General features: G+C 35.0%; 70 protein-coding genes and 1 tRNA gene (1 of these 71 only partly in view). 10 read left to right on the plus strand and 61 right to left on the minus strand.

Features of this window, described 5'->3' with window-relative positions; all coding sequences use genetic code 11:
• Positions 1-46 precede the first annotated feature (46 nt).
• The 6 genes from ACPLVF_RS02450 to ACPLVF_RS02475 all read right to left on the minus strand — a co-directional run bounded on the left by ACPLVF_RS02450 (position 47) and on the right by ACPLVF_RS02475 (position 6022).
• Positions 47-721 carry an energy-coupling factor ABC transporter ATP-binding protein gene (locus ACPLVF_RS02450; protein ID WP_424906242.1) on the minus strand — a complete coding sequence of 225 codons (675 nt, stop codon included), beginning with the start codon at positions 719-721 and terminating at the stop codon, positions 47-49.
• A 3-nt stretch (positions 722-724) separates the two neighbouring features.
• Positions 725-1417: an ABC transporter permease gene (locus tag ACPLVF_RS02455; protein ID WP_424906243.1), complete on the minus strand. Its 693-nt coding sequence runs from the start codon at positions 1415-1417 to the stop codon at positions 725-727.
• A 199-nt stretch (positions 1418-1616) separates the two neighbouring features.
• Complete coding sequence (locus ACPLVF_RS02460; protein ID WP_424906244.1) at positions 1617-2138, minus strand: ferredoxin domain-containing protein; 522 nt, start codon at positions 2136-2138, stop codon at positions 1617-1619.
• Between the two features lie 93 nt (positions 2139-2231).
• Positions 2232-3473, minus strand: coding sequence for a ribonuclease H-like domain-containing protein (locus tag ACPLVF_RS02465; RefSeq protein WP_424906245.1), 1242 nt, complete (start codon positions 3471-3473; stop codon positions 2232-2234).
• Positions 3470-5725, minus strand: coding sequence for a DEAD/DEAH box helicase (locus ACPLVF_RS02470; protein WP_424906246.1), 2256 nt, complete (start codon positions 5723-5725; stop codon positions 3470-3472). Before ACPLVF_RS02470 ends, ACPLVF_RS02465 begins: the two co-directional genes overlap by 4 nt.
• 99 nt (positions 5726-5824) lie before the next feature.
• The gene (locus ACPLVF_RS02475) at positions 5825-6022 is read right to left on the minus strand and encodes an FmdB family zinc ribbon protein (RefSeq protein ID WP_424906247.1); all 198 of its coding nucleotides are present in this window, start codon (positions 6020-6022) and stop codon (positions 5825-5827) included.
• 187 nt (positions 6023-6209) lie between these two features.
• On the opposite strand from ACPLVF_RS02475, the gene ACPLVF_RS02480 reads away from it, so the two are divergent.
• Both ACPLVF_RS02480 and ACPLVF_RS02485 read left to right on the plus strand, forming a co-directional pair.
• Positions 6210-6395, plus strand: a complete 186-nt coding sequence (locus tag ACPLVF_RS02480; protein WP_424906248.1) for a hypothetical protein — start codon at positions 6210-6212, stop codon at positions 6393-6395.
• A 33-nt stretch (positions 6396-6428) separates the two neighbouring features.
• Entirely contained in the window at positions 6429-6617 is a 189-nt protein-coding gene (locus tag ACPLVF_RS02485) for a hypothetical protein (RefSeq protein WP_424906249.1), read from the plus strand.
• Here ACPLVF_RS02485 and ACPLVF_RS02490 read toward each other — a convergent pair.
• The 6 genes from ACPLVF_RS02490 to ACPLVF_RS02515 all read right to left on the minus strand — a co-directional run bounded on the left by ACPLVF_RS02490 (position 6614) and on the right by ACPLVF_RS02515 (position 11189).
• Positions 6614-7792: a SpoIIE family protein phosphatase gene (locus ACPLVF_RS02490; RefSeq protein ID WP_424906250.1), complete on the minus strand. Its 1179-nt coding sequence runs from the start codon at positions 7790-7792 to the stop codon at positions 6614-6616. The genes ACPLVF_RS02485 and ACPLVF_RS02490 overlap by 4 nt on opposite strands.
• Positions 7785-9506, minus strand: a complete 1722-nt coding sequence (locus ACPLVF_RS02495) for a [Fe-Fe] hydrogenase large subunit C-terminal domain-containing protein (RefSeq protein WP_424906251.1) — start codon at positions 9504-9506, stop codon at positions 7785-7787. The genes ACPLVF_RS02490 and ACPLVF_RS02495 overlap by 8 nt, the downstream gene beginning before the upstream one ends.
• 3 nt (positions 9507-9509) lie before the next feature.
• The gene (locus ACPLVF_RS02500) at positions 9510-9752 is read right to left on the minus strand and encodes a (2Fe-2S) ferredoxin domain-containing protein (protein ID WP_424906252.1); all 243 of its coding nucleotides are present in this window, start codon (positions 9750-9752) and stop codon (positions 9510-9512) included.
• A gap of 123 nt (positions 9753-9875) precedes the next feature.
• Positions 9876-10112: a hypothetical protein gene (locus ACPLVF_RS02505; RefSeq protein ID WP_424906253.1), complete on the minus strand. Its 237-nt coding sequence runs from the start codon at positions 10110-10112 to the stop codon at positions 9876-9878.
• Between the two features lie 4 nt (positions 10113-10116).
• A complete protein-coding gene (locus ACPLVF_RS02510; protein WP_424906254.1) occupies positions 10117-10809 on the minus strand; it encodes a DUF421 domain-containing protein in 693 nt (230 codons plus the stop codon).
• Positions 10810-10811: 2 nt separating this feature from the next.
• The gene (locus ACPLVF_RS02515; RefSeq protein WP_424906255.1) at positions 10812-11189 is read right to left on the minus strand and encodes a hypothetical protein; all 378 of its coding nucleotides are present in this window, start codon (positions 11187-11189) and stop codon (positions 10812-10814) included.
• Between the two features lie 166 nt (positions 11190-11355).
• Here ACPLVF_RS02515 and ACPLVF_RS02520 point away from each other — a divergent pair, with 166 nt between their 5' ends.
• Positions 11356-12582 carry a D-alanyl-D-alanine carboxypeptidase family protein gene (locus ACPLVF_RS02520; protein WP_424906256.1) on the plus strand — a complete coding sequence of 409 codons (1227 nt, stop codon included), beginning with the start codon at positions 11356-11358 and terminating at the stop codon, positions 12580-12582.
• A gap of 59 nt (positions 12583-12641) precedes the next feature.
• Here the strand turns inward: ACPLVF_RS02520 and ACPLVF_RS02525 are convergent, their stop codons facing one another.
• The 9 genes from ACPLVF_RS02525 to ACPLVF_RS02565 all read right to left on the minus strand — a co-directional run bounded on the left by ACPLVF_RS02525 (position 12642) and on the right by ACPLVF_RS02565 (position 22051).
• Positions 12642-13607 (minus strand): ubiquitin-like domain-containing protein, encoded by a 966-nt coding sequence (locus ACPLVF_RS02525; RefSeq protein ID WP_424906257.1) that lies wholly within the window; start codon positions 13605-13607, stop codon positions 12642-12644.
• Positions 13608-13825: 218 nt separating this feature from the next.
• The gene (gene lat, locus ACPLVF_RS02530; RefSeq protein ID WP_424906258.1) at positions 13826-15163 is read right to left on the minus strand and encodes an L-lysine 6-transaminase; all 1338 of its coding nucleotides are present in this window, start codon (positions 15161-15163) and stop codon (positions 13826-13828) included.
• Positions 15164-15350: 187 nt separating this feature from the next.
• Positions 15351-15445: transfer RNA gene (locus ACPLVF_RS02535), tRNA-Sec, on the minus strand.
• Positions 15446-15486: 41 nt separating this feature from the next.
• Entirely contained in the window at positions 15487-17409 is a 1923-nt protein-coding gene (gene selB, locus ACPLVF_RS02540) for a selenocysteine-specific translation elongation factor (RefSeq protein WP_424906259.1), read from the minus strand.
• Positions 17397-18815, minus strand: a complete 1419-nt coding sequence (selA, locus tag ACPLVF_RS02545) for an L-seryl-tRNA(Sec) selenium transferase (RefSeq protein ID WP_424906260.1) — start codon at positions 18813-18815, stop codon at positions 17397-17399. The genes selB and selA overlap by 13 nt, the downstream gene beginning before the upstream one ends.
• A gap of 18 nt (positions 18816-18833) precedes the next feature.
• The gene (locus ACPLVF_RS02550; RefSeq protein WP_424906261.1) at positions 18834-19415 is read right to left on the minus strand and encodes a helix-hairpin-helix domain-containing protein; all 582 of its coding nucleotides are present in this window, start codon (positions 19413-19415) and stop codon (positions 18834-18836) included.
• The gene (locus ACPLVF_RS02555) at positions 19412-20335 is read right to left on the minus strand and encodes a SufB/SufD family protein (protein WP_424906262.1); all 924 of its coding nucleotides are present in this window, start codon (positions 20333-20335) and stop codon (positions 19412-19414) included. Before ACPLVF_RS02555 ends, ACPLVF_RS02550 begins: the two co-directional genes overlap by 4 nt.
• Positions 20310-21062 carry an ABC transporter ATP-binding protein gene (locus ACPLVF_RS02560; protein ID WP_424906263.1) on the minus strand — a complete coding sequence of 251 codons (753 nt, stop codon included), beginning with the start codon at positions 21060-21062 and terminating at the stop codon, positions 20310-20312. The genes ACPLVF_RS02555 and ACPLVF_RS02560 overlap by 26 nt, the downstream gene beginning before the upstream one ends.
• A gap of 83 nt (positions 21063-21145) precedes the next feature.
• Positions 21146-22051 carry a LysR substrate-binding domain-containing protein gene (locus tag ACPLVF_RS02565; RefSeq protein ID WP_424906264.1) on the minus strand — a complete coding sequence of 302 codons (906 nt, stop codon included), beginning with the start codon at positions 22049-22051 and terminating at the stop codon, positions 21146-21148.
• A 128-nt stretch (positions 22052-22179) separates the two neighbouring features.
• Between ACPLVF_RS02565 and ACPLVF_RS02570 the strand changes: the two genes are divergently transcribed.
• Positions 22180-22875 (plus strand): YjbE family putative metal transport protein, encoded by a 696-nt coding sequence (locus ACPLVF_RS02570; RefSeq protein ID WP_424906265.1) that lies wholly within the window; start codon positions 22180-22182, stop codon positions 22873-22875.
• Between the two features lie 28 nt (positions 22876-22903).
• Here the strand turns inward: ACPLVF_RS02570 and leuS are convergent, their stop codons facing one another.
• The 13 genes from leuS to ACPLVF_RS02635 form a co-directional block, all read right to left on the minus strand.
• Entirely contained in the window at positions 22904-25351 is a 2448-nt protein-coding gene (leuS, locus tag ACPLVF_RS02575) for a leucine--tRNA ligase (RefSeq protein ID WP_424906266.1), read from the minus strand.
• Positions 25352-25596: 245 nt separating this feature from the next.
• Positions 25597-25974, minus strand: coding sequence for a ribosome silencing factor (rsfS, locus tag ACPLVF_RS02580; protein WP_424906267.1), 378 nt, complete (start codon positions 25972-25974; stop codon positions 25597-25599).
• A gap of 28 nt (positions 25975-26002) precedes the next feature.
• Positions 26003-27181: an LCP family protein gene (locus tag ACPLVF_RS02585; protein ID WP_424906268.1), complete on the minus strand. Its 1179-nt coding sequence runs from the start codon at positions 27179-27181 to the stop codon at positions 26003-26005.
• On the minus strand, positions 27178-27762 hold the full coding sequence (gene yqeK / locus ACPLVF_RS02590; protein WP_424906347.1) for a bis(5'-nucleosyl)-tetraphosphatase (symmetrical) YqeK: 585 nt from the start codon (positions 27760-27762) through the stop codon (positions 27178-27180). Before yqeK ends, ACPLVF_RS02585 begins: the two co-directional genes overlap by 4 nt.
• Before the next feature lie 7 nt (positions 27763-27769).
• Positions 27770-28357: a nicotinate-nucleotide adenylyltransferase gene (gene nadD, locus ACPLVF_RS02595; protein WP_424906348.1), complete on the minus strand. Its 588-nt coding sequence runs from the start codon at positions 28355-28357 to the stop codon at positions 27770-27772.
• A gap of 41 nt (positions 28358-28398) precedes the next feature.
• Complete coding sequence (obgE, locus tag ACPLVF_RS02600; protein WP_424906269.1) at positions 28399-29679, minus strand: GTPase ObgE; 1281 nt, start codon at positions 29677-29679, stop codon at positions 28399-28401.
• A 95-nt stretch (positions 29680-29774) separates the two neighbouring features.
• A complete protein-coding gene (locus tag ACPLVF_RS02605; protein WP_424906270.1) occupies positions 29775-30170 on the minus strand; it encodes a Spo0B domain-containing protein in 396 nt (131 codons plus the stop codon).
• 259 nt (positions 30171-30429) lie between these two features.
• Positions 30430-30714 carry a 50S ribosomal protein L27 gene (gene rpmA, locus ACPLVF_RS02610; RefSeq protein ID WP_424906271.1) on the minus strand — a complete coding sequence of 95 codons (285 nt, stop codon included), beginning with the start codon at positions 30712-30714 and terminating at the stop codon, positions 30430-30432.
• 16 nt (positions 30715-30730) lie between these two features.
• Positions 30731-31066 (minus strand): ribosomal-processing cysteine protease Prp, encoded by a 336-nt coding sequence (locus ACPLVF_RS02615; protein ID WP_424906272.1) that lies wholly within the window; start codon positions 31064-31066, stop codon positions 30731-30733.
• Between the two features lie 6 nt (positions 31067-31072).
• Positions 31073-31384: a 50S ribosomal protein L21 gene (rplU, locus tag ACPLVF_RS02620; protein ID WP_424906273.1), complete on the minus strand. Its 312-nt coding sequence runs from the start codon at positions 31382-31384 to the stop codon at positions 31073-31075.
• A 150-nt stretch (positions 31385-31534) separates the two neighbouring features.
• Complete coding sequence (locus tag ACPLVF_RS02625; RefSeq protein ID WP_424906274.1) at positions 31535-31780, minus strand: hypothetical protein; 246 nt, start codon at positions 31778-31780, stop codon at positions 31535-31537.
• A 78-nt stretch (positions 31781-31858) separates the two neighbouring features.
• Positions 31859-33208: a germination protein YpeB gene (gene ypeB, locus ACPLVF_RS02630; RefSeq protein WP_424906275.1), complete on the minus strand. Its 1350-nt coding sequence runs from the start codon at positions 33206-33208 to the stop codon at positions 31859-31861.
• Positions 33209-33221: 13 nt separating this feature from the next.
• Positions 33222-33722 (minus strand): cell wall hydrolase, encoded by a 501-nt coding sequence (locus tag ACPLVF_RS02635; protein WP_424906276.1) that lies wholly within the window; start codon positions 33720-33722, stop codon positions 33222-33224.
• Positions 33723-34002: 280 nt separating this feature from the next.
• Here ACPLVF_RS02635 and ACPLVF_RS02640 point away from each other — a divergent pair, with 280 nt between their 5' ends.
• Positions 34003-34212, plus strand: a complete 210-nt coding sequence (locus tag ACPLVF_RS02640) for a hypothetical protein (RefSeq protein ID WP_424906277.1) — start codon at positions 34003-34005, stop codon at positions 34210-34212.
• Between the two features lie 112 nt (positions 34213-34324).
• Positions 34325-34678: a hypothetical protein gene (locus ACPLVF_RS02645; protein WP_424906278.1), complete on the plus strand. Its 354-nt coding sequence runs from the start codon at positions 34325-34327 to the stop codon at positions 34676-34678.
• A gap of 129 nt (positions 34679-34807) precedes the next feature.
• Here the strand turns inward: ACPLVF_RS02645 and ACPLVF_RS02650 are convergent, their stop codons facing one another.
• The 21 genes from ACPLVF_RS02650 to ACPLVF_RS02750 all read right to left on the minus strand — a co-directional run bounded on the left by ACPLVF_RS02650 (position 34808) and on the right by ACPLVF_RS02750 (position 51002).
• Positions 34808-36085, minus strand: a complete 1278-nt coding sequence (locus tag ACPLVF_RS02650; RefSeq protein WP_424906279.1) for an Rne/Rng family ribonuclease — start codon at positions 36083-36085, stop codon at positions 34808-34810.
• A gap of 20 nt (positions 36086-36105) precedes the next feature.
• The gene (locus tag ACPLVF_RS02655) at positions 36106-36777 is read right to left on the minus strand and encodes a TIGR03936 family radical SAM-associated protein (protein ID WP_424906280.1); all 672 of its coding nucleotides are present in this window, start codon (positions 36775-36777) and stop codon (positions 36106-36108) included.
• Positions 36767-38611 (minus strand): TIGR03960 family B12-binding radical SAM protein, encoded by a 1845-nt coding sequence (locus ACPLVF_RS02660; RefSeq protein WP_424906281.1) that lies wholly within the window; start codon positions 38609-38611, stop codon positions 36767-36769. The genes ACPLVF_RS02655 and ACPLVF_RS02660 overlap by 11 nt, the downstream gene beginning before the upstream one ends.
• Before the next feature lie 41 nt (positions 38612-38652).
• Positions 38653-38919 carry a hypothetical protein gene (locus tag ACPLVF_RS02665; RefSeq protein ID WP_424906282.1) on the minus strand — a complete coding sequence of 89 codons (267 nt, stop codon included), beginning with the start codon at positions 38917-38919 and terminating at the stop codon, positions 38653-38655.
• Positions 38920-38977: 58 nt separating this feature from the next.
• Entirely contained in the window at positions 38978-39538 is a 561-nt protein-coding gene (locus tag ACPLVF_RS02670) for a site-2 protease family protein (protein ID WP_424906283.1), read from the minus strand.
• A 19-nt stretch (positions 39539-39557) separates the two neighbouring features.
• On the minus strand, positions 39558-40223 hold the full coding sequence (locus ACPLVF_RS02675; RefSeq protein WP_424906284.1) for a M23 family metallopeptidase: 666 nt from the start codon (positions 40221-40223) through the stop codon (positions 39558-39560).
• A 92-nt stretch (positions 40224-40315) separates the two neighbouring features.
• A complete protein-coding gene (gene rodA / locus ACPLVF_RS02680; RefSeq protein WP_424906285.1) occupies positions 40316-41413 on the minus strand; it encodes a rod shape-determining protein RodA in 1098 nt (365 codons plus the stop codon).
• Positions 41414-41513: 100 nt separating this feature from the next.
• Positions 41514-41804, minus strand: coding sequence for a cell division topological specificity factor MinE (gene minE, locus ACPLVF_RS02685; protein ID WP_424906286.1), 291 nt, complete (start codon positions 41802-41804; stop codon positions 41514-41516).
• Between the two features lie 13 nt (positions 41805-41817).
• Positions 41818-42624 carry a septum site-determining protein MinD gene (gene minD, locus ACPLVF_RS02690; RefSeq protein WP_424906287.1) on the minus strand — a complete coding sequence of 269 codons (807 nt, stop codon included), beginning with the start codon at positions 42622-42624 and terminating at the stop codon, positions 41818-41820.
• Positions 42612-43265, minus strand: coding sequence for a septum site-determining protein MinC (minC, locus tag ACPLVF_RS02695; RefSeq protein ID WP_424906288.1), 654 nt, complete (start codon positions 43263-43265; stop codon positions 42612-42614). The genes minD and minC overlap by 13 nt, the downstream gene beginning before the upstream one ends.
• Positions 43266-43372: 107 nt before the next feature.
• Positions 43373-45505 carry a penicillin-binding protein 2 gene (mrdA, locus tag ACPLVF_RS02700; RefSeq protein ID WP_424906289.1) on the minus strand — a complete coding sequence of 711 codons (2133 nt, stop codon included), beginning with the start codon at positions 45503-45505 and terminating at the stop codon, positions 43373-43375.
• Between the two features lie 39 nt (positions 45506-45544).
• Complete coding sequence (gene mreD, locus ACPLVF_RS02705; RefSeq protein ID WP_424906290.1) at positions 45545-46045, minus strand: rod shape-determining protein MreD; 501 nt, start codon at positions 46043-46045, stop codon at positions 45545-45547.
• A gap of 6 nt (positions 46046-46051) precedes the next feature.
• Positions 46052-46900 (minus strand): rod shape-determining protein MreC, encoded by an 849-nt coding sequence (mreC, locus tag ACPLVF_RS02710; protein WP_424906291.1) that lies wholly within the window; start codon positions 46898-46900, stop codon positions 46052-46054.
• Between the two features lie 11 nt (positions 46901-46911).
• Positions 46912-47940 (minus strand): rod shape-determining protein, encoded by a 1029-nt coding sequence (locus ACPLVF_RS02715; RefSeq protein ID WP_424906292.1) that lies wholly within the window; start codon positions 47938-47940, stop codon positions 46912-46914.
• Positions 47941-47966: 26 nt separating this feature from the next.
• Positions 47967-48659 (minus strand): RadC family protein, encoded by a 693-nt coding sequence (radC, locus tag ACPLVF_RS02720; RefSeq protein WP_424906293.1) that lies wholly within the window; start codon positions 48657-48659, stop codon positions 47967-47969.
• Between the two features lie 22 nt (positions 48660-48681).
• Entirely contained in the window at positions 48682-49260 is a 579-nt protein-coding gene (locus tag ACPLVF_RS02725; protein WP_424906294.1) for a Maf family protein, read from the minus strand.
• Positions 49261-49265: 5 nt separating this feature from the next.
• Positions 49266-49514, minus strand: coding sequence for a DUF4321 domain-containing protein (locus ACPLVF_RS02730; protein WP_424906295.1), 249 nt, complete (start codon positions 49512-49514; stop codon positions 49266-49268).
• Between the two features lie 54 nt (positions 49515-49568).
• Positions 49569-50084, minus strand: a complete 516-nt coding sequence (locus tag ACPLVF_RS02735; protein ID WP_424906296.1) for a Gx transporter family protein — start codon at positions 50082-50084, stop codon at positions 49569-49571.
• A 1-nt stretch (position 50085) separates the two neighbouring features.
• On the minus strand, positions 50086-50466 hold the full coding sequence (locus ACPLVF_RS02740) for a NusG domain II-containing protein (protein WP_424906297.1): 381 nt from the start codon (positions 50464-50466) through the stop codon (positions 50086-50088).
• A 125-nt stretch (positions 50467-50591) separates the two neighbouring features.
• Positions 50592-50756, minus strand: a complete 165-nt coding sequence (locus ACPLVF_RS02745; RefSeq protein WP_424906298.1) for a hypothetical protein — start codon at positions 50754-50756, stop codon at positions 50592-50594.
• A 3-nt stretch (positions 50757-50759) separates the two neighbouring features.
• The gene (locus ACPLVF_RS02750; protein ID WP_424906299.1) at positions 50760-51002 is read right to left on the minus strand and encodes a cation transporter; all 243 of its coding nucleotides are present in this window, start codon (positions 51000-51002) and stop codon (positions 50760-50762) included.
• 222 nt (positions 51003-51224) lie between these two features.
• Here ACPLVF_RS02750 and ACPLVF_RS02755 point away from each other — a divergent pair, with 222 nt between their 5' ends.
• From ACPLVF_RS02755 to ACPLVF_RS02770, 4 genes are all read left to right on the plus strand, one after another.
• Positions 51225-51764, plus strand: coding sequence for a biotin transporter BioY (locus ACPLVF_RS02755; RefSeq protein WP_424906300.1), 540 nt, complete (start codon positions 51225-51227; stop codon positions 51762-51764).
• A gap of 110 nt (positions 51765-51874) precedes the next feature.
• Positions 51875-52039 (plus strand): spore coat associated protein CotJA, encoded by a 165-nt coding sequence (locus tag ACPLVF_RS02760; RefSeq protein ID WP_424906301.1) that lies wholly within the window; start codon positions 51875-51877, stop codon positions 52037-52039.
• A gap of 19 nt (positions 52040-52058) precedes the next feature.
• On the plus strand, positions 52059-52319 hold the full coding sequence (locus tag ACPLVF_RS02765; protein ID WP_424906302.1) for a spore coat protein CotJB: 261 nt from the start codon (positions 52059-52061) through the stop codon (positions 52317-52319).
• A gap of 12 nt (positions 52320-52331) precedes the next feature.
• Positions 52332-52907 carry a manganese catalase family protein gene (locus ACPLVF_RS02770; RefSeq protein ID WP_424906303.1) on the plus strand — a complete coding sequence of 192 codons (576 nt, stop codon included), beginning with the start codon at positions 52332-52334 and terminating at the stop codon, positions 52905-52907.
• Positions 52908-53076: 169 nt separating this feature from the next.
• Here ACPLVF_RS02770 and ACPLVF_RS02775 read toward each other — a convergent pair whose 3' ends face one another.
• The 6 genes in view from ACPLVF_RS02775 to rsxC are tightly spaced (at most 31 nt apart) and all read right to left on the minus strand, a layout consistent with a single transcriptional unit that may run on beyond the window.
• Entirely contained in the window at positions 53077-54066 is a 990-nt protein-coding gene (locus ACPLVF_RS02775; protein ID WP_424906304.1) for an RnfABCDGE type electron transport complex subunit B, read from the minus strand.
• 31 nt (positions 54067-54097) lie between these two features.
• Positions 54098-54685: an electron transport complex subunit RsxA gene (gene rsxA, locus ACPLVF_RS02780; protein ID WP_424906305.1), complete on the minus strand. Its 588-nt coding sequence runs from the start codon at positions 54683-54685 to the stop codon at positions 54098-54100.
• Between the two features lie 17 nt (positions 54686-54702).
• Entirely contained in the window at positions 54703-55320 is a 618-nt protein-coding gene (rsxE, locus tag ACPLVF_RS02785) for an electron transport complex subunit RsxE (protein WP_424906349.1), read from the minus strand.
• Positions 55320-55862, minus strand: coding sequence for an RnfABCDGE type electron transport complex subunit G (locus ACPLVF_RS02790; protein ID WP_424906306.1), 543 nt, complete (start codon positions 55860-55862; stop codon positions 55320-55322). The genes rsxE and ACPLVF_RS02790 overlap by 1 nt, the downstream gene beginning before the upstream one ends.
• The gene (locus ACPLVF_RS02795) at positions 55859-56782 is read right to left on the minus strand and encodes an RnfABCDGE type electron transport complex subunit D (RefSeq protein WP_424906307.1); all 924 of its coding nucleotides are present in this window, start codon (positions 56780-56782) and stop codon (positions 55859-55861) included. Before ACPLVF_RS02795 ends, ACPLVF_RS02790 begins: the two co-directional genes overlap by 4 nt.
• Before the next feature lie 21 nt (positions 56783-56803).
• Positions 56804-56940: the 3' portion of an electron transport complex subunit RsxC gene (gene rsxC, locus ACPLVF_RS02800; protein WP_424906308.1), read on the minus strand. The gene runs 1180 nt beyond the window's last position; the window shows 137 of its 1317 coding nt (coding positions 1181-1317); its start codon lies off the right edge, out of view; it ends in the stop codon at positions 56804-56806.

Below are 56940 nucleotides of genomic sequence, written 5' to 3' on the forward strand. Positions count from 1 at the left end.
CATTTTTTCTGCTTTTTCCTCCTTTTTGACCTAAAAATATTTTACACTATCTAATAATTTCATAAATTTTGCCTTCCTTTATTATTCTTCCTTCGTTTAAAACTATACCTTTATCAGCCAATAATGATATTTCATCCATATCATGACTTACAAAAAAAGTTGTAGTAGCTGTTCCCTTTAGGATTTCTGAAAGTTCATTCAACAAACTTTTTTTATTGTAACTATCTAAGTTTGTAAAGGGTTCATCTAAAAAAATTATTTCCGGTTCTAAAGCAAAGGCTCTTGCTAAACTTACCCTTTTTGCTTCCCCTCCTGAAAGTACTTTTGCCCACTTTTTTTCAAGATGTAAAATATTAAACTTCTCCATCCAGTATTTTGCTTTTTTTTCTGCTACATTTGGATTTATTCCTCTTATTTTCAAACCCAGAATGATATTTTCCTTTACCGTGGCATCTAATAACAGTGCCTCCTGGAAGACCACAGACATTTTCCTTCGTATGTTTATAATATTCTTTGGCCTCACTTTTTCTCCATTAAAAAATATTTCTCCTTTTTGTGGAGCCTGCAAAAGGGCTAATATTCTAATAAGTGTGCTTTTCCCTGCTCCATTTGGACCTATGCAGGCAAAAACGCTGCCTTTTGGGATTTTTATTTCATCAATATCCAAAATAACTTTATCCTTAGATTTTACCAAAAGGTCATATCCCTCAATAACAAACATTTTCTAATACCTCCGCTGCTGAATAAGGGTGAGCCAGAAAGTAGCCAGGTAGGATAAAACCATCAATATAATGCTAAGGGCAAGGGCTGTATCAAAGTTGCCTTTACTTGTCTCCAAAACTATTGCTGTGGTCAAAACGCGGGTGTAGCCTTCAATGTTACCTCCAACCATCATGGAAGCACCCACTTCTGAAATTGCACCTCCAAATCCTGCCATAACTGCAGCCATAAGAGAATAGCGGGCTTCTCTAACCATCAAATACATTAATTGAAGTGGAGTCGCTCCGAGCGACATTATCTGCCATTTTAATTTTTTATCCAATTGCTGAAAAGCAGCTGTTGTGAGGGATAAAACTATAGGAGTTGCAATTACTGTTTGAGCAATAATAATAGCAGTTGGGGTATAAATTAATTTTAATATCCCCAAGGGGCCGCTTCGCCAAAGCAACAGGCTTACCCATAAGCCCACTACCGTAGGCGGAAGGCTCATACCTAAATTTACCAAACTAATTACCACTTTTTTCCCGGGAAAATCCTTAAGGGCTAAAAACATTGATATGGGAAAAGCAATAATTACGCTGATAATTGTTGCAGTAATGGAAACTTTAAGGGAAAAAAAAGCTATAGAGTAAACTTCCCTATCAAAGGAAAAAAGCATTATTAAGCCTTTCTTTAAACCCTCCAAGATTGTACTCATACTTAATCCCTCGACTTATCATAAATCAAGCTTTTTCTCATCTTTACCTGCATCAGGTGTAAATAGAGACTCTCCGTATTTATTACAGTCGTTATGTATATTAAAGCATAATGGAGCAAAAAATTAAATATACTTTTTTAAAAAAGCAGTAAAGATTTTTTATAGAAAATTATCTTAATGTTATTTTCTATTTTTCTATTTATTTTCTATCAAAGTATATATTTTTTCCGGTTGCCGAAAGAGGAATACCCACAACAACTTCGCCTTCAATCAATCCCATTTTTCTTGCCAACACTCCTATTCTGTACATTATTCTATTGTCTACATTCAAAATGCTCGCAGTCTTTACCGCAGAGCCCATAGCAATGCCTAAATCCATGAGCCTCCAAGCACATATTGGGCCTTTAAATTCCGGGCCTTCAGCAGCAGGAGGAAGTTTTGAACATTCAGGGTATCCGCACGCTCCACAATTCAGCCCAAGGGGCTTTGCATCTTTTAAAGATATTAAAAGAACTACGTCCGAATCTTCTACATTCTTTCCGTCCCTATCAAAATTTGCTTTTCCAGTTGTTTTCCCATACTCCTTCATTTCCTCAGCCAATTTTTTGATATCTTCACCTTCGATAATCTTGATTTCTACAAAATCTTTTCCCGCAGCCTTTGGAGCCGTTCTAGCAGAAACAGACATCAGCTGAGCCGCCATTAAAAGGGCCTCTTTCATAAAATTATACCTCCTCTTTTGTATTTTTTAAGTTTTTTAAAGTTCCTTTGTTTTATTATAAATATAATAATTTTCATTCATTTAAAAATAACTTTATAGTAAATAAATTTGTCCGATAGCTTTGGATTTTTTACCCTTTAACCTCTCAAGCCTTTTCTTAAAATCAAAGATCTTATTATCATCAATATGAAGTAATCTTTTTTTTATCATTAAAATTGAAAGGGCTTTTTCGGCAGCCTTTACAGCTTCTTCATAATTTTTTTCTTTGTGCTCAAAATATTTTGCAAGTTCCTCTAATGCAAATACAGGGTCAATATTTTTATTTACCATTTCCATCCAAAGGTCTACAGCTTTATCCCACATATTTAATTTTTTATAAAGAAGGGAAAGTCTCACGTAAGCCTCTTTTTTTACACTCTCTGTTTCAAGGGCTTTTTTATAGCATTCAATGCTTTTTTCGAAATCTCCTCTATCCTCATATAACTTTCCTATACAGATATAATCTTCATCCCTGCAAATATGAGAATACAAAGGATTTTTCACTACATCAAAAACAGCATAAAGTAGATTTACCATTGAAAGAATGTCTTTCTGATTGTGATAAAAAATGGGCAATAAACCGTCAATTTCTCCAGTCCTTAAATAATTAAAATACACCGAAGGAATCAAAAAACCGGGAATGTCATTTTCTCTCTCCATATACAAAAGTTGTTTTTCTAAATTACTCAACGCTACACTTTTTAACCTTTTTTTAAATATTTTCCTACAAGCTGTCAGCAAATCTAAATTATGTATTTCTTTTAAAGGAGAATCTAATTTATTAATGACATATCTTGTATTTAAAAGGGGAATGTCATAGACTTTGCCGTTAAATGTTATAAGAAATTCAAACTCGGACAATACATTGTTAAGCCTTACCAGTATTGATGCTTCCTCTGAATAATCGGGCATAAAAAACTGCAGTATTTTAAAGCAGTTTTTTTCAAAAAAACCTACTCCTATTAAAAAAGCATAGGTCCCTGACCCTCCTGCAAGTCCGGTGGTTTCTGTGTCCAAAAAAGCCGTTCTTAAAATATCCATGCCTTTATGTTTATTGTTGAATATTGCATCCAGCTCATCAAAGGGGATTTCTAATATTTTAGAAAGCTTTAACCCTGAATGTTCATATTGTTTCCCATAAACAACAGTTTTTTCAATATGCTCACCATATTGTGTTTTGACAACTTCCCCTTTTATTTTTTCTAAAAGCCAATAATATTTTTTACCCTTTTCATCCTTTTCTATTTTGCCCTTCGAACTTCCGACAAAAGCTTTCAATTTTTCGGTTAAGTTCAATCCCCAAGCACCCCCTGGATAATCTCAAGGGCACTTTCCTTTGCATAGTATCCTACATCTTCAACAGGACCCACGCAGGAAGGACAACCTTCATCACAGGTACATTCTAAAATAGCCTGTCTTGCTGCTTTAAGCAAAGTCTTATCAATATCGTAAAGTTTTTCTGCAAAACCGACTCCTCCAGGATAATTATCAAATATATAAATTGTAGGCTGCTTTGAAAAAGGTGATTTTATTTCAACAACCCCCCTGATGTCTTTGGGATCGCACATTAAATACAAAGGCGCAAGGTTTACCAATACATTGCAGAGTCCCAATAAACCCTGCTGTATTTTTTCCGGATCCAATTCTTTATCCTCAAAAGTGAAAAAGAACGCTGTTGTATGCATTTCTTCTGGAGGTAATTTTATAGGACCTGCACCCACATTTTCATGAGTAAAAAGTTTTATCTTCTTAAACATAGTTGCAAGTGTTGTCACGAGAACTTCTCCAAAGTATTTTTTCGATATTGAATTAATAAAATCCTGCTTTAAGACATCAAGTACCTTAATATTTATTGATACGCTAGCATCTGTATAATAATCTACATCCACCTTCCGGACGTAGGCTTTTTTTTCTTCGTAATCCAATTTTTCCACCTGATACTGTTGACCATCATGTATATAAATAGCTTCCTCATGAATAAGCATGGGGGCGCTTGCCCTATCCACTTCCCCTATAACCCGCGGTGTTGTTGTAATATCTATAACTACAAAGTTTTCCATGCTGGCACTGCGCAGGCTCACCTCTTCGGCCGGGAAAGCCTCAGACATCCAGTGCCAACGGCCACCTACATGCCTTAATATACCTTCCCCTTCTAAAAATTTAAGGAACTCTTGTGTAGGGGCATTTCCGAACTTCTCTCCATCTTCAAAGGGAAGCTCAAAAGCAGCGCATTTTATATGACTCACCAAAATATAAAGGTTATCTGGATTTATAAGCCCCGATTCGGGAGGGGATTCAAAAAAATAATCTGGATGATTAATTATATACTGGTCTAATGGATTGCTTGAAGCTATTAGTATTGAACAGGAATTGGAGTTTCTCCTCCCTGCCCTTCCCATTTGCTGCCATGTACTTGCAACCGTACCTGGATATCCCGTAATTAAGCTCACATCCAAGCTTCCTATGTCAATGCCAAGTTCTAAAGCATTAGTACTTACTACCCCTTTTATTTCTCCATCCCTCAACCCCTTTTCAATTTCCCTTCTTTCCTTTGGGAGGTATCCACCCCTATAACCTTTTATAGAGGATTTAAAAAGGGGATTTTCATTTAACCCTTCCCTTATATACGTTAAAATAAGTTCAACCGCAAGCCGGCTTTTTGCAAAAATTATTGTTTTAATATCTTTTCTTAGAAATTCTAAAGCTAAATTTTTAGCCTCCAGTATGCTGCTTTTCCTAATACCAAGCTGCCTGTTTACTATGGGAGGGTTGTAAAATATGATATTTTTTTCACCCGAGGGCGCCCCGTTTTCATCAATAACTTTAACCTTTTCTTCAATCAACTTTTCTGCTAATTCCCCGGGATTTGCTATTGTAGCGGAGCACAGGATAAATTGAGGATTTGAACCGTAAAACCGGCATATTCTTTTTAACCTTCTTATAACATTTGCTGTATGGCTTCCAAATACACCCCTATATGTATGAAGTTCATCAATCACCACATACTTTAAATTTGAAAAAAGCTTTATCCATTTTGTGTGATGGGGGAGAATGCCCGTATGAAGCATGTCAGGATTTGTCACTACTATATGGCCATCCCTTCTAATTAGTACCCTTGCATCTTGAGGTGTATCCCCGTCATAGGTATAAGTTTTTATATTCTCCCCAATCCCTTCGATCAGTTCTAAAAGCTCCGAAACCTGGTCTTGAGAAAGGGCTTTTGTAGGGAAAAGGAATAGGGCTCTTGAATTAGCATCCCTTAAAACTTCATTTAAAACAGGAATATTGTAGCATAAAGTTTTTCCTGAAGCTGTGGGAGTGACAACCACTACATTGTTGCCTTTCATTACTTCGTCAATTGCCTTTCTTTGATGAGAATAAAGGCTTTTAATACCCTTATCTAAAAGAACATTGACAAGTCTTTTATCAATACAATCTGGAAAAGGAACATATTCCCCTTTTCTGCTGGGAATTACCTTCCAGCAGGTCACATTTTTTATAAAGGAGTCCTTCTTTTTCAGGTTTTCAAGTATCTCAGAAAGTTCCATAAGAATCCCTTTCTTTTACTGTTTTTTTTAATTTTAGCAGATAATAAAAATGCCTACAATAAAAAAATATAACCCCTTACAGGGGTTTTAACAGGATGCTCAGCCAAATTTTCTCACGGGTGCTGATGAAGCAGTAGTGCTTGAAGATCCGCCGGATGTACCAAACAAGGAAAAAGCTTTTTTTGTATTTTTACTTTTACATTTTGGACATTCAATTGGTAAATCGGCTTCATTTGCCTTCCTCAATTCTTCAAATTTATTTCCGCAGTCCTTGCAAATATATTCGTATAAAGGCATAAAAACGCCTCCCTTCTTTTTGGCTAATTTTTTTGATTCTACAGTTCTCATTGTTTTTAATTATATTATATCTATTTTTCGCTGTAAATATTTTTTTCATGACTTTTTTCTTCCAAGAAATGCATAAATATATTTTTATAAAATCCAAAAAATATAAATGAAAATTTATACGAAGGAGGAACATAAAATGGTAAGCAGGCAGCAGCTTGAAAGCGTCGGCAAAAATTGTCCTGGTTATGCTCCTATTGAGACAATGACAAACTTGGAAGAAAACGAAGAAAATGTAAGGTGTGACACTTGTATCCATTGGGTTAATGGAAGGTGTAACATTGATCTTTTTGATGAGGTTTTAGAAAACCTTGACCAATCGTGATAATGATTTTGATATTAATGGGAGGACCAAAAAATGTCTTTAAAGAAAAAACTATTTGCAACGAGAAAAACCTTTGCAAATACCGAAATCGGCTCAAATATATATAAGCCTGCAGGCAGGCCAAATCCAAGAGAAGTAAGCTCTCAAAAAAAACAGTATAAAAAATATCCTCCCGGTTTTAGGAAGGATGCAAAAATTAAAATGGAAGATAAACAAAACTAAAAATTTTTAACATCTACGAATTTACCCATTTTTTTTAAAATATTTATTATACTACCGATAACGTTTTGTTTAATTGAAAGGTTTTTGGGGAAATCTGGGTTTTGATGGGCTGGATTTACAGCACTTCCTATAATAAAAGTTATATCTGTTGCCTCATAAAGCATAAGTGCAAGACGCATAGCAGCGTCCATTTTTTTATGATGTATCAACTCTTTCAGTTGAATTTTTCCTTCAGCAATATTATTTAATTTTTCAAGGGTTTTAGCTAAGGTGAGTACTCCCTCAGTGACAAGATCGATACCATCAATATGGGCTGCGGGTGGAACCTGCGGGTCAATAAATTCGGTGGATGTCACTAACTGTTTATTTAGGATCTTTGCAACAATTTGAGCAGTAGTCCCCCCGCAAACCACCTTTTTCCCTTTGTTTTCCATAAAACACTTTACTGCTTTCAAATCATCTTCAGGGTTTGCAGGTGGACCTGCAATTACGGTCAATCGGTTGGGAGCAACAACTTTTATTGCTGCGCAAGTTGCATCATCACCTGCCTTATCTAAATAAAAATTGTTGGTGATGGTTATCAGCAATTTAACTATCTCTGCAGGTTTTGTTTCATTTTTTATAACTTTTTCTAAATAATCAGCAATATTTTCCCATTGCCAGCCCAAATTTAGGATGCCACCAATACCTGCGTGTACTATACCATCACTTACGACAACTAATAAATCCTCTTCTTTTAATTCTAAAAAAGACTCCTTTAAAATTTTTCCCTCAATTTCAAGAAAATTAACCGGAATTTTTTGCACCCTTCCTTCCCGCAAAAAAAATACGGGAGGATTATCGTATTCAATGATTGAACATTTCCCATTAGAGGATATTTCTATAATTGTAAAGGTTGAATAAGCAATTTTTCTAACCTTACATACCGGTAGTGTAGCTATAATGGTTTTTACCGTTTCTTCAACAGAAGCCCCTTCTTTAAGCATAGTGGCAGCAATCTTTGTTGTAAGTGTTGCTAAAATATTTGCTTTTACACCACTTCCTAAACCATCCGCCATAACAAAAATTGTCTTTTCCGGTGTTTTAATTACTTCTACCTTATCTCCGCAAAGTTCTTCACCGTATTTGTTTATGCTTTCAAAATAAATTTCTGTACGAAACAGGATATTATTCATCGGGAAGTTCTCCCTTTAAAATATTTTTAATTTTATTCAAAAGCATTTTGGTTTCAGCAGTAGTTTCTCCAAGAACACTTGCAATTTCCTGAGCCACCCTCATTTGTTTCTCTATAACTTGCTGTGTTGTCTCTAAGGTTTTCTTCTTTATTTCAATATTTCTTATCCTGTCTTCCTCCTGTTTTGTAATATCGGATATAATACCTATAATCAAGTCATGATCATTTAAAAAGTAAATGCTCTGCAGGGTTGTCAAGCCATAATCCGGCAATTTTACCTTTTTTGCAATTATATTTTCTTTAAAATTGGCAACAAAGCGAAAATCACTGTCATCAAAAAGATAATTCAAAGGCATGCCGATAATTTCCTCTTTAGATTTATTAAACATTTTTTCTGCAGCAGGATTGAATTCCTGGATTTCCATCTTTTTATTTACCGCTATTATGGCATTAGGGGTAGAATCTATAATCAATCCAGAAATGGACTCTGCCCTTGCCCTCATATAAGGCATGCACATATATATTTCTGCCATTCCATTATACACTGCAATTGCTTTTTCTCTGCAGGAATCATACCCACAGGCACCGCAGTTAAGTTCGTCCTTTTTACTGTATTTCCCTATTTTCTTCAATATATTTCTGATTTCTTCTTCAGTGGGCATCTTCTTTATTATCTTAATCGCTTCAAACTTTTTGGAAAATTCTCCAATATGAAGCTCTTCACTGCTTTCTCTAAAATCATAATTATTTTTTATTTTTGCTGCAAAATCCTTAATTTTCTCCAATTTGATAAATTTATCCTTATTCTTGTCTCCTGTAGCCGGACCATTGCTGCATCCGCCCTTACAAGCATTTGCTTCGATATATAAATCCTTTAAATAGCCTTTCTTTATTTCCTCAAAAATTTCTATTAATTCATTTACTCCGTCTACAGAGATTTCTTTTCTCCACCTCTCTTTTAGATAAGGTGCAAAGGTTTTAATCGTTTCACCCGGCACAGGATAGAGAGCCGCTTCATCTTTTATGGAAATAATTTGTTTCTCTTGTTCCTTCTTTTCCTCCTCAGAAACCATTCCTTTACCTTCAAACAATTTTTTTATTTCTTCAAAGGTTACAACCGCATCAATTACCCCTTGGAATTCTTGGGCTTCCATCTTTTTTGCAAGGCAAGGCCCAATGAAAATTACTTTTGAATAGCCTTTAACCTTTTTCAAGTATTTTCCATGGGCGATCATAGGTGAGACCACCGGGATAAGAAAGGGCACCAATTCTGGGTAATATTTTTGAATCAAATAATTGGATGCAGGACAAGCAGATGAAATTATAATGCTTCTTTGCCTATCATTATAATAATTAGCATAACTCTTTGCTATTAAAATTGCACCGTAAGAAGTAGGGAAGATGTTTTTAAATCCGAATTCCTTCAAAGTTTGGATGAAATCTTCAGGGCTTATGTCATTAAAAACTCCAGCAAAAGAAGGTGCAAGACTTACCGCTACCTTTTCCTCTTTTAATATCTCATGAACCTTTTCTATGTCGCTTTTTACAGTTTTAGCGTTTTGAGGACAATTAATAAGACAGGTTCCGCAGGTTATGCACCTTTCAAAAACAATTTCCGCCTGCCCATCCCTAACCTTTATGGCCTTTACCGGACAGTTTCTTACACATTTATAACAATTTTTGCAGTTAGCGCGGGCAAAATTTATAACCTCCAAAATCTACTCCTCCAAGAAATGTTTTTTAAAAAAGTCATAGGCACCTTCACGGGTAACTGAAAAAGGATCACCATTATCTATTTTCACCGATACAGGACGCGTACAATTTCCGCAGCAAAATTCAGCACTAAGCTCTATCTCGTCTTCAAGCTTGTTTTCTTTTATCATTTTCTCGAATATTTTTATTATATCATAAGCACCCTTTAAATGACATGAGCTTCCAACACAAACACTTAATTTTCGCATAAAAACACTCCTTTATAAAAAATACAAGAACACATTATAATTATAAGTTATAATATATGTTTTGTCAATTTTTTAACAATATCAATAAAATTATTTCCAAAATTATGAAATAAAAAATAATAATCAGCTTGGTAGGTCTTTTTTATAGGTAAGACCTATCTCGCTTCCCACATTTCCCAGTTTTTTTCTCACTTTCTTAACCGTTGCCAAATCATATCCGATCATTTCAGAAATCTCCTCATCGCTTAAACCCAAAGCAACCGCATCGAGAAAAAGGTATAGGTCTACTCCATATTCTCTTTTGATCTCATCCGCACTTACATTTAGCTTCCCAAAAAATCCATCGTTTCTTTTCTTCATAAACCTATCTCCTTTCAGAGCTTAATTCAAAAGTAATTTTCCCATTTTCGTCAATCCAAACCTTCTCAAGCTCATCCAATCTATTAATACCTCTTTTCTTAAGTTCTGAAAAAAGCTGCTCTATCCCTACATTTGCCATATCCAAGCTGTTTTTAACAACCTCACCATTGCTCACCACAACAGTCCTAAAAATGCCTTCAGTTGCAGAAAGCCCAAGATCCTTTGGTGTTACGGGTTGTTTATCTTTTTTCAATATAATGCTGAGTTTTCCATTGGGTTCAATTGTTGCCTCTTCCACATCGTTAATATTTGAAATATTTTGTTCCCTTAAAAGTATCATAAGGTCTGCCATAGTTATCCTTTCTTTTTTTAGATTCCTTATAATAACTTCTCCATCTCTAACGAGCACCGTTGATGTTCCCTGAAGGATGTTTTCAAAAACCCTGTTTTTTGAAATAACAATGGAAATAAGATAATTTAGCAATGACATAACTACCACGGGCACTATACCGTAGTTTAGGTGTATTTTTTTATCTTCCAGCGGTATTGCTATAGCTGAACCCATTATTATTATCACTATTAAATCAAAAGGGGAGAGCTGTGCAATTGTCCTTTTACCCATAAACCTGACAATTAAAAGGCTTACAAAAAATAATACGGTGGATCTTAACGAAAGAATTAAAAATGTTTTAAGCAAACCTATTCCTCCCTAAGCTTTTTTTCAATTTCTTCTAATTTCTTGTATAATTTTTCTATGTTTAATACCAATATCAATTCTTCTTCTACAAAGTTCATCAATTCGGCAGATTTTAACATACTTTTATGGGTTTCTTCAAACAATAAAATTATTATTTGAATGAACTTATACTTAATAGCTTTAATTAGCTCATCCTTTTGTTTTTTATTACCCTGACCATTACTTATGTATGAAAGGAAAAACACAATTTCATCTAACAATTTCTGTAATTTTATGTAAATGGAAGATTTAACAAGAGATTCCTGTAATTGAGAATTTAAATCGCTTTCCAGTGTTTTAATACATTCTTCAAGTTTTTGAATATCTTTTTGCAAATTCAATATTTTCCCCGCATAAAAAAATCTGTTATCCAGAAAAATCCCTCCTGTCTTTTATTTATTTTATTTTTTTCTTTATTTTTTATACAAACTAAACTCCTTGGAACATATCTCATTTTTTGTTATACTAAAATTGCACGTCCCAAATGATTTTAAAAAGAGGTGCCACATGAAAGGGAAAATATGGTCATTCCTTATTATTTTTACGTTCTTTTTAAATAACTTTTCTTTTGCTCAAAATAATAAACCAAATATTGTAGGGACTGCCGGTATTCTTATTGAAGCTAAAACGGGAAAAGTGCTATATGAAAAAAATGCCCACCTCTGCCTTGAACCTGCAAGTACAACAAAAATAATGACCGCAATTATTGCCTTAGAAAAAGGTAATTTAAACGATAAAGTTGCAACAAGCGAAAGAGCATTTAAATCCGATGGTTCGAGGATATACTTAGAAGTAGGTGAAACCCTTACATTAGAACAAATGCTATACGCATTAATGCTTAACTCCGCAAATGATGCTGCCGTTGCCATTGCTGAACACATTTCCGGTAGTGTTGAAGACTTCGTAAAACTTATGAATGAAAAAGCTAAAGAAATAGGTGCAAAAAATACAAATTTTGTTAACCCAAGCGGCCTTCCCGATAAAAACCACTACACAACTGCATACGACCTTGCAATGATTGCACGTTATGCTTTGAACAATCCCACTTTTAGCAAAATAGTTAAAACAAAAACTTTGAATATACCATGGCAGGGAAAAGAATACGACAGAACTTTAATAAACCATAATAAATTATTATGGCGTTATGAGGGTGCCGATGGCGTGAAAACAGGATATACCCTTTCTGCAGGGCAGACAATAGTTGCCTCGGCAACTCGGAACGGAATGCAGCTCATTGCGGTTGTTTTAAAGTCCCAAGGTAAGAATATCTACACTGATGCCATTTCCTTGTTGGATTACGGTTTCAATAATTTCGAACGAAAGGATATAATCAAAAAGGGAGAAGAAATTGGTATAATAAACGTAAAATATGGAAATCCAGTAACTCTCATAGCCTCCCAAGATTTTAGCTTCATAGTAGAAAAAAATAATAATGAGCCAATAACCTTCAAAAAAGATATCCCTAAAATAATTAAAGCCCCTTTGAAAAAAGGGGCTGTAGTTGGAAAACTGAATTTCTATCAGGGAGAAAAATTAATAGGTAGCATAGACTTAGTATCCAAAGATGAGGTAAAAAGAAAAATTTCCACTTATCTTTGGTTTAAAGTATTAATTCTTTTACTTATTGTTTACATCCCGTTTAGGATAAGGGTAGGAATAAATAGGTATAAAAGGTATAAAAGAAAAATAAAATATTTAAGTCAATTTTCCAGAGATAACGATTTTCATTATTAAAATAAATCCGCCGGTAGATTTTAAAAACCGGAGGATTTTAATAATCAAAATTTATTTATCTATTCTTTTAGCAAATATACTGTAACCCATCTCCTGCCAAACCTTTGGGCAATCGCTTCACTTTCTACAAAAATATCTATCCTCTCTCCTTTGATAGCCCCTCCCGTATCCTCTGCTCTTGCAAATCCATATCCTTCAATATAAAGTTTACTTCCCAAAGGAATTACATCAGGGTCTACTGCAACAACTCCTACTCGAGGTTTTGTACCCATCCTTGTTAAATTTCCAGTATAGGTATAAGCAGTAGCCAACATCCTATACTTAGCTGTGTAGGCAAACTCAACTCCTCCACGGGATGCAACCATTAAGCCTCCTCTTACGATTATTTGCGGCTTTGCAGGCTTAATTACGACCTTCTTTGTATTTTTTTCTACTACCTTCCCATTTTCATACACTATTGTAGTAATAACTTTTTCTTCTCCGTCCTCACCTTTTTGAATAATATTTTGTTTTCCAAAATGCAAGTTATAATCTATTCTTGTTACAGTCTTAAAAGGTATTTTCCTTACTTCTTCAACTACCCTTTCATTAACCCTTGTTATTTTAATTTCCGTTGGGTTTTTAATTATCTCATTTCTTTGGGGAGATACTTTGTCTTTTTCATGTAATGGTATATTGGCATTTTTTATAATATTTTCTACACTATCCGCTAAAGTGTTTACTACAACCTCCTTGCCTCCATCAATTATCTTAACCGGAAAGGCTCTAAAGATAGTTATTCTATCGTTTTCCTTAATTTTTTTAGAGAGTGAAGGTTCTACTTTATCATACTTAGACAAAGTTATTTTTTGTTCTTTTAAAAGTTCTTCCACAGTATTAGAAAAGGTTTTCACTTTGAACTCTTCATTTCCATCAACTATAGTCACCGATTTTTCCAAATAAGAATAGCCCAAAGCCGCGGATAATATTATTAAAAAAGCAACTATCAAGGAGGCAAAGGTTTTATTTAATAGATCAAACTTCAATTACATTCCTCCTTATTTATAGAATATAAATAAAAATAAGTGCAAAATGCGGCATCAAAGGGCCTGGATGTTATATATTCTACATAAATTTTAAAATTCCTTCTTTTTCTTTTATTTTTTTTTATAAAAGACCCTTAAAATTATACTTATGCTATTATATTATGCCACAAAATTAAAAACATATACAAGTAAAAAATGGGGCATTTTCCAGCCCCATTTTATTTGTTTTCCTCTCTCATTCTTATTAAAACCTTTTTCATGCGTTTGTAACCTTCCGTCAAATCTTCTTCCGTAACCGTAAGTATCGGCCTGAACCTTACCCCTACTACCCCTGTCGGCAAAACAAGAAGTTTTTCTTCAAAGCAGTATTTCAAAAACTTACCCCGTAATTCCTGATTCGGAAAATCAAAAGCCGCCATTAACCCTTTATATCTTACATTGCTTACCAATTCGGGAAATTCATCTTCTAATGCGTGTAAATACTTATGTAAAACCTTTGATACCTCGTTTACATGTTCTAATACATTGTCCTCTTTTATAATTTCAAGTATCCTTGTTGAGCGAACCATATCTACTATATTCCCGCCCCATGTGGAGTTTATACGGCTGCTTTCCACAAAGCAGTTTTTCTCTACCTCATCTACTCTCCTCGTAGATAATATACCGCATACCTGTGATTTTTTCCCGAAAGCAAATACATCCGGCTCTACCCCATAATGCTGAAATGCCCACATCTTCCCGGTTATGCCCATACCGCACTGCACTTCATCAAAAATAAGCATTATCTCGTTTTCATCACATATCTCCCTCAATGCCTTCAAAAACTCGGGCCTGAAGTGGTTATCTCCTCCCTCTCCCTGTATCGTCTCTATTATTATCGCACATATATCATTAGGGTTATCTCTTATAGCTTTTTTAATTTGGCTTATTGCTTCTTCTTCCGCCCTTTTCACTTCGTCCAAATGCTTCTCCAATGGCCACTTTATCTTGGGATTTGTTATCCTCGGCCAATCGTTGAATTTCGTAAAATACATATTCTTTCTCGGGTCTGCAATATTAGTAAGGGAAAGGGTATAACCTGACCTTCCGTGAAAAGCCTCCTTAAAGTGTATAACCTTTGTTCCCTTTTGAGCACTCTCAGTATAACCTCTTTCTAAATTTTTCCTCACCTTCCAGTCCATCGCAACCTTTAGTGCATTCTCTACTGCTAAAGTTCCGTAATCTATTAAGAAAAGGTGCACATAATTTTCCGGTGCAGCAACTTCCATAAAAGTTTTTACAAACTGTGCCATTTCAACAGTGTATATATCCGAATTAGCTACCTTGTTAACCGCAGCCCTGAATACTCTTTCCTTAAATTCCTCATTGGCAAGTTTGGGGTGGTTTAATCCCAATGGTGAAGATGCAAAAAAGGTGTAAAAATCAAGGTAGTCGGTGCCATCTCTTGCATCTACAATATGACTGCCATAGGACTTTTCCAAATCAATTACTATGGGAAAACCATCTACCAAAATATACTTTTCAAGGGTAGGTATCACTTCATGAGGTGACAGCATTATTAATACCTCCTTTTCCTTTTTTATAAAATTAATTGTTTATATATTTCTTATTAAATTAATTATTGCAATTTTTATGCCATTTATTAAATACTGATTTTATCGGAAAATAAAATAAAAAATGCCCATAATTAAGCGTATTTTGCTTAATAATGGGCATTTTCTTCTTAATATATTTAGCCATAATTGGCGGGAGTATGTGGGAATCGAACCCACCTCGGAGGTTTTGCCCCCGATGCTGGTTTTGAAGACCAGAAGGCCCACCAGGACCTATCTACTCCCGGACCTCATTATACCAGAAAAATTTTTAAATGTAAACTTCTTTATTCGTTTATCCTGCTGCCGGGAATCCTTACATCTTTAATCCTTCTTGTCACGTAAATACCATCAAAATATTCGAGTAAAGGTAAGGCATACTTTCTTGAAGTGGACAACATGTCTCTGAATTGAGCAACAGTGAGTTCTTTATTTTCTTTAAAATAATTTCTTAATATATCCTTTGCTTTTTCAACCCAACTTTTCTCCATATATATTTCCTCATTGATTTTTATAAGACTTCCCTCTAAAACAAGGTAACTTAATAAAGATTTTATCTTTCCTCCATCTATTTCAGTAATAAATTGGTTAATTTCTTCTACTAATGGTGGTGCCCATCCCTTTTCTTTATAGATTTTAAGTATTTTGTCTATCAATTCTTTTTCTTTATCAGTCAAAGTTATGGTGTATCCTTTTATTTTGATCCATTTCCCGCTGCTTTCAAAAATTCCATCCTGAAGCCACTTTAATAAAAATTGTTCAAAAATCTTGCCTTCCAAATTTAATCGGCTCTTCAATTCCTCTTTCGAAATCCCTTCACTAAAAGGCATTTTAGTATGATGGCTCTCAACAATTCCCTTCGCAACTTCTGTCAAAGTATTATAATAATCAATATCACAAATTATATCCTCACTACCTGCTTTTATAAAAATAACTTTATTTTCTCTAATAAGAGAATCTGCAGCAATTTTTATTTGACTTAAACTTTTCCCTATATAGGGAATCAATTCCTCAATCGAAACATAGGGTTTCCCAAAAAGAGCCAAGTAACCTAAAATAAATTCTTTTATACCACCCCTTAAAATATTTTCCAAGTAGTTTAATGCTACTGGTATTTTTTCTTTCTTTACCCTGTTGGGATTAACGAAAATTACCCTGCCACCACCAATTGTATATACTGGAGAATACCTTCTTATTACAAAATAATCTCCGAAAATAATCGGAACATCTTCCTCAAAATGTATTAAGGCATAAGCATCTTCTCCTGGCAAAAGTTCTTCCCTATCAAGTAAGTTTATTCTTCCTAAATATTCACCAGTGCCTGCATGAAACCTTATTCGCTCCCTATTTTTCAAAGGTTTTTCCGCATCCCTTAAAAGTTTAATTAAAATAATTGCTTTTTCTACCGCCTGCATGGCATTGGGTAAAGATATTACATCTCCCCGTTTAATATCCTCAGGTTTAACATCAGCAAGGTTAATTGCTGTGCGCTGTCCAGCCAAAGCTCTTTCCTTGCTTTCTCCGTGTACCTCTATAGACCTTACTTTACTTTTTATACCTTTTGGAAAAATCTCTACCACATCTCCAACCGAAACGCATCCACAAAGCAAACTACCTGTTACTATAGTTCCTATACCGGTTATAGTAAAAACCCTGTCTAATGGTAGTCTAAAGGGAGAATCCATATCCTTTTCAAACTCTTCTTGAGTCATTTCTTGTATCTTATCGATAAGTAAATCTAAACCCTCTTTTGTCGTTGAAGAAACAGCAATAATCGGAGCATCTTTTAAAAAGGTTGTTTTTACTTCTTCTTTCACTTCTTCTATTACCATCTCAAGCCATTCTTCATCAACCAAATCTTTTTTAGTGATAACAATTATGCCCTTTTTGATATTTAAAAGTTCCAAAATGTTGAGGTGTTCTTTAGTTTGAGGCATAATGCCTTCATCAGCTGCTATAACAAGAAGTACAAGGTCTATTCCACCTACACCCGCCAGCATATTTTTTACAAATTTTTCGTGCCCCGGAACATCCACAATACCAACTTTTTTCCCATTAGGCAAAGTAAAATAAGCAAAGCCCAAGTCTATTGTGATGCCTCTTTCTTTTTCTTCTTTTAGCCTATCGGTATCTATTCCCGTCAAAGCTTTGATCAATGTAGTTTTTCCATGATCAATATGTCCTGCAGTACCGATTATTATGTTTCCCATAGCACCTTCCTCACCATATCTACAGTATATTTTATGTCGTCCTCGCTCATTGTTCTCACATCAAGCAAAAACTGATCTCTTTTTATCCTACCGATAACAGGTATTTCCGCCAGCCTTAATTTTTGTGCAATTTTTTCCGGTCCTAAACCATCAATCTTTAAAGCAACCACCTTCGTAGGTAATTCTACACCAGGAAGCGACCCTCCCCCCACTTCAGAAAGGTCGTCTAAAACAATAGCTCTTCCCCTTTCATTTAAAATAGAGTTTAAACTGCTTGCTAACTTTTCCGCATCTTCTTTTAATGTTTCCATATCCTTAGATATCATTCTAATTACAGGAATTTTATCAAGGTTCCCTTCAAAATAAATTTTTAAAACAGCTTCCAAAGATGACAACGTCAGTTTATCGATTCTCAATGCCCTGTTTAAAGGATGCTTTTTAATTTTGTCAATGATTTCTTTTTTTCCTACAACAATTCCTGCTTGAGGGCCTCCTAACAATTTATCTCCGCTAAAGGTAACCACATCCACTCCTGCTTTTACAGAGTCCTGCACAGTCGGCTCATAGGGTATCCCATATTTCCGCAAATCTACTAAAACACCACTCCCGAGATCTTCCATTAAAGGTAGATTATACTTTTCCCCTAATTTTTTTAAGTCAACCCTATCAACGCTTGAAGTGAATCCAATTATTTTATAATTACTTGTATGAACCTTTAATAAGAGCGATGTGTTTTCATTAATAGCCCTTTCATAATCATAAAGGTGCGTTTTATTAGTAGTGCCAACTTCTACAAGCTTAGCTCCGCTTTGAAGCATTACCTCGGGGATTCGGAAACTACCTCCTATTTCTATCAATTCACCTCGAGACACTATAACTTCCTTTCCTCGAGAGAGCGCTGAAAGGCAAAGGAGGACAGCACCGGCATTATTGTTTACCACCATAGCATCCTCTGCACCGGTTAATTCTATCAACAGCTGTCTCACATGGGAATATCTCTCCCCTCTTTCACCTTCATCAAGTTCGTATTCTAAATTAGAATAACCGGAAGCTATTTTATAAATATTTTCTAAGGCTTCCTTAGGAAGGGGCGCCCTCCCCAAATTTGTATGAAGCACTACTCCGGTTGCGTTTACAACCTTTTTTAAACTGTAAGCTTTATTCACTTCTAATTTTTTTAATGTTATCCTCACAGCCTCTTTTATTAACTCGTCTTTATAAATGTTTTCTTTTAATTCCGCGTTTAAATTGGAGGATATTAAAAACTCCCTCAACTCATCAACAGCTTCACGAACAGATTTTAAGACAAGATTTTTCCCGAATATGGTAATTAAATTCTCAATTTCAGGGTGTATCAATAAATCTCCAATTTTTGGAAGTTTTTTTAAAATATCATTTATTTCCAAATTCATCCTCTCCTAAAACTATTCGGTTTTTATTAAACCTTTAAGGTCTTCAAATTTTTTATCACCGATACCTGCGACATTTTTTATATCATCTATTTTTTTAAAAGGACCGTGAGTATTCCTGTAATCAACAATTCTTTTTGCAAGGGAGGGTCCAATCCCGGGAAGCTTATCCAATTCAGTTTCATCAGCAGTATTTATATTGATTCTATTATCCTTGATTAATCTCTCTGTGCTCGTCTCTCCTTTAAAGGGAATATGAATTTTTTCCTCATCGGACAATTTCTTTGCAAGGTTTACGCTCTCTATATCAGCATCCTCAAGAAGTCCTCCGGCAAGCTCTACCAAATCCTTTATCCTATCCCCGTCCTTTAAATTATAAACACCGGGGTGTTTTACTGCACCGGTAATATAAACGTAAATCTTTTTTTCTTCTGCATTCTCTTTACTAAAATTTTCCACATCCTGAAGTTTAAAAGCTATTTCTTCTTGTGGTCGGAAATCTTTTACAAAAGAAAATGTTAAAATAAAAGACAAAATAAATATTATCAAAACCAAAACTTTTTCTCTTTTTGAGAAATTAAAATTATCTATTTTCATTTTAAAAAGCCCCTCAATATTACATCAACAGCCTCACTTTCAGAAAGGCCTAAGGTCATAAGCTTTAATAATTGATCCTGGGCTATCTTACCTATTGCAGCTTCATGGGTAAGCTCGGCATCTGGGTGCTCTGCCGATATTGCCGGTGAAGAACTTATCTTCCCGTTTTCCATTATTATTGAATCACATACAACATGACCCTTTGATTTAGCCTTCGCTATAATCTCAGGCTTAAAAATTTGCTTTGAATTTTCTTTGGCAACAGATCTCGAAATCACCTCAGCACTTGCACCATCACCTTCGAGAATAATATTCATTTTTGAAACCGCTTCTTGATAGCCATGGGTCAAAAGCCTTTCAGTAACAACGAGTTTTGCTCCCTTTTTTACGACAGCGTCTGTGATTCTTACCGTGCTATCCACTCCCTTAATCTGAGTTAACTCCATTTCTACAATAGAATCTTCCTCCATTATTAAGACCGTTTTGGGGTTTAAAACCCTTTCTCCTTTGCCTTCCCCGCTGCCGTAATGTTTTTCAATATACCTCATTTTCGCCCCTTTTTTTACTATTATTTCATGGATACCATCATGCTGCGATTTTTTAGAACCTGGATTGTGAATCCCACAGCCTGCGATTAATACTACATCAGAGTTTTCTCCTACTTCAATAGTATTGTAAACCACATCGGTAATACCCGATAATGTTAAAAGCACGGGAAAATGTACAGCTTCATTTTTGGTATTAGGTGCAATAATGATATTTATTCCCGATTTATCTGTTTTAGGTTCTATAATTATATTTTTTGTCGATTTTCTTTCAATGCCTTTTCCATCTTTTCTAATGTTAAAAGCCCCCGTAGGTATTTCATGAAGATCTGCTATGGTTTTTAATAGTTCACGATCTAAAGCATCTAGGCTCACCTTTTTCGCCCTCCTCACAGTTTTCCCAAGATTCGCAGCGGAATTTATATTTTAAAAGTTCCAGCATTCTGTCCCTTTCTCCCATTTCCTTTATCTCGCCATCAGACATTAGAATAATTTCATCTGCTATGGATAGCACCCTTTCATGGTGCGTGATTACAATTGTTATTATATTTTGGTTATGGTGGTTTTTGATCAACCGCAAAATACCCTCAAAACTCCACAAATCGACTCCCGCTTCAGGTTCATCGTAAATCACAACCTTTGAGGGTTTTAAAAGGACAGTAGCCAATTCTATCCTTTTTATTTCTCCTCCTGAAAGGCTCGAATCGCACTGTCTTCCCAAATATTCTTCTGGGCAAAGCCCGACAGCCTTTAATAACCTCTTAAAATCGCTTTCCTTTCCGTCCCGTGAGGCAACTTTCAGAATATCACTTACAGAAAGCCCCTTAAACCTTGCAGGATACTGGAAAGCATAGCTTATTCCCTTATTCGCCCTTTCGGTTATATTAAAAGGAGTAATATCTTCACCATCTAAAATTATAGCACCTTTGTTATTTTTATATATACCCATTATAGTCTTGGCAAGGGAAGTTTTTCCTCCTCCATTGGGACCAGTAATTGCGTAAAACTTACCTTTTTGCAAACTTAAATTTATATTTTTTAATATTTCAATATTTCCCGAACCATTCGGAATCTCAAGATAAAGAGATTTTATTTGAAGCAAAGCACAAAATCCCCCTTTTTATTAATTTTTATTCGATTTTTTAATATATTTTATCCTATTTTAAAAAAATAAACAAATAATTATCAACTAAGAACTATATCTTTAGTTCTTTCTCTTATTGTCTGAAGTAAAATTTTAGCAGGTAAAGAAAGTTTTTTATTTTTTAAATAGACAAGATTATAGGAATACTTCCATACCCTGTTTTCACAATTCAAGACCTTTAAGTTCCCTAATAGTACATCTTGTTTTACTGAAATATAAGGCATAATAGAAATCCCCAAGTTTGCTGAGACTGCATTTTTTATTGCATCAATGCTTCCAAGCATCAACGCAATATTTAAAGGAATTCTCAACTCTGTTCTGACTATTTCTTCAACAATTTCATATAGGTTCGAATGGGATTCGTGTGTAATAAAATCTTGATCAATCAACATGTTTTTGTCTACAAAATTTAACTGGGCAAGTTTATTGGTCGGTGAGCACACTAAAACCATAAAATCTTCAACAAGCTTTTCAATAACAATATTTTCTTTTTCAGGTATTTTACCACCAATCACAGCAAAATCCACGCGCCCAATTAACAGTTGATTTTGTATTTCATAAGTGTTCCCTATGTGAAGATTAATTTTTATTTCCGGATACTTTTCCTTGAATTCCCCTAAAATCTTTGGCAAAACATATATGCCAGGGGTGTTACTGGCTCCAATATTTATATGACCCAGCATTTTTTCTCTTAATTTTGGGATCTGTGCCTCCATTTCTTCAATTAATGAAAAGATTTTTTTTGTGTATTCATAGATAAATTGTCCATCCTTGCTGAGGTAAATATTCTTACCAGATTTTTCTATTAACTTCATACCTAACTCTTCTTCAAGCTTTTTAATTTGTTTTGAAATCGCAGGCTGGCTGATATGAAGTTCTTTTGATGTTTTAGTAAAACTCATATTCTGAGCTACCTTATGAAATAGCCATAATGGATAAAGTTCCATTTACATACCACCTTAATATAACTTCTAGTTATAAATTTAATATAATCTATATATTTGTATTATAACAAATATGGATGTAAGATGTATACGGATTTAAAAAAATTTCAATATAAATGGGGGTCATCATTATGCACACTTTTTCTACAATACTTAGCGGTGTTTTGCAAATTCTACTTTTAAATCTGGTTTTAAGCGGTGACAACATAGGTGTAATAGCTCTTTCCGTAAAGGATTTGCCTGAAAAATTTGCAAAGAAAGCAAGCATTATTGGCATATCAGCTGCTATCTTTTTAAGAATTATATTTACTCTACTTGCATCTTATATCCTGCTCATAGAATGGCTCCCCATAAAACTCTTTGCAGGTCTTTTACTTTTAAAAATTACATACGATCTTATAAAACCTTCACCACAAATTGAAGACAATAAAGATAATATTACAATAAAATCTACCGATAAATTTGGAAAAGCACTATTAAACATAATATTAGCTGACATCAGCATGAGCCTTGATAATGTACTGGCGATAGCAAGTGCCGCAAATAACAACTATCTCTTAATAATTTTTGGGCTTATCATTTCAATTCCCATTATCCTATTTGGCAGCAACTTTGTAGCAAATCTTATGAGGAAATACCAAATTGTCATTTATATAGGAGGGGCTATATTAGCAAAGACAGCTTGCCAGATGATTTTAGAGGACAAATTTATTTTACCACATATTCCTCATATTTTAGAAACTATGCTACCGCTTTTTTTGGCTTTTCTAATCATAGGTTATGGTATGTATATTAATTCTACCTTATTAAGAAGAGGAAACGAATAAAAATAAAGTTGGGTTAAACCCAACCTTTTTATTTTATAACTATATTTACTAATTTTTGAGGTATAGTAATTATTTTTACAATTTCCTTATTTTCTATATAAGACATTACTTTTTCATTGCTTAAAGCTTTTGATTTGAGCTCATCCTCAGAAATATCTGCCGGAACTACTAGTTTTGCCCTTACCTTTCCGTTTATCTGAACTACAACCTCAACTTCTTCTTCCAAAATAGCCTCCTCATCGTATTTGGGCCATGGCATTAAATGAATACTACCCTTATTTCCTATCCTTTCCCATAATTCCTCAGTAATATGTGGCGCAAAGGGTGCGAGCATCAATAATAGGTTTTCAACTGCCTCTTTGATTACCTTCCCTGAAATTTCCTCTTTAACTGCAATAAGCCCATTGACCATTTCCATTATCGCGCTTATAGCAGTATTAAAATTGAACCTTTCTTCAATATCTGTTGTAACCTTCTTTATGGTTTTATGAATTAAACGGCGTGCATCTTTGTCTGCCTTTTCATTTTTTAAAGGTTCACTAAACCTTTCGCGAAGTTCTTCAACAAGCCTCCATACCCTTGAAAGGAATCTAAAACATCCCTCTACTCCTTGGTCACTCCATTCCAAATCCTTTTCCGGTGGCGAGGCAAAAAGTATAAAGAGTCTTGCCGTATCCGCACCGTATTTCTCTACTATTTCTTCAGGGCTGACTATATTACCGAGAGATTTTGACATTTTTGCACCATCTTTTAGCACCATACCCTGTGTTAAAAGATTTGTAAACGGTTCGTCTACATGCACTAAACCGGCATCCCGCATAACCTTATTGAAAAATCTGGAGTACATTAGATGCAGTATAGCGTGCTCCACTCCGCCTATATATTGGTCAACGGGCATCCAATACCTCAATTTATCTTGTTCAAAAGGCTTTTCATTATTTTTTGGATCGGTATATCTATAATAATACCAAGATGAACACATGAAAGTATCCATGGTATCCGTTTCCCTCTTAGCAGGGCCATTACACTTAGGGCAGGTGGTATTTAAAAACTCTTCACATTCTAGCAAAGGTGAAGTACCTTTAGGATTAAATTCCACATTTTCAGGAAGCAGTACAGGAAGCTGTTCTTCGGGTACAGGCACAATACCACATTTTTCGCAATATATAATTGGTATAGGCGCACCCCAGTACCTTTGCCTCGAAATGAGCCAATCTCTTAATTTATAATTTACAGTAATCTTCCCTATGCCTTTTTCTTCCATGTACTTTCCAATCTCTTTTATAGCTTTATCGCTTTGCATACCGGTAAACTGGCCAGAATTAACAAGCACCCCAATTTCAGTAAACGCCTTATCCATTTCCTCTACTTTTAATTCCCCTTCAAAGGGATTTATTACTACTTTAATAGGAAGGTTATATTTTTTAGCAAACTCAAAATCCCTTTGGTCGTGAGCAGGAACGCCCATTACCGCACCGGTTCCATAATCCAGCAGGACATAATTTGCTATCCAAATGGGAATGCGCTCATTGTTAATGGGATTTATTGCATAAGCTCCTATAAAAAGCCCCTCTTTTTCTGTTTCCGTTGAAGTTCTTGTTATCTCGTTTAGCTTCTCCATTTTTTTCTGAAACTCTTTTACTTCCTTTTCAAAAGGAGTCCCTTCCGACAAAGCATTTACCAAGGGATGCTCGGGAGCAAGCACCAAATAAGTTACCCCGTAAATGGTATCAGGTCTGGTAGTAAATACTGGGATTTTATCCTTGGTTTTTTCAGCAGTAAAGTAAACCTCTACTCCTTCACTTTTACCTATCCAATTTTCCTGCATCACTTTTACCTTTTCTGGCCACCCTGGAAGTTTTTTCAAATCTTCCAATAACTCCTCAGCATATTTTGTAATTTTGAAAAACCATTGTTCAAGGTTCTTTTTTCCAACTTCGGTTCCACATCTTTCACATCTTCCATCAACAACCTGCTCGTTTGCAAGAACAGTCGCACAAGAAGGACACCAGTTTACATAAGCTTTCTTTCTGTAGGCTAGCCCCATTTCGTATAGCTTCAAAAAAAACCATTGAGTCCATTTATAATAATCAGGATGACAGGTAGCAACCTCCCTATCCCAATCATAACTTATACCTAATTCCTTTAACTGTTTTTTCATGTTTTTTATATTATCCCATGTCCATTTTGCAGGATGAATTTTATGCTTTATGGCTGCGTTCTCTGCAGGAAGGCCAAAGGCATCCCATCCCATTGGATGAAGTACATTAAACCCGTTCATTCTTTTATACCTTGCAACTACATCACCAATGGAATAGTTCCTTACATGACCCATATGTAATTTTCCTGAAGGATATGGAAACATTTCCAAACAATAATATTTTGGTTTTGTTTCATCTTCAAAAACCTTATAAATTCCCTGTTCTTCCCAAATTTTCTGCCATTTTTGTTCGATTCTTTTAAAATCGTAGTTCATAATATACCTCCTTCCATTGTATCCAAAATAAAAAGGCTTCTCCCTTGTTTAGGGGCGAGAAGCCTTTTCCTCGCGGTACCACCCTAATTGGCATAAGCCCGCTCTTTGCATTTTAACGCCTGCCGGCTTTCACCACAAGGCGAGTTCAAGGGCCTTCTCTCCGGATTCTCACCGCACCTCCGGTCTCTGTAAGAGAAAGCTACCTCTACTACTCCTTGCCTTAAGAAGAATATATTTCCTTATTTTTAGCTTATATTATATGAAAAATCTTCTTGGCTGTCAACATCAATGCTCACAGCATCAGCCCATAACCTCTCCAAGTCGTAATATTCCCTATCGGGCTCATTAAAAATATGGATTATAACATCTCCATAATCTAAAAGAACCCACCTTGCCTCTTTGTAACCTTCTTTACCTCTTAGAAAAATGCTATATAATGACAGCTTTTCCTCAACTTCATCAGCCAAAGCCCTCACGTGAATGGCATTATTCCCTGAAGCAATAACAAAAAAATCTGCCATTACTGTCAATCTACTTATATCCAAAATTACTATATCCTTCGCTTTTTTTTCATCAAGTATCTTAGCAGCTTGCAACGCGATTTCTTTAGGGATTTTATCCATTTTATTTTTTTCCCTCCAAATACGGTTGTTAATTATCTTTTATATCCTTCCCCAAAATAATCGTTGTAATATCATCCTTGCTATCTTCATCCTCTTTTATTACAGGATTATTTAAAATCTTCGCTATTTCCTTTGCATACTCTGGTTTTTCTTTCGGATAAAGTACAGTTGTAATGTCGTAGTCAAAACTATCGGCATTAGCAATTTTAACAACAGTAAATCCCATTGATTCCAATTTTTTCGCAATTTCAGAAGCTACCCCTGAATACCCGCTTCCATTTAAAACTGCAACTTTAATGCCGTTTTTATTGTAGCAAATTTCATCTATCAATTCTCTAACCTTATTTTCTTCCGGAATAAAATAGCTTACTCCACCGATATACTGACCCGAGCCAGGGAGGGTATAAGTTTCTATATCCTCTTCACTTAATTGTCTTGCAAAATTAGCAAGTTTTATCATATCCATTGGGCTCATATCTGTTTTTACATTTTCCTGAACGATCTCGATTAACTTTGGAATTTTAAAAATATTTGCAGGTTTCAGCAAAGCTTTAACAGTTGCCTTTACAAATTTTTGCTGGGCTTTTATCCTTGCTATGTCTCCCTCAGGATAATGCCTAAACCTTACAAATTGTTCTGCCTTTTCCCCGTCTAAAACTTGAAGCCCCGGTTTAAGGTCTATATGAAGATTGCCTGCATTATCGTCGTATTTCATTCTCCTCTCAATTTCTATTTCGACTCCTCCGATGGCGTCAACAATTTTTTTAAAACCCTCGTAATTTACCGTTACGTAATAATGCACAGGAACATTAAGGAGCTTACTAACCGTTTCAACAGCAAGCTTAGGACCGCCGAAAGCCATTGCAGCATTTATTTTTTGTACCCCTTCATTTGGTAAAACTACCCTTGTGTCTCTTGGTATAGAAAGGATATTAACTTTTTTATTTTTCAAATCTAAACTAAACAGCATCATAGTATCTGAACGATGTCTATTATGTTCTTCATCAGCACCAATTGTACCAGCGTCAAGTCCAAGGAGTAAAATATTCAAATGACCGTTTTTTTCAGCCTCTTCAAAAAACGAATCCTGCCCATTTGTGTTACTCTTGTTGCTAACTAAGTTCTTATAGGTAAAATAAAAACCGCTTCCAAACGAAAGCGCAAAAAACAAAACAACAAAAATCCCAATTTTAAAAAACCTCTTCATAATTCTCCCCTCTTGTTCCTCCGGTTTTTTAACAAACTATTTCTGGCTGCCACAGTTTTGGGATGAAGAAGCGAATTTTTTTCCAATACATACCTAATGGTAGAATTCAGCCCCTTTAAAACTCCTTCATCCAAATCATTAAATGTTGTCTCTCTAATATCTTCTACCCCCGGGAAATTTCTATTAGGTTCTATATAATCTGCAATATATATGATTTTATCCAGAAGACTCATATTTTCATCGCCTGTTGTGTGAATTTCTATAGCCCGAAGTATTTCTTTATCTTTTATGCCAAATTTTATTTCAACTATTTTTGCCCCTAAGGGGCCATGGATTAATACCTTTTCAGTCGCTGAAATATCATCTAACAGTATACCAAACTCAATAGCTAATTTCAACTGTTCCTCTTCAGGTATATCCTTTGCACAGTCATGAAGCAGCCCTGCAATTGCAGCTTTATTTTCAGATGCTCCATACTTTTTAGCAAGATTAATTGAAGTTTCCATAACTCCGATAGAATGAACATATCTTTCCTTGGACAATTCTTTTTGCAGAATACTTTTATACATCTCTAATTCCATCATAGGCTCACCTGTAAAGGTTATTCTTTATTATATAATACTCAACAGCTTCTGGTACTAAATATTTTATAGACTGACCGTTTTTTACTTTTTTTCTTATATCCGTAGAAGAAATAGCCATTCCTGTGACTTCCAATATAAAAATTTCCTTCCCGTATAGATTTTTTACCTCTTTTACCTTTCGTTCCAATTGTTCCGAAGTATAACCTGGCCTTGTAGCTGCAATAAAGGTGCAGTATTTTAGAACTTCCTCTACTTTTTTCCAGGTAAGTATATCAAGAATAGCATCTGCTCCGGAAATGAAAAAAAGTTCTACACTATCATCGTATTTCTCTCTAAACCATTTCAAGGTATCTACCGTATAGGTATAACCTTCTCTATCCACCTCGACCCGTGATACTTCAAAATAGGGATTGCTGTTTACTGCAAGTGCAGTCATAATGTATCTGTGCTCTGAATCCGTAACTTTATAATCCTTTTTGTGAGGTGGATTTCCCGCTGGAATAAAAATCACCTTTGAAAGATTAAAATTTATCCTCGCCTCTTCAGCTGCAACTAAATGTCCATAATGAATTGGGTCAAAGGTCCCTCCCATAAGCCCTATTTTAAGCTTTGTCAAATTTTTCCCTCCCAAAGCTATTCAAAATAGTAAAATTCTGCATCACCAATTTTAACAATATCTCCCTCTTTTATTCCTTTTTCTTTTAACATATCATCTATCCCCATTTTCTTCAAAGTTCGTTGTAATCTTTTTACCGCTGATTCGTTTTCTAAATCGGTCATAGCTACCAGTCTCTCTACAACCTTCCCCTTTACATAAAAAATGTTTCCGCCTTTTTCTACCCTTATATCTTCTGATTTTTTAAAAGTGTATCTTTTTACCTCTTCCTCTGGAACTTCAAAATGAATTTCTTTATCCTTTTCTCTATTTAGATATTCTACAATTTTATTTATCAAATCTTTAATCCCAAATCCGGTAGCGCCGGAAATGGGGAGAACTTCATAACCCTCTTTTGAAAGCCTTTCCAAAATTTTTGGGAAATTCTTTCGAGATTCCTCCAAATCCATTTTATTTACAGCAACAATTTGAGGCTTTTCTGTAAGTTTTATGCTAAATTGCTTTAATTCCTCGTTTATCTTATAAAACCCTTCTACAGGGTCAATTTCAAAGCCTGAGCCATCTATGACATGTACTAGAACCTTGGTTCTTTCAATATGCCTTAAAAAATCATGCCCAAGTCCTAACCCTTCATGAGCACCTTCAATAAGCCCAGGGATGTCTGCAACAACAAAACTTTTCCTTTCAGGTCCTAAATCCACAACTCCAAGGTTGGGAGTAAGAGTAGTAAAAGGATAATCAGCAATTTTGGGCCTTGCAGCTGTCATTCTCGAAAGCAGTGTCGACTTACCCACATTAGGAAATCCGATTAATCCCACATCTGCGAGAAGCTTCAATTCTAATATTATCCATTTTTCTTCCCCCGGTTCACCCTTTTCAGCAAAATCCGGTGCTTGATTTACCGATGATACAAAACGTGCATTCCCTCTGCCTCCACGGCCGCCTTTTGCAACAATAAACCTCTGACCCGGTTCCACCAAATCTGCCAATATCTCAAGGGTTTCAGCATCTTTAACAATGGTCCCAGGGGGTACTTTTATTACAAGATCCTCGCCATTTTTCCCTGCTTTATTTGAGCCCTGACCATGTTCTCCTTTTTCTGCCTTATAGTGAATCTTGTATTTAAAATCTTGTAAAGTTGAAAGGTTTGGATCTACTTCAAGCACAACATCTCCGCCTTTGCCTCCATCACCGCCGCTTGGGCCTCCTCGAGGTACATATTTTTCTCTTCTGAAGGCAACAACTCCATTCCCGCCGTCTCCACCTTTAACATAGATTTTTGCTACATCTACAAACATAAAAACCACCTTATTAGCATTTTTTTAAATTTTTCCCGACTACTAAAATATATATTCAAAACAAATAATTTTCAAGGTATTTGTGATTAAAAATATCATATTTTATTGATTTTTATATGCCTTTCTCCTATTGTAATCAAAATTTGTTTTTCCTCATCGCTATTAGCTTCATTTATAATTTTTTTAATTTGCTCTTTTATATTATTTGCTATGCTCTTATTTATTTTAATTTTGTCGAATTCCTCCAATATTTCCAGGGAAATATTTGTCCGATTTTGTTTAGCAAAAAAATAAATATCCAAAAGGCAATCGAGCAGATAATAATCCTTTATTTTCATCAAATTGCTTATAAAATTGTAATTTTTGTTATTGATTATGTATTCAATGATTTTCTGGTACTTGCCCATTTGGGCATAGCCGTAAATCAACTGATAGTCATTATTAATATCGTGTTTAACCATTCTTAATAATAAAATAAGTTTTTTTATCAATTCTCTGGTAAACCTTTTTGTTTTAATATGTAATGAAAGTAATATTAAAGAGAACAAGGAAAAAACTATAAAAAAAGGAAAGATTTTTTCATTATTAATAAACATAAAATTATCCAACTAGATCTTCCCTTCGCAATATTTTTAGTATACAGATTTTTATTTCAATATTATGATTCTACAAAAATCTTTAAATTCCTTTGAATTCCTTTATAAAAAATTAATAAAAATTAAGTGTAAAGCAGAAAAAATAAAGCTCCTCTTAGCTGAGGAGCTGAACTTCAGGGTATACATTTACGACTTTCTTGTCCTTGCCTTTTGTCTCGAATTTTACATAACCATCAATTTTTGCAAATATTGTATAATCACGCCCTAATCCTGTATTTACACCTGGATAAATCTTTGTCCCTCTTTGACGTACAAGAACGCTACCTGCCCTGACAAATTGTCCATCAAATCTCTTTACGCCAAGCCTTTTTGATTCACTGTCTCTCCCGTTTCTTGTGCTACCAACACCCTTTTTATGAGCAAATAACTGCAGGTTCATTTATAACACCTCCTTACTAATGCTCTTCCCTGCAAACGAAATTAACATATTTCGGATAGGTTTTTGCTATATCTTCGAGTCCCATCGCTGTAGTCTGCAGTATTATATCAGCTTTGTACCTACTCTCCTTGGAAATATCTTTTGGTATTTCTATACTTAAATAACCTTCTTTTTTTGTTGAGTTTGTATTTATCAAAGCAATTTTCTCAATACCAAGGATAGCAGTTTCGCCTAAGGCTGAAACTGCAGCACAAATTATATCTTTGCCGTAATCTGCATACCCTGCGTGGCCTTTTATTTCTAATTTTGTAATACTTCCTTCTTTGTCCTTCCAAACTGTTATCTTTACCATATCTAATTAAAACTCGATTTTTTCAATCTTGACTTCAGTAAACGGTTGGCGATGCCCCTTCTTTTTACGATAGTTTTTCTTGGGCTTATACTTGAAAACTATTATCTTTTCGCCCTTCCCGTGCTTTAAAATAGTAGCCTTTACCTTTGCATTTTCAACAAAAGGCTTTCCTACTATTAGTTCTCCTTCTTTTGAGATAGCCAAAACCTTATCAAATTCTACTGCTTCTCCCTCTCCAGCACTTAACTTCTCAATGCGGATTACATCGCCCTCGGAAACTTTGTACTGTTTACCGCCGGTCTCTAATATTGCATACATTTTATATCCTCCTCCCTTGACTCTCGCCGAAGCAAGGTAATATTTTTAGACCCGCCTCGTGCGGTGGCCGGCGCACAAAACCACGTTCATATTTTAGCAACTTTTTATTCCCTTGTCAACTTAAATAGCACATCCATAATTTTCTATATCTTACGGGAAACGCCATACAAGGGGTTTTAATTTTTCCTGTTTTTTTTCTAATAATACCTCTTTTTTTTCTTCAAATTTTATTACTTTTTGCTCATTTTCCCTTCTTTCTTCTTTTCCATCGGTGTCCTCCATCCTCTTTTCCTTGTCTTTATCCAAAGGATATTTACTTAAAAAAACACTTATCCCTAATATATTAGACAGTAGCAATAGGTAGACCATTGTATTTTTTTCAATTTTCGATTCCATAATACCCCCACCCTAATATAACATTCTCAAATCTATTCTATTCTCGCTAATATTAATAATTTCCTAATTTTTTCTTTACTACATCGTCATAGTGCCTTTTTCAGTCTCCACGACCTTCAAAATCTGCTCTTCGGTGCCATCCAATGCATTAATGTAGATAAAATATCTATCAGCTCCTAACTTAGCATCAACTTCATAACAGAACTTTTCTTTTAAAGATGGGTCAGGAATAATAACCTTCCTTATTCTCTTTACACTGAGCCTTGAATTAATCCTTTTTAAAACATCCTCTTTGCTCAACTTAGGAGCAGGAATGACCCTCTCCATGTGATTGGTATAATAACCCATCGCATCAAAACCCACTACTTCTCCATTGTCCAAAGCCACTTCAACTTTTATAAAATCGGGATATATAATTACATCCTTTTGTTTTTTTGCAAAAGTAATAACGCAGGTCCCATCTTCCGTTAAAGAACCCGTTGCCTCAAAATCCTTAAAGCCTCTTTTCTCTAAAAACAACCTGCTTTTATTCACGGCATCCTGAACAGTAAGCTTCGAGCTACCAATATCCCTTGTATTTAAAAACCACACAACATGCCCGCCCTTTTGGCTCACATCTATTATAATAGCAGGGGAATTTTGTCCGGGCTTTGAAAAGCTTAAAGAATAAGCCGGTATATTCCCTTTAGCTGTTCCATAAAGGGAAATATCGTATTTTATATTTTGAGGATTATCTATAAAACTTCCTGCAATTTTTATTGCTTCATCGCTATTTATTAAGGGTCCTGTTAAACCTTTTGGAACAATATTTTCTACATGATCAGAAAAAGGCCCATCATAGGTTATTGAAGGTGCTTCTTCTTTTAATTTTTGGTCCAGTTTTAAAAATTTATCAGCCATCCCTGCAGTTAAATTCTTTCCAATACCTAAAGCAAATCTTTTGCCTTCCCAATTTATCCTTCCTTGTGCTACATCATCCTGCAATTCTCTTAACTTTTTATTTAAATCCTGTGTCGTATCCCTGAATTTCTGAATTTTATCCCAATCCTCTTTTTTTATTTCCATACCATTTAAAGCTTTTTTAGCCAAGGAATAAGCAAAATCACCCATTTGTGCAAAATATTTTTGTGTATAAGTTAGATCCCTATCACCTAAAGGAAGGGAAGCAATACTATCCCTTGCGCTTTCTGCCTGATGCCATATGCTCAAAAAAGTTACAATTCTCTGCTGGTTAGAAGAAGTAACCATGCTTTTGGATAAAAGCAGATTCAAATTATTTACCTGTTCCAATAAATTAAAGAAGCCCTTCTGATAACTGGCTTCCAATAAATTTTGCGCCTCAGTCACCCTGCTTTGCATCACTAAAAAAACAAGTACAAAAACTAAAACTAAAAATACACCTGCTGCCCATGGTAGATATTTTCTCAAATTAATCACCTCCTTACCTTCCGAATACATGCCTACCTATTTGAACAATTATCTTCCTTGTCCAGATCCATGGACTTACAACTTTATAAGGATTCCAAAAAAACAAACTGCCATAGGTGGGATCAAAACCGTTCAAAGCATCCCTTGCCGCATTAAAATTGGTCCTTGAGGGATATACAGCCCAAATCTGTCCATTGGAAACCGATTCGAAAGCCCGGGGTTGAAAAATAACTCCAGGGATGGAATTTGGAAACTTTGGACTTTTTACACGATTAATAACAACCGCTGCCACACCTACCTGCCCCCTATAAGGCTCTCCTCGGGCTTCTCCCGATACAAGGCGAGCCAAAAGCACATAATCACTGCTCCTAACCGTCACGAGAGCATTTTTTTGGGAATATATTTCCTTTGAAAAAACACTATCTTCTTCTTTGTAAACTAAAAAATATAAGGATACAACAGCTATTATCAAAGCAAGCGAAATTATAATCAAGGTATTTTTATTAACTTTCATGCTGTCCCCTCCCTTTTATACATTTTTCATCTCTAATTATTTTTCTTAAAAATGATAATCTTTATTCTCACCTTTTAACATCAAAGGAACATATTATATTTTTAGAATCAATGTTTTTATTAAATAAAAGAGGGTGAACATTATATGGAAGAAAGCAATAAAAATAAATCTCATTCAACAAATCCTTTTATTTTGTTTTTAATACTTATACTTTTAATAAAATCCTTTGAAACTGCCGGATTTTTTAATAAAAACTGAAAAGAAAAGCGGAGGGATATTCTTGAAAATTTTAAATATAAAAGATGAGGAGATAAATCTTTTGCAAGCCTTAAAGCCCTTTTTAAATTCTAAAGCACAAGAGATGGTTGAGTTAGTTACTGTAGTTTTAAACATATTTAAACCCGAAGAACCCGATGTCCCTATTAATATTCAGGCTTTAAATACTTTATTGTCGATGGTAGATGAAAAAAAGGAATCTCAAAGTTCATGAAATTTTATTCAAAGGGCAATTTTGCCCTTTTTTATTATTCTATTTGCCCTAAAATATGCATAAAAATTATATAAAATACTATTTAATTAATGATTTTTTGGGGGGAACAGCTTTGCAAAACAATGAAAATGAAAATTATGGTATCAATCTTGCAAACCTTGTCATGGAAATAATCCAGGGCAAAAGGGGATATAGCCTCAATGAAATAATAAGCTTAATTGCCCTTACCAATCTCCTCGGTATCATTAGTTTCATGAATAATCAAGATATTAGGCTTGAAGTAAAAAATACAAAAGGCTCCTTTGATATTAAAGATTTGGCTGCAGTACTGTTAAGCAACCTTCCCGGCAGCCAGGATAAAAAAATAAATCCTGCTGTTTTACTTAATCTTGTAAAAGCGCTTTCTTCCGATTCACCCAGCGAAAATAAAAGCCAAAAAAATGAGAATGAAAATAAAAATAATTAAAGAAGGGCCGATTTTACGGCCCTTTAATTTTTTAGAAATTATCTCCCAACAGTAATAAAATGAGAATCAGGAAAATCACAAATGCCTTCCTATCCATAAAGTTCCCTCCTTGCTTTATTGCTAATAACATCATATGCACGGAGGGCAATTTTGGTTACTGTAGGAAATTATTTTGCCACTGCCTTCGCAATACGGACAGACCTTGCCGAGTATTTCATAAATACTCTGCCTTATTTTTTTCCTTGTTACCTCAACCAGCCCTAAAGCTGTAATATCCAATATCTGAGTTTTTGTTCTGTCTTTTTTAAATTGAGCGTCCAAATACTCCAAGACCTTTCTTTTGTGTTCTTCCGATGCCATATCGATAAAGTCTATAAGGATAATTCCTCCTATATCCCTTAATCTAATCTGTTTTGCAATCTCTTTAGCTGCTTCCAGATTAGTAGTCAACACCGTATCTTCTAAATCAACACTCCCTATGTATTTGCCGGTATTAACGTCAATTACTGTCAAAGCTTCAGTCTTATCAATTACTATATATCCACCAGATTTTAACCAGACCTTCTTGGATAAAGCTTTTTCAATTTCCTTTTCTATATTAAAATATTTAAAAAGATCCAACCTGTTTTCATAAAATACTACTTTTTCTTTAAATTCAGGAGCGATATTTTTACAATAATCTATAATTTTTTCATAAGCCTCTTTTTCATTTACGTGAAATTTTGCAACTTCATTGGTAAAAATGTCTCTTGCAATCCTTAATAAAAAATCCATATCCTTGTAAATAAGAGCAGGGCTCTTCAAATCCTTTGCACTTTTTTTTATATCTTCCCATAATCTTATTAAATACTTTAAATCCTCTTCAAGTTCTTCTTTTGTACAGGCTTCTGCAGCTGTTCTTATTATTATTCCATAAGGCGGTACCTTTATGTCATTGACTATGGTTTTAAGCCTTTCCCTTTCCTTTTCATCTTCAATTCTTCTTGAAATCCCTATATTGTCAACAAGGGGCATTAGAACTAAAAACCTTCCTGCAAGGGTAATATTCGTAGTAACTCTGGCTCCTTTAGTCCCCATGGGGTCTTTGATTACCTGCACAACCACATCTTGCCCCGGCTTTAGCATTTCATTTATTGAAAAAGCATCGACTTTTTCAAAGATTTCTCCGTCATCCACCATATCCCTTTTTATATCTCCAACATATAAAAAGGCATTTTTGTCAAGTCCAATATTGATAAAAGCCGCCTGCATTCCCTTTAATACATTTGCTACTCTACCCTTATAAATATTTCCGACAATACTCTCATTCAATCGCTTTTCTATATAAAGTTCTACGAGTTCCCCGTCTTCTACTACGCCAACCTTAATTAGCTCTTTACCTATATCTGCTACTATCTCCTTTGGCATACCTTCAACTCCCCGTTATTCTACATAGGAAAAATCCTTTTCCCATTTTCTTCAAAAAAAGTCTCATTTCGATGAATATAAACTGTTGCTTCCCCAATATTTTCTACTATTAATGGAATGATCATAAAAGGATTTGCGCTGCCTCCCTGACCAGTGCTTAATTCCATTACTATTTGCGCTTGAGTCAGCTTAAATTCTTCCAAAAAAATACCATGTATTAAAGGTGCTATGTTTACCAATTTTTCTTCTTCATGAGTCTTTTTCTTTACATAAATTTCCTCGCTTTTTTTTATTCCTTCAATTGCTTTTTCCAGAGCTTCTTTTCCAATATTGTTTTCATAAAAAAGTTCAACGGTAAAAATCGATCTATTCAATTTATGAAGGGGTATTAACCCATTTTTCTGTCTAACGTGTAAAACCCTTAACCCTTCTGGAAGTACATTGTTCAATTGTCTTTTTAAAAATTCTTCAGGTAGTATTTCTTCAAACTCTACATCCAAATATTCCGCATCGCTTGTAATACCTACAGCTAATGCAGGGCCATAGATAATAATAGGTTTTTTGTTGTAACCTTGAGAATACTTTACCTTAAGTTTTGCCCTTCTTAAAGCTCTCTCAATAGTCCTTGCAAAATCCAACTGAGAAATGTATTTAACTTCCCTTCCCTTAGATAATCTAAATCTATACTCCACACTTTATCCCCTTCCCTAATTTCAAAATACCGCAGTTGTTACAGCGATTATATCGGCAATCGGGCGTAAAAACTGCTTCAAAGGCCCTTTCTCTTTCCTTTAATAAAAATTCCCTCTCAATTCCCGGATCTATAATTTCCCACGGGAAATATTCATCTTCCTTCCTTTTTCTTAAAGCATAAAACTCAGGGTCAACCTTTGCTTCTTTAAAAGCTTCCATCCATTTGTTGAAAGAAAATAATTCATTCCATCCATCGAATTTGCATCCTTTTTCATGAGCTTTAAAGAGCACTTCTCCGAGTCTCCTGTCTCCCCTTGAGAACACTGCCTCTAAAAAACTTAGATACCTATCATGCCAATTGTAATTTATTCCAGGTCCCTTTAAAATTTTCTTTAAAAAATTTTGACGTCTTTCCATCTCATCCAAGGAAATTTGCGGTTCCCATTGGAATGGGGTAAAAGGCTTAGGTACAAATACTGAAGTGCTAATCGTAACTTGCAAACCTTTAGCAGTTCCCTTTATTTTTTTGTATTCATTAACCACCTCTTTTGCCAAGTCCGCAATTCCTTCTAAGTCTTCATAAGTTTCTGTAGGAAGGCCTATCATAAAATAAAGTTTTACATTATTCCAACCTGCTAAAAATGCTCCCCTGACGGAACAGATTAAATCCTCCTTGGTTACACCTTTATTTATCACATTTCTCAGTCTTTGTGTACCCGCTTCAGGTGCAAAAGTAAGGCCGCTTTTTTTAATTTCCTGAATCTTTTTTGCAATATCCAATGTAAAAGAATCGATTCTTAAAGACGGCAATGAAATGCCCACTGCACAGTTCCTGAATTCATCTGTTAAAATCTCCACCAATTCTTTTAAAGCCGAATAATCGCTGGTACTCAAAGAAGCCAAGGATATTTCTTCATATCCGGTATTATCTATGATCTCCTTTGCCAAACTTTTTAGTCTTTCAACGCTCTTTTCCCTGACCGGCCTATAAATCATACCGGCCTGGCAAAATCTACACCCTCTCGTACAACCCCTGAAAATCTCGAGCACCGCCCTGTCGTGTACAATATCCATATACGGCACAATAAATTTTGTGGGATAAAAAACACGATCTAAATCCTTTACAATCCTTTTTTTGATTCTTTTAGGAAGTGTATCATATAGGGGTTTAATTTCCTTTAAAGTGCCATCATCATTATATAAAGGTTTGTACAAACTCGGGACATAAATACCTTCTATCTGTGCCAATTTTAGCAAAAATTCCTGTCTATTAAAGTTTTTAACCTTGCATTCCAAATATAAATCTATTATATCATGAATAACCTCTTCCGCTTCTCCTATCACGAAAAAATCTATTATATCAGATAAGGGTTCTGGATTATAAGCACACGGCCCACCAGCCATTATAATAGGATGATTGTCGCTTCTGTCTTTTGCCCTCAAGGGTATATGGGAAAGTTCAAGCATGTTTAAAACATTAGAATAGCTCATTTCGTATTGTAAAGAAAATCCTACAAAGTCAAATTCCTTTAAAGGAGTTTTACTTTCCAAACTAAAAAGGGGGATATTTTTACTTCGCATTATTTCTTCAAAATCTATCCATGGTGCAAAAACCCTTTCAGCAAAAACATCATCCCTATTATTTAATATGTGATAAAGAATCTTCAACCCTAAATGTGACATGCCTACTTCGTATAAATCTGGAAATGCAAGGGCAACCCTTACTTTAAACTCTCCCTCATTTTTTTTTATACTGTTCAATTCATTTCCAATGTACCTTGTAGGTTTTGAGACCTTATGTAGAACTTTATCCAAAGTATTTTCTAAGTTCAATTTCAATTCTCCTCCTGTTATACCGTTTCTTATTTAACTTTTTATATTTGCCCTATTTTTAAGTCTAACCCTTTTTTTATTATGTTGTCAAATATTTCCGATTCGGTCAAGAATTTTTTTATCTTTCCTTGACTATCAATAACTACAAAAATTATATAATTTTTTGGATCCGCTATTTTAATAACATCTTTTAATGGAAAATCTTCTAAAACCGCAACGCATTTTGCTTTCGAAAATCCAATTGTATTAATTTTTGTTTTGATATTAAAAAAATCAAAAATAATCCTAAAGGGCATTTCTTTTTTCACTTTTATAGCCTCAAAGAGCAAAAAAATACCAAAAACAAAATAAAAAGGAGAAAAAATCCTAAAAAAAAAAGAGAATTCCTCCAAATACAATGAAAAACAATGAAATTATAACACTTAATATAACAGCAATATTTATGGATTTTTCGAAATTTATATTTTGAAATAACCATATCAGGAAAATTCTCCCCCCATCAAGAGGGAATGCGGGAAGTAAGTTAAATAATGCAATGGAAATTTGTTTAGACGCAAATAGGTTGAAAAATTCACCCCATAAATGCAATTTTTCTTTTAATGCAAAAAAGAATAAAAAGCAAATAAAATTCCCAAAAGGACCTGCAATACTTAATATCACTTCTTCTTGATAGGAAATATTTTTTATCTTTTCTAATTTTATTTTGCCTCCTATAGGCAGGAAAATTATCTCATTAACCCTTAGCATCAAAGTATTAACAGCAATAATATGACTCAATTCGTGCACTGTAAGGGCTAATATCAAAGCATAAAATTCCTTTGCATAGGGACTAAAAAGGGATATTACGATAAAAATCAAAAAAAAGTAAGAGATTTTAAGGCTGGCACCTTTTATTTTAATTATAATCCCTCCATCTTGAAGCTGCATTACTCACACCCTTCTTTAATTAATAATTTAGCCATTTTAAGGGATCTTGGGGTTCATTGTCTTTCCATACCTCAAAATGAAGATGGGGTTCTTCTGCCATTCCAGTTTTCCCTACAGAACCAATAATTTGTCCTTTTTTAACTTTGTCCTTTGTTTTCACATATACGTCCTTTAAGTGTGCATATAAAGTAATCATATTCCCTTCATGGGCTATTTTCACATAATTACCCAGTTCAGCATCACTTCCAACAAAAATTACCTCTCCATCTAAAACTGTATGTACTGGCGTACCCTCCGTTTGATTTATATCAATACCGTTGTGTGGCTTTAAAACCTTTTCGATAGGGTGGAGTCTTAATCCAAAACCTGAAGTAATTTTCCCATTTATAACAGGCTGTGCAAAAAGGGTTATATCGCTATTAGAGATAATTTCTCTTTTAAATAAATCTTTAAAATTTTTTACCTCTTTAAAGGTTTGAACTACTTTTGTCAAATCATTGATGTCAATTTTTTTTAAACTCCACTCGTAATCTGCATAATATTTAGCTTTAGATATTATATTGTATTTAAAAGGCAAATTAAATTTGCTCAGTAAAAGCAAAAAAACAAGTATTGTTATAACTAATAATATTTGCCTTATATTGATAAGTTGTTGTAAAAATCTCTTTTGAGGTTTTTCCCACATTTTAAAGACCTCCTAATGATAAAGCTTTTATATATATCTATTTATTCTCAAATAAATTTATTACAAATAAAAATAGCAGGTATATAACCTGCTTAGAAGAGTATCTTCTGTCTTCTCATTCCCACATTTAACACAAGGCCTAACGCCATCATATTCATCAGTAAAGAGCTCCCGCCGTAGCTTACAAAAGGAAGTGGAATTCCCGTAACAGGCATCAGTCCCAAGGTCATTCCAACATTTACAAGCATTTGAAAGGTCCACATAGATGCAACCCCTGTAGCAATAAAAGTTCCCAATGTGTCTTTTGATTTTAAAGCAATTTGAAGCACATTGTATATCAAAAGCACAAAAAGCACCAACAATAATATGCTCCCTATAAATCCCATTTCTTCACCTATTACGGCAAAAATAAAATCTGTGTGCTGTTCGGGAATAAAATCCAATTGATTTTGAGTACCGTGAAAAAGACCTTTGCCTAATATCCTACCAGAGCCTATAGCAATTTTAGATTGAATTACATGATAGCCTGCTCCAAGCGGATCAAGGTTGGGGTTTAAAAAAACAAGAATCCTTTTTCTTTGATAATCATGCAAAAATTCCCATAAAACTGGCATTGATAGGATTCCAGCTCCAATAACGCCAAAAAATAACTTCAAATTTATACCGGATACAAAAACAAGGCCGAACATAATAGCTAAAAGTACCAGTGAAGTGCCCAAATCAGGCTGTTTCAAAATAAGAAGCAAAGGAATGCCCACATGAATAAAAACATACATCAAATCTTTTAAATTTTTTACCCCTTTTGTTTTTTCCAAATGCTTAGAAAGGGAAATTATCAAGGCTAATTTTGCAAATTCTGAAGGTTGCAAAGAAAACGGCCCTATTGGGATCCACCTTTGAGCACCCATTGTGGTTTTACCTACAGCATATACTAAGATAAGCATTAAAATATTAGCAATATATATATATATTGAAAAGGATGCAATGGTGTTGTAATCAATTAATAGTATAAATATCATTGCCAATAAACCAATTATGAACCATACTGCCTGCATTATTGTATAATGTAATGTTCCTTCAGGTTTGTTAGCATGAGAAGCACTCGCTATTGCTAAAAGGCTTATTAAAAAAATAAACAGCACAATAATAATCATTTTAAAATTTAAATTTTTTACAAGCCTCAACCTCATAATTAAAAGCCCCCCGAAAAATTCGATAATCATTATACCATAAAATAAAGCATCAAATAAGGGGGCTTTAACGATTTTTTAAAAGGTATATTTTGTAAGATTAAACCCTAGCAATGTTTTTGATTCTCTTGATAGGTATATTCGCAACAAGAGCCGGAACTGTGGTATCTTCTTCCTCTTCATCCTTTTTTATTCTTGTAAGTTTTACTTCCATTCCCTCTTCTTCAACTTCAATATAATCAGAGATAAGGTTTATAAGCTGGCTCTTTATCATTTCCAAAAACTTAGGGGAAACATTAGCCCTGTCATGCACCAGGATTAATTTCAATCTTTCTTTCGCAATTTCTTTACTTGCCACATCCTCTTTTGAAAAAAGTTTAAAAAAATCCATGGTATATCCCCCTTTATCTTTTTGATCTAAATCCGAAAAACATCTTAATTTTTTCAAACAATGTAGGTTCTACGTCAAGAGACATTAAAGGAACGTCTTCCCCTTCTATTCTTCTTGTAATATTTCTATATGCCTGGCCGGCTCTTGACATTTCATCAACTACTGCAGGCTCTCCTCTGTTTGTTGATATTACTATTTTTTCATCTTCAGGAATTACACCTAAAAGACCAATTGCCAAAATATCCAAAATATCGTTTATATCCATCATATCCCCTTTTTTAACCATGTCTGGCCTTATTCTGTTGATTATCAATTTGGGTTCTTCAAATCCTGCTGCTTCTAATAAGCCAATGACCCTATCTGCATCTCTAACTGCAGAAACCTCCGGAGTAGTGATGACAAAAGCCTTCTCTGCCCCAGCAATGGCATTTTTAAACCCTTGTTCAATGCCTGCAGGTGAATCTATCAATACATAGTCAAAATCTTCTTTTAGTTGTTCGCACAGCTTTTTCATCTGGTCAGGGCTTACAGCAGTTTTATCCTTGGTTTGAGCTGCAGGAAGCAAGTATAAATTATCAAAACGCTTGTCCCTTATAAGTGCCTGCTTTAATCGGCATTCACCATTCACCACATCAACTATATCGTAAACAATCCTGTTTTCCAATCCCATAACTACATCCAAGTTTCTTAATCCTATATCCGTGTCGATCATTACAACCCTTTTTCTCATAAAATGTGCAAGTCCTGTCCCAATATTTGCGGTAGCTGTAGTTTTACCTACACCACCTTTTCCTGATGTAATCACTATTACCTGACCCATTGATTCCCCTCCTGATTCGATTTATTATTTTCCAAAACACTGTAATACGGCTCAATAATAATCATATCATCTTTCAACCGTGCCACTTCAGGTACCTTTGAGGTTTCATGTTTCCCATCTGGAGGCCTTGCAATCACATCTGCAATGCGGAGCTGAGTAGGAAGTAACCTGTGTGCAGCAACTATAGCTGATTTATTTCCTTTAAAGCCTGCATGGGCAAGCCCTCTTAAAGCACCTAATACAATAATATCTCCCCCCGCCAAGACCTCGCTCCCGGGATTAACATCACCCAATATTACAATGTTTCCGCCGTAAATTACCTTCTGTCCTGAACGGATGGTTTTTTTTAGATAAAGGGTGGTTGTAGTAAAATGAGTAGGCAAAGGGACAGCCTTTAACATTGCGTCCTTTTTAAGGCTTATTCCAAAATTACCCAAGAGTCTCTCTAAATCCTCCATCTCTTTTTTTTCTAAAACCCCTTCTTTAATGAAAATTTTAGCCTTAGCTCCTTTGAAAAACTCGCCATTTTTTTTTAATTTTTCATATATTACATTTTTTACTTTTTCAAATTCCGTATTTTTGTATAAAATTATTGCAAGGCCATCTTTTGTCCCTTTTATTGCCACCGGCTCTCGATTCATTTTTTCCCCTCCGAACTCAAGGAACATCTTTTTATCAATATTCTTCAAAAAAATTCTAATTCCTTCTTTTTAATATAAAAAAAGCCAGAATCTGTAAAGATTCTGACTTATGGTTGAACCATCCCCCTTTGATTTAAGGTGATATCTTGAGTATTTTCCCCTGAAGCTTTATCCTTATTCAAATGAAAATACTGTTCTAATATTGCTCTTGCTACTGGACCACCGGTACTTCCTCCAGAACCTGCCTGTTCTATAAAAACCACTACAGCAATTTGAGGATCATCTAAAGGTGCAAAAGCCACAAACCAACCATGGGGAGCTTTTTTAAGATCCCATTGGGCAGTACCTGTTTTTGCAGCTATGGGTATAGGAAAATCAGAAAATACCCCATAAGCGGTCCCTCCCGGTGAGACAACACCTTTCATACCTTCTTTCACAATTTCAAAGGTCTTTTTCGATACGCTAACCCTACCCGCCACTTCCGGTTTACTTTCAAAAATCGTCTTGCCCTCTGCATCGATAATAGATTTTATCAGGTGGGGTCTCATCCAATAACCTTCATTCGCAATTGCAGCAATATAATCTGCTATCTGAAGTGGGGTGTACTGATGGTAACCTTGCCCTATAGCAGCGTCCAAGGTTTCTGCGGGATACCAAATTTTATCCTCAGCCTTTTTAAAGGTTTTTTCCTTATATTCCCTGCTTGCTACAGTTCCTGCCTTTTCCCCTGGAAGTTCTATACCCGTAACTTGCCCTAAGCCAAACATCCTTGCATATTTTTCCAGTAAATCGATTCCCATTCTTCTACCCATCTCAAAAAAATAAATATTGCAGGACTGAGCTATAGCCTTTACCATGTTTACGATACCGTGTCCACCCGGTTTCCAGTCCTTTTTGGGCAATATGGTCCAGTAAACTCCTTTATCATATATGGTCTCTTTTTCATTTGTAATATTATTTTCAAGGGCTGCAATAGCTGTAATCATTTTAAAGACCGAGCCGGGAGGATAGGTTTCGGAAATCGCAATGTTAACCATAGGTTTTAATGGATTATTGGAAAGTTCTTCCCACTCCTTAGCAGTAAGACCCCTTGCAAACATATTTGGATCAAAGCTTGGAACACTTGCCATTGCTAAAATTTCGCCTGTTTTTACATCCAAAACAACAACGGCTCCTCTTTTTGCATTAGGAAAAGGCTTGACTTTATCTGTTTGCAGTTTTATCAATTGTTCCTGCAACGCTTTTTCAGCAACTCTCTGCAATTCGGAGTCTATTGTCAATACAACCGTGTCACCGGCAATCGGTTGAATTTCTCCTAAAACTTTAATGGGTTTCCCAAATGCATTTACTTCTACCTGTTTTCCACCATCTATTCCCTTTAAATACGGCTCTAACACCTTTTCAAGCCCCATTTTTCCTACCAAATCTCCAGCTCTATAACCCTTGTCTTTAAGGGCTTCAAGTTCGTTCTTGCTTATTTCCCCTACATACCCAAATATATGAGCAGCTTCACTGCCGAATATATAATTCCTAATGGGTTCAACTTCAATGACAACTCCGGGCAGCCTTTTTTCTTCTATTTTAGCAACTGTTTCAAAATCCACATTGGTCTTCAATCGAACAGGCATATACTTTTTATAACCTAAATCTCGAATTTTATTTTTAAAAGTATTAAAACTATAGGATATAAGAAGATTGGTTCCCGGTTTTATATTACTATCAAAGTACAACTTCCCTTTTTCAACTTCTATTTTTAAAGGCAAAATTTTAGCACCGGAGCCGTCTTCAACAACATTGATGTCTTTTTCATCAATTCTGCCATCAGAATTAGAATCAACAAGGGGAAGTTTATCTAAAACCACCTCGTTTTTTTCATTAACAGTATACCGCTCATTCACCACATGGGTAACTAAAGGCATGTTTAGGATTTGACTGAGCTCTTTAAATACTTCATCCTGTTCTTCTTCAGAGGAATTTACATTCATATAAGAAACTGTAAAACTCGGCTTATTGTTCACCATTATACGCCCATTTCTGTCTTTAAAAACCCCTCTCGGAGCAGTAATTGGTATTATCCTTATTCTATTCTCTTCTGCCATTTTTTCGTAATCAGAACCTTTAACAATCTGAAGGACAAAAAGCCCGCTGCTTAAAAACATGAAAACAAAAAGTAAAACCCATGTCATAACATGCAAACGTTTTTCAATCTTCCTTAAATTCTTATTCTTTATACTTACCACCTTTACTCCCCTCTAATAATTAAAAAGTATTACAACCCATCAGTATTTAACATTAAAATAGTAATCGAAAAAATGTTCTATTTTATACACAAGATTATACACTAATGGTGAAAAAATTGCATTAATAATTGCTGTATAAACAAAAAACAAAACGATATTTCTGGGTTCAAAAAAGGGAATAAACATAAAATTAACTATTAAATAAAGTAAATTATAAATTAAGGTTCCGGTAAAAATAAAGGCAATAGTAAACAAAACAGGACCCTTAAAAAGATTTTTGGTCCCCCAACCGGTGATATAGCAAGTAAGAAATTTTGTTAAAGAGTTTAGACCTATAAACCTACCGTATATTATATCTTCAATAATGCCCCCTGCAAGGCCATATAAAGATCCCCTTTCGGGACCTTTAATTATAGAAATACTAAGCAACATTATCAAAAAAAAATCAGGATTTACCCCGCCTATTTTGATATAAGGACTGATTGTGGATTGAAAAATAATTAGAAAACTCATAATTATTATATAAAATATGAATCTCAATTATTTTCACTCCCTATAAGTATAATTTTTAATGACAAAAACATATTCTAATTTATTGAAATCAACGGCGGGTTTTACTATAGCATATTTCATTAAATTATCCGACTCTTTTTTTACTTCTACTACTTCGCCAATAACTATCCCCTTTGGGACGATTCCTCCTAATCCAGAGGAAATAACAACATCTCCCTTAACGATTGATGCATCCACAGGTAAATACACCATTTTTATATAACCGGGCGGTGCGGGTGATACACTTCCCTTTACAATGCCGTTATCCCTTGTTCTCTGAATCATTGCACTAATTGAACTTCTATTATCTGTTATAATGAGCACCTTTGCCCAATTTTTCCCCACATCCACGGTATAGCCTACAAGCCCATCTTCAGAAATTACAGCCATATTCTTATAAACACCGCTATTAGTACCTTTATCAATTATCAGAATATTCGACCAGTTTCCAGGGTCTCTGCCTATTACTTCAGCCGCTTCTAAATCAAAATCGTAAGTTTTTTGTTTTAGGTCCAACATTCTTCGCAATTTCTCATTTTCTGTTTTTAATTCATAGTATATTTTTTGATACGGACTCAGTTCTTCTATTTTCTTCTTTAAAATCTCATTTTGACTTTTTAAATAAAAAATATCTTTGACGGAAGCAACCTTATTTGCAATAAAATTTACAATTGTGCTAAAAAAATCGTGAATAGGAGAAAAGACGGCCAAAAATGGCCGTTCTATGCTATTAAAAATATTTTCATTTACAGAAGTAAATCGGTATGCCAAAATAAGGGCAATAATTACCAACAATACATACCAAAATTGTCCTTCCCTTAAAAGGCGAAACAAAAAAATCACACCCTTTACCCTTATCTTTTGGGCGTAACAAGGACGCGCTTCAAAAGGTCAATCTCTTCTAATACCTTACCCGTTCCCAATGCAACACAGTCAAGGGGATTTTCCGCCACATGTACTGGCATGCCCGTTTCCTCATTAACCAATTTATCCAATCCATAAAGCAATGATCCTCCTCCCGTCATGACTATACCTCTATCCATAATATCAGCTGCTAATTCGGGAGGTGTTTTTTCTAAGGTAACTTTAATTGCTTCAATTATACTGTTTACGGGCTCCTTTAATGCTTCCCTTATTTCCTTTGATGTAACCGTAATTGTCTTGGGAAGACCAGTTATCAAGTCCCTACCTTTAACCTCTAAAGATTCTTCCTCAGGTTTTGGATAAGCAGACCCTATTTTAATTTTAATGTCTTCCGCAGTCCTTTCACCAATCATAAGGTTGTACTCTTTTTTAATATAATTTACAATTGCTTCATCCATTTCGTCACCGCCTATTCGAATGGAGCGACTTGTAACTATTCCTCCTAAGGAAATTATTGCCACTTCAGTGGTGCCTCCTCCGATATCTACAACCATATTACCCGTCGGTTCATGGACCTCAAGCCCTGCTCCTATTGCTGCAGCCATAGGTTCTTCAATTAGATAAGCTTCGCGTGCTCCGGCCTGTAAAGTAGCATCTATTACCGCCCTCTTTTCTACTTCTGTTACTCCAGAAGGAATGCCTACTACGACTCTCGGTTTTACTACTCCTTTTGCCTTTAAAGCTTTTGAAATAAAGTGCTTTAGCATAGCTTGAGTCACATCAAAATCCGCTATAACACCATCCTTCAAAGGCCTGATGGCTACAATGTTCCCGGGGGTTCTCCCTATCATCTGTTTTGCTTCTTCTCCTACCGCTAAAATAGCACCGGTGTCCCTTTGAATAGCAACAACAGATGGTTCCCTTAAAACAATGCCTTTTCCCCTCACATGTACCAATGTGTTCGCCGTTCCTAAATCTATTCCAATATCCTTTGAAAATGTTTTAATAAATGGAAACATTCCTATTGTCTCCTTTCTGGTAATTCTTAATCTAACAATGCATTCTCTTTAAAGCTAAAAGAAGTATTGCCAATTATTACATGGTCTAAAACGTATATCCCCAATAATTTTCCTGCTTCAGAAAGCCTCTTGGTCAAAACCAAGTCTTCTTTACTGGGGTATGGATCTCCGCTGGGATGATTATGCACCAATATAATCGATGAACTGCTCCTTTTTATAGCAGGTTTGAAAACTTCCCGCGGATGTACAATAGAAGCATCTACGGTACCTATGGATATGTCCTCTATAGAAATTACTTTATTTTTCGTATCCAATAAGATGACCTTGAAATGTTCCTTTTCAAGTAATCGCATTTCTTCTCTTAATAAATTATCTATATCTTTGGGAGAGGTTATAATGATATTTTTTTTCCCAAAATTAGAGGCAATCCTTCGTCCCAATTCCACTGCTGCTTTTATTTTAACCGCTTTGGCACTGCCTATGCCGCGGTTATTTGCAAGTTCTTCTAAACTTGCTTTATATATATATTCAAGGCCGCTTTTACCTCCATCCCCCTTTAACAATCTTTGGGCAAGTAAAAGTGCAGATTCCGATTTTGTACCTGTCCCTAAAATTAAAGCTATAAGTTCAGCATCATTCAATGCTTCTGCTCCTAAAGCCCACATCCTTTCCCGTGGTCTTTGTTCCTCAGGTAGATCTTTTATTTTTATTGTCTTCACTTAATACCTCCTTTTAGTTTAATTAAAATATATATATATTAAATTTCTTTAACAATTTTACCAGCCTATATATTGGTAGTCCTACAACATTGTAATAGCATCCTTCAATTTTTTCTATAAAAACAGCTCCTTTACCCTGAATCGCATAAGCTCCTGCTTTATCCATGGGCTCGCCGGTTTCTACATATTTCATAGCTTCTTCGGTCGAAATTCTTCTAAACTTTACCTTAGTCTCTTCCACATCGGAAAAAAGCTTCTTACTATCGGAATCCATTACAGCTATTCCGCTGAAAACCTTATGCCATTTACCGCTCAATAGTAAAAGCATATTTAAAGCTTCCTCTTTAGATTTCGGTTTTCCTAAAATTTTATCTTCCAACACAACAACAGTGTCTGCCCCTACCACTATGCTATTTTTTACCTTCAAAGAAGCGTTTAAAACTTTTTCTTTTGCAAGCCTTTCTACCAATTCTTTTGGTGTTAAGTCCTTAAAAATCTCTTCTTCAATATCAGCAGGGACCACTTCAAAGGTTAATCCAATTTGTTTTAATAATTCAATCCTTCTTGGAGAAGAAGAAGCAAGCACTAATTTTTCATTCATAAAGACTACATCCTTTGATATATTATTATCGCAAAAATAATACCAATAACACCGGCAAGATTTAAATTAAGGGAAAACCCAAAGGTTAAATTAAACACACCAAGTTCAAGTTTAGCAGGGTTTAATCCCATTCTTACACCATACGAAAGTAGTGGTAGCTTGCTTTTTAAGGTGTCTCCAACCACATTACCGCAAATAGCTCCAACTATTAATATTATTACCAAAAGCAATATATTTCGATTACTTTTTTTCATTTTTTCTTTCACCTCAAAATTTTCAATACAATTCTCACTTATAATAATAAAACTTTATTGGAATTTTATTTTATCAACTGCGCTTTTAAGGTTTCTTACAACAAAATACGCTACACTACCGGTAAAAATTCCCGTAAAAAGTCCGGTTAAAAGAAGGTGAGGCAAATATACATAAAGCCCAAAGGTATTTAGGACAATCATTGCTACGACCAATTGTGTCATATTATGAAAAATTCCTCCAAAAACACTTATTCCCACTGGACTAAAAATGTTATTATAATATTTATTTACCACACCCATTACTACTGTTGCGACGAAAGCTCCGGACAAACTATAAATCAAGCTCGACATAGAGCCGTATAAGGTTGAACCAATTAAGCACCTTAAAATGTTTACCGTTAAACCTTCCTTAGTGCCAAAAAGCAATATAGCTATCAGAGCCATAATATTTGCAAGCCCTAATTTTGCCCCTGGTAAAGGAAGCGGTATCGGGATTGCACTTTCAACCATATGCAAGGTTATTCCAAAGGTAACAAAAAGTGATAGATAAACAAGTTTATAGTATTTCATATTAAAAACTTACCCCATCTATCTCATCTTTTTTCTCTTTAATAATTTTCACCACAACCCTGTTGGGAAGGCACACAATCATTCCTCCCCCTTTTTCAATCCAACCTTGTAATACGCATAATTTATCTTTGCACGGCGAATCTAACATCCTAACCCGATTTTTATCTACTTCAATAACACTTACACCTATAACTCCAGGGACCTCAATTTTAAGTTTTTGACCATTATCGCCCAAGGATATTTTTTGGTATAACTTGCCATTTACTTCTATAAGTGCATAAGTTGGACTTTTATCTAAACCGTAAACATAAAATATAAATAAAATGAAAATAGAAAAAAGCAGCACACAAACAATTAAAATTTTATCTCCTTTAGTAAGCATACAATCCCACCTTAACATAAATTAGTGTAACACTTTGTAAAATTTAAGACAAGGGGTAGAACAAGGTTTGTTTAAATAAAAAAGGATCTCACGGTTAAACTCCCGTAAAATCCTTTTTAATGGCATTATTCTTTTCCTTTTTCCCTTTGCTTTTCTTCTAAATAAGCTTTTCTTTCTAAGTAAAGGGCAAGCCTTTTTGTTTTTTCTGAAAGATGACCTACCATATTCTCTCCATTTTTAAAATATCTGCCAAGTATAAACTTACCTTTATCAGTTTTTTGATGTTTCATATTCTATTCACCTTCAACATCATAACCCACTTCCTCAATAGCCTTTATTATGTCTTCTTTTTTAATTAAATCAGGATTTAAGGAAACTTCAACTTTTCCTTCCCTTACAAAAGCCTCAGCAGAAATTACCCCGTTTAATTTTTTTAAAGCTGATTCAATAGCATGTTTGCAATGATGGCAGGACATACCCAATACTTTTAAAGTCATATTTACCTTTATTTCTTTATTTGTCTGGTTTTCTTCCATCAAAATTACCTCCTCATTTTTTTATTTCCCTTTTTTCATTAATTAATTGCTGGAAAATAATTGATTAGAAATATTTGTTTTTATAAAATCATATTTTCCTAAAAAGATCAAGGTAAAAAATATGTTAAATAATTGTTAACTATTTTTATTTTTATGGTTGACATACAATCTTTAAAAGATTATAATCAAAGATGTTAAGCTCATAATAAGTGAGGTGATCTTGTGAAAATTAAAACCAAAGAATTAATTTTTATTTCCCTATTTACTTCTTTAGTCGTCGTTTTTAGTTACATAAAAATCCCCTTACCTTTTAGTCCTGTTCCTATAACACTTCAGACTTTTGCAGTAATGCTTGCAGGCTTATTGCTACCACCACATTCAGCCTTTTTGAGCATGGTTATCTATTTACTACTCGGTGCGGCAGGAATTCCGGTTTTCGCAGGAGGAAAAGCCGGAATAGGCGTAATTTTTGGTCCTAGTGGAGGTTACCTTCTAAGCTGGCCTTTTGCAGCCTTTTTTATATCGCGTTTCATAAAAAATATAAGAAATCCTGTCAATGTTTTTATTCTAAATCTGATTTTCGGTGTGTTTTTTATATACCTAATAGGTGTCCCATATCTTTCTTTTGTTACTAAAATGACCATTGATAAAGCTATCGCTGTAGGGCTTATCCCTTTTATTCCCGGTGATATTTTTAAAGCTTTATTTGCTACCTATTTGTACTTTCAACTAAAAAAACCTCTTGAAAAAATCATGTTATAGATTCGATAAAAAGGCCTAAACGGCCTTTTTTTATTTTATCTTTCACTATATTTTATAAATGAGCATAATATAGTATCGCAAAAAAAGATTACCATTGGAGGTTGATATAGATGAATGAAAACAAAAGAGGGTTTCACATTGATATGAAATTGGCTCAAGTTTATATTCCTATGCAAATGTATGGTGAAACCTTTGAAATTAAACAGGCTTTAAAATACGGAACCCTTTTCCCCGAACTCTACAGACCTTTTCCACCTCAAAATACAATGGAATAAATATTAAGGGGGGTTTTTTATGCCTAATCAGAATGCTTCCATGATAGAAAAATTAAAGGAAATAATGGCTGTAGATTTTGCTGTGTGGGAACTTTCACTGTTTTTAGATACACATCCTGAAGAAAGGAAAGCCCTTGAAGACCATAATAAATTTGTAAGAATCTCTTACCAATTAAAAAGCGAATTTGAATCAAATTACGGACCTCTTAGACTTGATTGCATCAGTCCATTTCCATATAAATATATAAACTCACCTTGGCCATGGGAAATTGAATATTAGGGGGAATTAAATATGTGGTATTATGAAAAAAAGTTACAATATCCAGCAAATGTAAGTAAGACCGATTTAAACATGGCAAAATTTTTATATGCCCAATATGGAGGGCCGGACAGCGAACTTGCTGCAGCTGTCAGGTATTTAACGCAAAGATATACAATGCCCATACCTCAAGCCAAAGCCCTCTTGACCGACATAGGTACTGAAGAATTAGCCCACTGGGAAATTATCGGAACATTAATATATAAATTAACATACGGGGCAACACCCGAGCAGATGAAAAATGCTGGATTAGGAGATCATTATTCTCAACACGATAACGCTTTGTATCCTCACGATGCCGCAGGAGTTCCTTTTACAGCATCTTATATTGCTTCCAGCGGTGATCCCATTGCAGACCTTCACGAAGATTTAGCAGCTGAGCAAAAAGCAAGAGCTACCTACGAAAGATTGATTACATTAACTAATGATACGGGCGTTATCGCAGCACTCTCCTTTTTAAGAGAAAGAGAAGTAGTTCACTTCCAAAGGTTTGGAGAAGCTTTAATGCTCGTTCAGGAGCATTACCAGCATAAACATATCTTCTATTAAATATGACTTTATTATTAAATTTACTAAGACTAACATTTTCAAATCTTATTTAACATTTAAAAATTTATCCTATAAATAGATAATTAGAATAGAAAAAAATAGATAATTAGAATAGAAAAAGCCTTAAAGGGCATATTATTAAAACCTTTAAGGCTTTTTTTAATAAAAATTATTCCCTTGTCATAGTAATAGCTTTTTTAGGACATTTTTCAGCACAAATACTGCAGCCTATGCAGAGATCCTTGTTCACCTCATGCTTCTTTTTAACCTCGCCGGTTATTGCGTTTACAGGACAATTCTTAGCACATATAGTACAACCTATGCAAGCATCGGTTATTTTCGCTTTTTTTCTTTTATCAAATTTTGCAGTTATTATTTTTGTAGGGCATTTTTCTACACACAGCATACAATTTCTACATTTTTCGTAATCAATCACAGCAACGTTATTTACAACATGTATTGCATCAAAGGGACAAACTTTTTCACACTGTCTGCAGGCAATACATCCTACTTTGCATACATCCTTTGTATCTTTGCCTTTCATTGTAGCCCTGCACCTTACATGAACTTCATTTTTTATTGGTGAAAGAGCGATCACCATTTTAGGACAGGCTTTTACACAAAGGCCGCATCCTGTGCATTTTTCCTCATCAATCACAGGTAAACCGTCTTCGGACATTCTTATTGCACCAACTGGGCATACCTTTTCACAATCTCCAAAACCTATGCAGGCAAAGGTACAGGCTTTTGGACCGCCGTTAACCAAAGAAGCAGCCCTGCAGGTCTTTATTCCATAATACTCGGATTTAAATTTCGCATTATTGACATTTCCTTGGCATAACACCCGCGCTACTTTTTTATCCTTTGTTTCACCTTCTGGATTTACTCCCATTATTTCTGCAATTTTTGCCGCAACTTTTGGCCCACCTACAACGCAAGCGCCAACAGAAGCCTTCCCTTCTGCAATCGCTTTTGCAAGCCCGGAACATCCTGGATAACCGCAAGCACCGCAATTTGCACCGGGTAAAGCCGCTAAAATCTCGTCAACTTTTGGATCTGTTTCAACTGCAAATTTTTTTGAAGCAAGCACAAGTCCGCTGCCAAGCACAAGACCAAGTCCACCCATGCTTATCATTGCAAGAACGATAATATTAGCCACATAAATCACCCCCTGGTATAAAAGTTAACCATTATAGCGGAACAAGTCCCGCAAATCCCATAAATATCATAGCAAGAAGCCCTGCGGTTATAAACACGATAGCCGGGCCTTTCAAAGTTTCCGGAACATCGGCATATTCTAATTCTTCTCTAATTCCCGCCATTAAAGCAAGGGCTAAAGTAAAACCGAGACCAGCACCTAATCCAAAAGCGATACTTTCAATTAAGTTATAACTTTTAGAAGGAATCAAAAGGGCAACGCCAAGCACTATACAGTTTGTAGTAATAAGAGGAAGATAGATTCCGAAGGCATTGTATAAAGGTGGACTTATTTTTAATACCACCATTTCAACAAGCTGTACAAGTGAAGCAATAACCAATATGAATGAAACTATCTGTAAAAAGGCATCCAATCCAAAAGGAACTAAAATAAAGTTTTGAATAAAGTAAGCCGCTACGGCAGTCATAGTCAGAACGAAGGTAGTAGCCATTCCCATACCTATAGCAGTTTCTGTCTTGCTTGAAACGCCCAAAAAAGGACACTGGCCCAAATACCTTGATAATACAAAGTTATTAACGAGTACAGAACCAATAATTATAAATAAAATTTCCTTCAGCAATTCAATTCACCTCCCAATTAGCAGTTGTGGCAACCGTCGTTATTTGATGATTTTCTCGTTATAAGGTTCATTAATCCCACCAGAATGCCCATAACAAAGAATGCTCCGGGAGGCAGCAACATTATTACCCATTGGGTAAAATTCTGCCCAAATATAGGAATATCAAATAGTGTTCCATTGCCGAGCAATTCCCTTACCATACTTATTACCGTTATAGCCCAAGCATAACCAAGTCCCATTCCAAGGGCATCAGCAGCAGCCCTTAACACATTTACCTTAGAAGCAAAGGCCTCTGCTCTTGCGAGAACAATGCAGTTAACAACTATTAGAGGAATAAAAATACCCATTACTTGATATAATGCAGGGAAATATGCTTTCATTACAAGGTCTACAATAGTTGTAAAAGTCGCTACTACTATGATATAACAGGGAATACGCACCTTTGAAGGTATAACATTTTTTAATATAGAAATCAATATACTTGAGCAGGTCAATACAAAAGTTAATGCAAGCCCCATCGCTATTCCATTCTTTGCTGCCGTTGTTACAGCTAAGGCCGAACAAATACCAATTACCATTCTAAATATAGGGTTTTCATTCCACAATCCGTTAACAAAATCTTTAACAAGCTGCATCAAAATTCACCTCCTACGGGATATATTTTAGTTACCTCTTCTAAGGTTGATTTTATAGCTTTTGCCACAGCCGTAGGAGAAATAGTGGCACCTGTGATAACTTTAACATCTTTCTTAGGAGCAAATTCATCTTTTACCGATTTACCCTTAAACTGTTCAGTAAAAGAAGGTTCTTTTATTTTAGCTCCAAGCCCTGGTGTTTCGGACATGGAGAGAATTTCTATCCCAGTTAATTTCCCTTCTTTGGGATTATAACCAACCATTATTTCAATAGGTCCAGAAAAACCACTGCCTACTGCTTTAAAAGCAATACCCTTTTTGTTACCCTGATTATCCATACCGATGTAAAAAGTCATACCATCTTTTTGCACTTCTTCCATTTTTTCAGCACCGGGTATAACTTTTAAAACGGATTTTTCTAAAGCTTCTTTTGCTTGTTGTTGTATTTTTGGATAAGTAGCCTGATAAGTAAATGCGAGAAGTGCCCCTGCTACTAATGCAATTACCATTAAAACCACAACCATTTTTACTGGCTGATTCATTTTGCTTTCACCTCCCCATATATTCTGGGCACGGTTAATCTGTTAATTATAGGAGTAAAAGCGTTCATCAATAGAATTGAAAAAGATACGCCCTCCGGATATCCCCCGTAAAATCTGATGATAACAGTAAATATACCACATCCAATGCCAAAAATTATTTTCCCTAAACGGCTGATAGGAGAAGTAACCATATCCGTAGCCATAAAGAATGCACCCAGCATTAAACCGCCTGATAAAAGCTGTAAAATCGGGTCTCTCCCGAGTAATAGCGATAAAATAGCAACTGTTGTAAGGTAAGAAAGTGGTATCCTAAAATCTACATAACCTTTATATATCAGGTATAAACCTCCTATTATTATCATTAAGGCTGATGTTTCCCCTAAGGAGCCTCCAACTCTTCCTATAAATAGGTTTAAATAGTCAGTGGTTACATGCTGCATCTTATAAAGCATTAAAGGAGTAGCACCGGTTGTGCCGTCAACAGGGTTTATCCATTTAGTCATCTGAACAGGGAAGGTTATCATAAGAAAAACCCTTCCGATTAAAGCAGGGTTAAAAGGATTAGACCCTATACCACCGTAGATTTGCTTACCCAAGGTAATTGCAACAATAGACCCCACTACAGCCATCCATAAAGGCAGACCAGGAGGTAAATTTAATGCAAGCAAAATCCCTGTTACCAGAGCGCTTCCATCCCAAATGGTAACTTTCTTCTTCCTAAGAAGCTGAAATACCGCTTCCGTAATTATACATGCTAAGGATGTGGTAATTACTAAAAGAAGTGCTCTTATCCCGAAAAAATACACACCTGCGGCAGTAGGGAGTAATAAAGCCCCTGCTACTGTATACATTATTTTTGAAACACTTTCTCCCGAATGAATATGGGGAGAGGAGGTTGTTATAAACTTGTATTCCTGCATTTTTTCGCCTCCATTCTATTTCTATTTCTTTTTCGATGCAATAATGTTATTTTTTGCAAGTCTAATCCACTGAGTAAGAGGAATATGTGCTGGGCAAACGTAAGCACAGCATCCGCATTCTATGCAATCCATAGCGTGATACTGCTCTGCTTCAATCC

The organism is Thermovenabulum sp. (genome assembly GCF_049701175.1).
Classification (GTDB): domain Bacteria; phylum Bacillota; class Thermosediminibacteria; order Thermosediminibacterales; family Thermosediminibacteraceae; genus Thermovenabulum.

Excerpts from the sequence above, each read along its gene's own strand:
- ACPLVF_RS02450 (WP_424906242.1), bottom strand. The coding sequence starts at position 721 with ATGTTTGTTATTGAGGGATATGACCTTTTGGTAAAATCTAAGGATAAA.
- ACPLVF_RS02455 (WP_424906243.1), bottom strand. The coding sequence starts at position 1,417 with ATGAGTACAATCTTGGAGGGTTTAAAGAAAGGCTTAATAATGCTTTTT.
- ACPLVF_RS02460 (WP_424906244.1), bottom strand. The coding sequence starts at position 2,138 with ATGAAAGAGGCCCTTTTAATGGCGGCTCAGCTGATGTCTGTTTCTGCT.
- ACPLVF_RS02470 (WP_424906246.1), bottom strand. The coding sequence starts at position 5,725 with ATGGAACTTTCTGAGATACTTGAAAACCTGAAAAAGAAGGACTCCTTT.
- ACPLVF_RS02475 (WP_424906247.1), bottom strand. The coding sequence starts at position 6,022 with ATGCCTTTATACGAATATATTTGCAAGGACTGCGGAAATAAATTTGAA.
- ACPLVF_RS02480 (WP_424906248.1), top strand. The coding sequence starts at position 6,210 with ATGGTAAGCAGGCAGCAGCTTGAAAGCGTCGGCAAAAATTGTCCTGGT.
- ACPLVF_RS02485 (WP_424906249.1), top strand. The coding sequence starts at position 6,429 with ATGTCTTTAAAGAAAAAACTATTTGCAACGAGAAAAACCTTTGCAAAT.
- ACPLVF_RS02490 (WP_424906250.1), bottom strand. The coding sequence starts at position 7,792 with ATGAATAATATCCTGTTTCGTACAGAAATTTATTTTGAAAGCATAAAC.
- ACPLVF_RS02500 (WP_424906252.1), bottom strand. The coding sequence starts at position 9,752 with ATGCGAAAATTAAGTGTTTGTGTTGGAAGCTCATGTCATTTAAAGGGT.
- ACPLVF_RS02505 (WP_424906253.1), bottom strand. The coding sequence starts at position 10,112 with ATGAAGAAAAGAAACGATGGATTTTTTGGGAAGCTAAATGTAAGTGCG.
- ACPLVF_RS02520 (WP_424906256.1), top strand. The coding sequence starts at position 11,356 with ATGAAAGGGAAAATATGGTCATTCCTTATTATTTTTACGTTCTTTTTA.
- lat (WP_424906258.1), bottom strand. The coding sequence starts at position 15,163 with ATGCTGTCACCTCATGAAGTGATACCTACCCTTGAAAAGTATATTTTG.
- selB (WP_424906259.1), bottom strand. The coding sequence starts at position 17,409 with ATGGGAAACATAATAATCGGTACTGCAGGACATATTGATCATGGAAAA.
- ACPLVF_RS02550 (WP_424906261.1), bottom strand. The coding sequence starts at position 19,415 with ATGAAAATAGATAATTTTAATTTCTCAAAAAGAGAAAAAGTTTTGGTT.
- ACPLVF_RS02565 (WP_424906264.1), bottom strand. The coding sequence starts at position 22,051 with ATGGAACTTTATCCATTATGGCTATTTCATAAGGTAGCTCAGAATATG.
- ACPLVF_RS02570 (WP_424906265.1), top strand. The coding sequence starts at position 22,180 with ATGCACACTTTTTCTACAATACTTAGCGGTGTTTTGCAAATTCTACTT.
- leuS (WP_424906266.1), bottom strand. The coding sequence starts at position 25,351 with ATGAACTACGATTTTAAAAGAATCGAACAAAAATGGCAGAAAATTTGG.
- rsfS (WP_424906267.1), bottom strand. The coding sequence starts at position 25,974 with ATGGATAAAATCCCTAAAGAAATCGCGTTGCAAGCTGCTAAGATACTT.
- ACPLVF_RS02585 (WP_424906268.1), bottom strand. The coding sequence starts at position 27,181 with ATGAAGAGGTTTTTTAAAATTGGGATTTTTGTTGTTTTGTTTTTTGCG.
- yqeK (WP_424906347.1), bottom strand. The coding sequence starts at position 27,762 with ATGGAATTAGAGATGTATAAAAGTATTCTGCAAAAAGAATTGTCCAAG.
- nadD (WP_424906348.1), bottom strand. The coding sequence starts at position 28,357 with ATGGGAGGGACCTTTGACCCAATTCATTATGGACATTTAGTTGCAGCT.
- obgE (WP_424906269.1), bottom strand. The coding sequence starts at position 29,679 with ATGTTTGTAGATGTAGCAAAAATCTATGTTAAAGGTGGAGACGGCGGG.
- rpmA (WP_424906271.1), bottom strand. The coding sequence starts at position 30,714 with ATGAACCTGCAGTTATTTGCTCATAAAAAGGGTGTTGGTAGCACAAGA.
- ACPLVF_RS02615 (WP_424906272.1), bottom strand. The coding sequence starts at position 31,066 with ATGGTAAAGATAACAGTTTGGAAGGACAAAGAAGGAAGTATTACAAAA.
- rplU (WP_424906273.1), bottom strand. The coding sequence starts at position 31,384 with ATGTATGCAATATTAGAGACCGGCGGTAAACAGTACAAAGTTTCCGAG.
- ACPLVF_RS02625 (WP_424906274.1), bottom strand. The coding sequence starts at position 31,780 with ATGGAATCGAAAATTGAAAAAAATACAATGGTCTACCTATTGCTACTG.
- ACPLVF_RS02635 (WP_424906276.1), bottom strand. The coding sequence starts at position 33,722 with ATGAAAGTTAATAAAAATACCTTGATTATAATTTCGCTTGCTTTGATA.
- ACPLVF_RS02650 (WP_424906279.1), bottom strand. The coding sequence starts at position 36,085 with ATGCCAAAGGAGATAGTAGCAGATATAGGTAAAGAGCTAATTAAGGTT.
- ACPLVF_RS02670 (WP_424906283.1), bottom strand. The coding sequence starts at position 39,538 with ATGCAGCTTCAAGATGGAGGGATTATAATTAAAATAAAAGGTGCCAGC.
- ACPLVF_RS02675 (WP_424906284.1), bottom strand. The coding sequence starts at position 40,223 with ATGTGGGAAAAACCTCAAAAGAGATTTTTACAACAACTTATCAATATA.
- rodA (WP_424906285.1), bottom strand. The coding sequence starts at position 41,413 with ATGAGGTTGAGGCTTGTAAAAAATTTAAATTTTAAAATGATTATTATT.
- minE (WP_424906286.1), bottom strand. The coding sequence starts at position 41,804 with ATGGATTTTTTTAAACTTTTTTCAAAAGAGGATGTGGCAAGTAAAGAA.
- minD (WP_424906287.1), bottom strand. The coding sequence starts at position 42,624 with ATGGGTCAGGTAATAGTGATTACATCAGGAAAAGGTGGTGTAGGTAAA.
- minC (WP_424906288.1), bottom strand. The coding sequence starts at position 43,265 with ATGAATCGAGAGCCGGTGGCAATAAAAGGGACAAAAGATGGCCTTGCA.
- ACPLVF_RS02715 (WP_424906292.1), bottom strand. The coding sequence starts at position 47,940 with ATGTTTCCATTTATTAAAACATTTTCAAAGGATATTGGAATAGATTTA.
- ACPLVF_RS02725 (WP_424906294.1), bottom strand. The coding sequence starts at position 49,260 with ATGAATGAAAAATTAGTGCTTGCTTCTTCTTCTCCAAGAAGGATTGAA.
- ACPLVF_RS02730 (WP_424906295.1), bottom strand. The coding sequence starts at position 49,514 with ATGAAAAAAAGTAATCGAAATATATTGCTTTTGGTAATAATATTAATA.
- ACPLVF_RS02735 (WP_424906296.1), bottom strand. The coding sequence starts at position 50,084 with ATGAAATACTATAAACTTGTTTATCTATCACTTTTTGTTACCTTTGGA.
- ACPLVF_RS02740 (WP_424906297.1), bottom strand. The coding sequence starts at position 50,466 with ATGCTTACTAAAGGAGATAAAATTTTAATTGTTTGTGTGCTGCTTTTT.
- ACPLVF_RS02745 (WP_424906298.1), bottom strand. The coding sequence starts at position 50,756 with ATGAAACATCAAAAAACTGATAAAGGTAAGTTTATACTTGGCAGATAT.
- ACPLVF_RS02750 (WP_424906299.1), bottom strand. The coding sequence starts at position 51,002 with ATGGAAGAAAACCAGACAAATAAAGAAATAAAGGTAAATATGACTTTA.
- ACPLVF_RS02760 (WP_424906301.1), top strand. The coding sequence starts at position 51,875 with ATGAATGAAAACAAAAGAGGGTTTCACATTGATATGAAATTGGCTCAA.
- ACPLVF_RS02765 (WP_424906302.1), top strand. The coding sequence starts at position 52,059 with ATGCCTAATCAGAATGCTTCCATGATAGAAAAATTAAAGGAAATAATG.
- ACPLVF_RS02770 (WP_424906303.1), top strand. The coding sequence starts at position 52,332 with ATGTGGTATTATGAAAAAAAGTTACAATATCCAGCAAATGTAAGTAAG.
- rsxE (WP_424906349.1), bottom strand. The coding sequence starts at position 55,320 with ATGCAGCTTGTTAAAGATTTTGTTAACGGATTGTGGAATGAAAACCCT.
- ACPLVF_RS02790 (WP_424906306.1), bottom strand. The coding sequence starts at position 55,862 with ATGAATCAGCCAGTAAAAATGGTTGTGGTTTTAATGGTAATTGCATTA.
- ACPLVF_RS02795 (WP_424906307.1), bottom strand. The coding sequence starts at position 56,782 with ATGCAGGAATACAAGTTTATAACAACCTCCTCTCCCCATATTCATTCG.